This window comes from Arthrobacter sp. JUb115 (assembly GCF_004365035.1).
GTDB lineage: Bacteria > Actinomycetota > Actinomycetes > Actinomycetales > Micrococcaceae > Glutamicibacter.
In genome coordinates this window covers 42,148-99,818 of sequence record NZ_SOBS01000012.1, presented here as the reverse complement: position 1 = coordinate 99,818, position 57,671 = coordinate 42,148, and the positions used below count along the sequence as shown (strand labels likewise).

The following is a 57,671-nucleotide window of genomic DNA, read 5'->3' as shown; positions in this document are numbered from 1 at the left end:
CAATATCGACAAGGCCTGGATCGGCTTGGACGTCACCGCCACCTTCAGTGCGATCCTGGGCCGCGACGTCTTTGTGCTCAACGACGCGGATGCCGCCGGCGTGGCCGAGGTCTACGCGGGTGCCGGAGCCGAACATGGCAAGCCGGTCAAGGGCAGCACCTTGCTGCTGACCCTGGGCACGGGCATCGGCTCGGCCTTCTTCCGCGACGGCGTGCTCTTCCCGAATGTCGAATTCGGCCACCTCGAAATCGACGGATTCAATGCCGAGAGCAAGGCCGCCGCGCGAGTCATGCACGAGGAAAACCTCAGCTGGGAGCAGTACATCGCCCGCCTGCAACGCTACCTGTCCCACGTGGAATTCCTGTGCAGCCCGGATTTGATCATCATCGGCGGAGCGATCTCGGAAGACCACGAAAAGTTCCTGCCGCAGCTGGAACTGCGAGCCAGGATCGTGCCTGCCCAATTCAACAACGCCGCCGGGGTCTTGGGCGCTGCGCACCGCGCGCTGAAACCCGGCAACTAGGAACCTATGCATACGATTGACCCGAAGGCCCAGATCAAGCTCGTCGCCGTTGACATGGACGGCACTTTCCTGGACGGCGAAGGCAAGATCCCCGAGGCATCGTGGGCTGTGATCGACAAGCTCCAGGCCCGCGGCATCAAGTTCGTGCCAGCTTCCGGGCGCCAGTTCGCGACCCTGCGCGAGCAGTTCGCCCCCTTGGGGGAGATCGCGATCATTGCCGAGAACGGGACCGTCGTGATGCACGGCGAGAACGAGATCTACTCCAACATCATCGACCCGCCATCGGTAGCCGCCGTCATCCAGGCCGTGCGCGGGCAAGCGGCGCTGGATGCCGGATTGGTGCTGTGCGGACGCCGCACCGCCTATGTGGAGCGCGCCGATGAGCAGTTCGCCAACGCCGTGGCCCCGTACTACCGCGCCGTGCAGGTGGTTGAAGACCTGGCCCAGGTCGAGGACGAGATCATCAAGATGGCCGTCAACGTCGGCACCGGCGCCGTGCAGGAAATGGCGGCAGCGCTGCAGGTGCCGCTGCAGGTGGTGATCTCCGGCAGCCACTGGGTGGATGCCATGAACCATGGCGTGCACAAGGGACTGGCCCTGGCAGCCTTGCAGGACAAGCTGGGAATCAGCGCGGATGAAACGGCAGTTTTCGGCGACTACCCCAATGATCTGGAAATGATCAAGGCCGCCACCTACTCCTTCGCCATGGCCAATGCGCATCCGGTGGTGGCAGAAGCCGCGAACTTCACCGCGCCTTCCAACCTCGAGCACGGTGTGCTGCAGGTGCTCGGCGCCTACCTCGATGGGCGTACCCGGCTCTAGCCAAACCGGCAAGAACATTCCGAAGGCCCGGGCGGAAGGAGTGTTCCTCCACCCGGGCCTTGGCATGCCGCCGGCGGCGCGATCGACTTGGGAACCGGAGTCCGCTACCTGGCCAGGTAATGCCCCAGGCCCGCCAGCGCGGCGCGAACCCCTGTTGCCAGGGAAAGCTCGTAATCAGGCAGGAAATACGGCGAGTGGTTCACCGGTGGCGCCTCGTCACGGGGCAGGAACCCGCCGAAGAACCAGTAGACGTACGGCACCGAAATCTCATCTCCCAGAGCCCCGAAATCCTCGGATCCCATGGCAGCGGGCAGGTCGACAACTTTGCCTTCCCCGAGTTCCCGGCTCAAAGCCTCCTTGACCTGCTCGGTGTGGCCCGGATCATTGTGCAGCTTGGGGAAGGAATTCAGCGTTTCGATCTCAGGTGCCGGAGCATTCGACGCGGCGGCTTCGGCGCTCACTATGCGTGAGACCCCATCCAGGATTTGGGTGCGGGTCTGCTCATCGAAGGTCCTGATGTTCAAGGTGAATTCGGCGCGATCCGGGATGATGTTCTCCTTCAACCCGGCGTGGAACGAGCCGCAGGTGAGCACCGCAGGAGTCTGAGGGTGCAATTCCCGCGAAACCAGGCTCTGCAGGCGCGTGATCGTGTGCGCGCCCTGGACGATCGGGTCGATGGAGTCTTGCGGCTGTGAGCCGTGGGACTGCTTGCCGTGCAGCGTCACCTTCAGCGAATCAGCCATTGCCATGGCGGGGCCGCTGGTCAGGCCCACCGAGCCCGCGGCGAAAGGAAAGACATGCTGGCCGAGGATGACCGAGGGTACCGGGGCCTTGTCCCACAGTCCGTCTTCGAGCATGGCCCTGGCACCAGCGCTGGTTTCCTCGCCGGGCTGGAAAATCCACACGATGGTTCCGTTCCACGCCCCCGTCTGCTCGGCGAGCCGGGCAGCGGCGGTCAGCGCCGCGGTGACATGGGTGTCGTGACCGCATCCGTGCATGACCGGGACGTCAGTGCCATCGGCCAGCTGGCCGCGAGCTTCCGAAGCATAACTGGCTCCGGTATCTTCCGCGATGGGCAGGCCATCGGTATCGGCGCGGAACCCTACCACAGGCCCCTCGCCATTGCGTTGGATGCCGACGACGCCGGTACCGCCGCAGACGAAGTTCTCGATTCCCATGGTGTCGAGTTGCTTGCCGATATAAGCGGCGGTCGCGCGTTCCTGCATTGACAGTTCGGGATTGGCATGCAGGTGGCGATACATTTCGTGCATAAGCTCGGCTTGCTCGCCAGTCAGGACGGTTTGCAATGCGCCAGCGGGTTGGGTATTCAAAGTGACTCCTTTAGTCAGCAACGGGCGTGTGGACTGCTTTGCGATCGCGCACGATCCACGAAACGATGATGGAGAAGAGCACAACCAGGGCTGTGCCGAACAGGGCCAAGGATGGAACCAGCGGGATGACCACGAAATACATGGTCAGCGACAGCACGATGGCAACTATGGTCGGGCGAACCTGCTTCATGGCGACGATGGCCTGGACAAGTACCGCTCCCATCAGGGAGGGCAAGATGTAGATTCGGGCTACCTCGATCATGTCGTTTGGAATGATCGAGACCAGCCAGGACCCGAAGATCCCCACGAAGACCAGCAGGCTGGTCAGGTGGACGGTGGCCGCGCCGCCGATGGCCATCACCGAGGCCAGATCGCCGCGCCTGGTGCCGGGCTTGGCGTTGATCGCGGACTGGGCCACGATGGCGGCAGGCAGCAGCTTGTTGGAGATATTGCCGATCATGAAGGCCTGGTACATAGCTGCCGAACCCAGGATCGGGAAATAAGTCAGTGGTTCGACAAACCAGAAAATTCCGAAGGTGGCCGCAACGGCGGCGAAGGCGACCCAGATCATCGAAGGGCTGATGTCGAGGTCCGTGAAGAATACGAGGTAGATCGGGCCGAGCAGCGAGAGGATCAAGCCGGCTGTCATGGTCAGTGAACCGTAGCGTGTGGTCTGCTGCTCGAAGCGGGCCATCGAGGCGTCCGCAGTGGTCATTGCTGGTGAGCTCATGGGTTCTGTCCTTTCTAATTCGCTATGCGGTGTGCATCAGGTAGCCGGCGGTGATCGAGATCAGGATCGCGAATCCCAAGGCCCATTCCTTGAGCCATTTGGCTTGGAGCACTTTGGCCAAGAAGAGGAACAAAGCCATGGAGGCTGCCGAGATCAGCACCAGCGTCATGTGGATGCTGGACTTGGGAATTTCGGCGATGGTCAGCATGCTGAACGCTCCGAGCAGGGCTGCGGTGGGGATCAGGGCCATGGCCGCTGGGTTGCGCTTGGCCAAGGACTTGCCGCCGCGTTTCAGGACCGGGGTCAGCAGCAAGGTGCAGAGCATCCACATGCCTCCCGATAGGCTCATGGCCATGAAGGCCACGGCGAAAACTTGTTGGGTGTAGGTATCCCCGCCGAGCATCGAGCCCATGGATTGGGCTGCCAAGTTGGCGCTGGCCGTTTCCGTGGAGGCCGAGCCGATCAGCCCGATGCGGACAAGAACGGCTGGCGTTCCGAACAGAGCCAGTAATGCGATGGCGACCAGCACCACCGAGAGGGATGGCCCGATCGAGGCGACGGCACCGGCACGGAAGGCTTCCTTGACTTCGCGGACGGGCATATCGACATGGGGTGCTGCGGCCTTGGCAGCACGGACATAGAGAATGGTCTGGACGAAGATCACGGCGAAGACGCCCAGAGCGCAGAACCACAGGAAAGGGCTGTTGGTGACGGCCCAGATGTCAGTTGAAACTGGATCGCCGGCTGCAAGGGGGAAATGCATCGGAACTCCTTCGATATTCACCAGCATGATGTGATGCCGGTCTCATTGAATTCAAGGTTCCTCCTATTGGAGGCCTTCGGCAAGGAATGTCGGAATTAGCCATATTTATGGCGAGATCCCCCAAAATGGCGAGTTTTCTTGAGGAGTATTCCATTTGCGGTCAACGTAGGCGGAAGATTGTGACACATATCGCAATGCAGTCATCCTTTAGAAAGGCACGGCCATGAACGAGATCCAGCAATTGAGCGCCACGGAGCTCACGGCAAAGATCCGCAAGCGCGAGTTGTCGGCGCGTGAGGCCTTGGAGAGCCATATCCAGGCAATCGATGAAGTTAACGCCCAAATCAACGCCGTGGTCATCACGGATTTCGAACGCGCGCGAATCCTCGCTGCTAAGGCCGATGAAGCCACGGCGGGAAACGAGCCGACTGGAGTGCTCCACGGTCTGCCGATGACGCACAAGGACACGTTCAACACCGCCGGCTTGCTGTCCACCCAGGGGTCGCTGGCATTAAAGGACAACGTCCCAGAGCAGGACGACTTGCAGATCGCCCGACTGGCAGCAGCAGGCGCGATCAGGACGGGGAAGACCAATGTCCCGGAATTCGGAGCCGGATCGCATACCTTCAATGAATTGTTCGGCACCACGACGAATCCCTATGCGGTGGATCGATCGGCCGGAGGCTCCTCAGGCGGCGTAGCCGCCGCGGTCGCCGCTAGGATCCAGCCGCTCGGTGACGGCTCAGACATGGGCGGTTCGCTGCGCATTCCGGCCAGTTTCTGCAATGTCATTGGTTTCCGGCCCTCCTACGGGGTCATCCCGCTGGAGGCGGAATCCAATGCCTACTCCTGGCTGGCCCGTTCGGGACCGATCGCACGCACGGTGGAGGATATCGCGCTGTTCATGCGAGCCAGCGCAGGTGACGACAGGCTTCCGACCCCGAACAAGCTCTCAGCCAGCGATTTCGGCACTCCCGAACCAGAATTGCGCGGAGTCCGCATCGGCTATAGCTTCGATTTCGGGATCGGTGTTCCGATCGAGCGCGAGGTCGTAGAGGTATTGCATCGCCAACTCTCGGTTTTCGAGGCCGCTGGCGCAATTGTCGAAGAGGCGTGCATTGACTTTACCGATGCCGACGAAGTCTTCGGCAACACCAGGGCCTTCGATTTCGCCACTAATCTTGGCGGACTAGTGCGGAGCCACGGCTCGCTGATCAAGCCCGAGGTCCTCTGGAATGTCAAGAAGGGGACGGACCTCGACGGAGAAGTCATGATTTCGACGATGGCGGCCCGAACCCGGCTGGAACGAGCAGTTCAGCGCTACTTCTCGCGCTACGATCTGTTCCTCTCCCCGGCAACCCAGGTCTTGCCCTTCGACGCAGCGCAGCGCTGGCCTGAGCAAATCGCTGGAACCCGCGCCGAGACCTATCTGGACTGGATGCGATCTGCCTGCCTGCTCTCGGCCACGAGCCTGCCGGTCATCGCCATGCCAGGAGGCTTCACCGAGTCCGGGCTTCCGGTGGGATGGCAGCTGGCGGCGAATCACTACAAGGACGCCCAGCTGCTCAATTGGGCTGCCGGCTACGAGGAGCAGAACCGCTTCGCGGACGTGATGCCGGTTCTGGCCACTGATCCGCAGTCGGTGGCCGTCAATGCAGTCAAGACCGCCAGCGCCTGATACCGGAATTCTAGAGAGGCAAATATGAACAAGGAACAGCACAGCACCGGACCGCTGTCCGGGTACACCGTCATCGACTTGTCGCGGGCCTTGGCTGGACCGCATGCCACGATGATGCTTGGCGATCTGGGAGCCCGAGTAATCAAGGTGGAAAATATCCAGGGCGGCGATGACACCCGAGGCTGGGGTCCGCCCTTCGTCGGGCCGGAGGAGGACCGCCAATCGACCTATTTCCTCTCGTGCAACCGCAACAAGGAATCCATTGCCCTGGATCTGAAGAGCCCCGACGGAATCCAGACCCTGCGCAGCCTGCTGACGCAGGCCGATGTCCTGGTAGAGAATTTCCGCCCCGGAGTGTTGGACCGGCTCGGCTTCGACGATGCAGCCCTGCAGATGATTAACGGAAAGCTCGTGACCCTCTCGATTTCCGGCTTCGGCCATGACGGCCCTGAAGCCTGGCGCAGCGGATACGACCAGATTCTGCAGGGCGAGGCCGGGCTGATGTCGCTGACCGGTTCCGGACCGGAGGACCCGCAGAAAGTCGGCGTTCCCATCGGAGACCTGCTGGCCGGGATGTACGGATCCTACGGCGTGCTGGCGGCCCTGCTGGAACGCGAGCGCACGGGCAGAGGCCAGCATGTGCGCACCTCGCTGCTCGCATCGATCATCGGAGTGCATGCCTTTCAGGGCACCCGCAGCACGGTTGCAGGACAGGTTCCGCGCGCCCAGGGCAACCACCATCCATCCATCGCGCCCTATGGACTGTTCCGCAGCGCCGATGGCTTTGTGCAAATTAGCGTGGGCAGCCCGAAGCTCTGGGATTCACTGGTGGCGGCATTCCAGCTGCCAACCGAGGGGTTCGAAACCAATGAGCATCGCGTCGAACGGCGTGACGAGCTCATCGAAGCCATCGAAGAAAAGTTCATGCGCCACGGTACCAGCCAGCTGCTGGAAATGCTCGGTGAAGCCGGCGTCCCTGCCGGCATCGTCAGAACCCTGGATGAGGTGTACGAATGGGACCAGGTGCGCTCGCAAGGCCTGGCATTGAATGTCCAGCACCCGTTGCTAGGGGAGCTGACCCTCCCAGGCGCGCCGCTGCGGTTCTTCGAGGGCGGCAAGGAAGTCACCCGGACCGGGCACTCCGCTCCGCCACTGCTTAACCAAGACGAGCAGCGGATCCGGGAATGGCTCAAGACCCGCGCGCAGCAGGCGGTGCGTTGAGTATGGTGCAGGAGAAAATCGAGCACATCAGTGCACAGCACATGATCGACCAGGTGCTCGATGCGGGCAGCTACGAGAGCTGGGATGAGCCGGCGGATTATTCATTTGCCGATGACGCCTACCGGACCCAGCTGGAAGAAGCGGCGCGTCGTTCGGGGGCCGACGAAGCTGTGCTAACCGGCTCCGGCACAATCAATGGCCGGGAAGTGGCCGTCGTCCTCTCCGAATTCGGATTCCTGGCCGGATCAATAGGCCAGGGCACCTCCCGCAGGATTGCTTCGGCATTCGAAAAAGCCGCCGCATTAGGACTGCCGGTACTGGCTTCCCCGGCCTCGGGCGGAACCCGGATGCAGGAGGGAACCCCTGCGTTCGTGTCGATGGTGCACATCACGGCCGCGGTTAGGGCGCATTCTGCTGCCGGGTTGCCATACCTGGTGTACCTGCGGCATCCCACCACCGGAGGGGTCATGGCGTCGTGGGGATCCACCGGGCACATCACCATCGCCCAGCCCGGTGCCCTGCTGGGATTCCTTGGTCCGCGCGTGTACGAGACCATCTACGGCAAACCCTTCCCGCAGGGAGTGCAAGTCTCCGAGAATCTCCAGAAGCACGGCCTGATCGACGCCGTGGTCCCGGTCCATGAGCTGGGCGGGCTGGTCAACCGGGTGCTGGCAATCATCGCCCCGGGAGATCCGATCGACTCGATTGCCGGCTACCCCTTGGCAGATGACCGGAGACTCACCGAATCCCAGGTGTGGGATGCCATACTCGCCACGCGCAAATCCCGACGCCCCTCGGTGCGCCACGTCATCAAGTACGCCGCCAGCGATGCGTTGCAGCTTTCCGGGAGCGCCGAAGGGGAAAGTGATCCGCGTATGTACCTGGCGCTCGCGCGCTTCGGGGGCCAGCCGGCGGTGGTCATCGGCCAGGACCGGTCGCGGATAGACCACTCCGAAAACCTCGATCCGCTGGGGCCTGCCTTCCTGCGCGAAGCCCGGAGGGGGGCGCTGCTGGCACAGAATCTGGGCATAGCGATGCTCACCGTGATCGACACCGAAGGAGCGGCGCTGAGCCGTGAGGCCGAGGAAGGCGGCATGGCCGGGCAGATTGCCCGCTCGCTGAGCACCTTGGTGGGCATTGGCGTTCCGAGCGTTTCGCTGCTGCTGGGCCAGGGCACCGGAGGCGGCGCACTGGCCTTGCTGCCGGCTGATATCTCCATAGCCGCAGCAAACTCCTGGCTCTCCCCGTTGCCGCCGGAGGGAGCCAGCGCGATCATGTACCGGGACACGGAGCACGCCGCACCGTTGGCTTATGCCCAGAAAACCGATGCATACTCGCTGCGACGTGCGGGGATAGTACAGGTGATCGTCCCCGAGGAGTATGATGTGACCACCGCTCCGAAGCGCTTCTCGCTGGAAGTCGGAGCGGCAGTGTCCACGGCGCTTGCGCAGCTTGCGGCGACAGATGCCGCGCAGCTGCCTGGCCGGCGCGCGCTGAAGTATGCATCGATTGGCCGGCCGAAAACGGCCAACCAGGAGGTGCGGGACGCCGCTGGATGACTAGAACAGAGGAACGGATGATCGAGCTGAGCACGGTGCAACGCCGCATCATTGCCGCCCTCCAAGTGGACGGGCGAGCCACCTGGCGGAAGATAGCTGCCGTGCTTGACCTGCCTGAACGCTCGGTCGCCCGCCATGGCGCGTGGCTGCTGGAGAATGGGCTGGTTACGGTTGCGGCGATCCGCCACCGCGAGCATTCGCTGCTGATCGCGTGCACTTGCGCCCCGGGCACCGGGCGGATTGCCAGTGAATCCTTGTCTTCCCGGCCGGATACCAGCTTTTCCTACCAGGTCACTGGCCGGGAGGATCTCGTCGTGGAAATGCACTACAACGGAGATGTGACCGAAGTGCTCTCGCTGGAACTGCCTGCTACGCCGGGGGTCTCGTCGATTGTCGTGTATCCGGTGTTGAAGTACTTCAAGACGATCCGCGGGTGGCGCCTGGGATCCTTGAAGCCCGCAGAAGAGCTTGCCTTGCAAAAGGACCCGGATGTCACGAGCTGGCGCATCCAGCCGAACCTCAACTCCAAGGACGAGCAGATCATCGATGCTTTGCACGATGACGGCAGAGCCAGCTTCGAGTCGATTGCCCGCCGGGTGGCGATGAGCGAGACCTCTGTTGCGCGGCGGATCGATTGGCTCCTATCCACCGGGCAGATCGCCATTCGCGCCCTGGTTGAGCCCCTGGCCGTGGGGTTGCCGGTCGAGGCATTGCTCTGGGTTTCGACGACGCCATCCCAAGTCGAAAAATTGGGCCAGCGACTCGCCACCCGACCGGAAGTTCGCTATGCAGCGGCCGTGGCCGGGGATTGCCAGTTGGTGGTCGACGTGACGGTGGCCAACCAGGCCGAGCTCTATGACTTCATTTCCCACAGCGCCTGGGGGAACTCGATGCTGCAAGTTAAGGCCTCTCTGGTGGTTAGCGCCCGCAAACGCGGTGGGCGGCTGATCAGTAGCTGAACCAGATCAGGAAACCGCGTCGTGCAGCACCAGAATTCAACTGGAGTCCAACTCGTCTTTGGCCGCTGTTCGCCGCTGGGCCCAGGAAGGTGAACGGCAGGTGAACACTTCGCCGTAAGGCGATAATAATGCGTAATATCGCCTCAAGGGTTCGGAACCGCTTCGGAAGTGGCATAGTCTCACGATACCGAGCGGCATGGCTTCGCTCGCGCTGTTAACAACCAGTTAACGCTGCAGGGGTGAAAGGAATACCGGCAACCGTGAGCAAGAGGTTGACCTACGGGACGAACCAGGGAACGGCTACGCCTGAAAGCGCGTGGCGCAAACGCAAGGACGCGTGGGAGCACTTGGGCTATGTGCTCAGCGAGATCTCTTCTGAATACCAGGAGGAAGACCGCCGCACGGAGCATGAGCTGGAAGCCGGCCGGTTGCTGGGGCTGCTGGCAGCCATAGAACCGTACTGGGCGAATCCCGGCATCGAATACTTCAACGAGGTTTCCCGGCTCATGTCCGGCGGGCAGTACGAAGATGCGATGAAGCTGGTCTACCAGGCGAACCAGACCTTCAGGACGCTGACCCAGTACATTGACCTTGAAGGCCATGACGAGGCGGAACAGGATCCATCCCAGCTGGGTAACGGTGCACCTGGCAACGCCAGGGTGCAGGCACCGATGGTGGAAATCCTGCTGGTGGATAATGGCCCGGCGGAGGAGATTGAGCTCTTCAAGGAAGAAATCGCCGAACAGCGCCAGCGCACCGATCCGTTCCACTACAACTTCGTGGTGGTGCCCAGCGTGGAAGATGCCTTGGCCGCGATCCTGATCAATCCCGGCATCCAGTCCGTCGTGCTCACCGCCCGCTTTGATGTGCGCACGCGCCGCCGGCTATCCTCGACGCTCAAGAATTTCATTGCCCGGCGGATGGAAGGCTATTTCCAATCCACCAGGCAGATCCAGGGCCTGCTGGATCTGGAAAACATCCTCGATGAACTGCGCCCCGAAGTCCCGGTGTACCTGATCGCCGGGGTCGCCCTGGAATCCATTGCCCACGAGATCACCGGGCGTTTCCGCCGGATCTTCTCGCGCAATGACCGGATGGACCTGCACCTGTCGATTGTCTCGGAAGTGCTCGAACGCTACCAGACCCCGTTCTTCAACGCCCTGCAGAAGTACGCCAAGCGGCCTGGCGGGGTCTTCCACGCCATGCCGATTTCCCGCGCAGGTTCGGTGCAGAACTCTCCCTGGGCCAGGGACCTGGTGGACTTCTATGGCAAGAACCTGCTGCTGGCCGAAACCTCGGCCACCTCCGGCGGGCTCGATTCCCTCTTGGACCCGCAAAGCTCCATCAAGAAGGCCCACGAGCTGGCGGCCCGGGCTTTTGGCAGCCACCGCACCTACTTCGTCACCAATGGCACTTCGACCGCCAACAAGATCGTGCACCAGTCGATTCTCGCTCCGGGGGACATCGTGCTGGTGGACCGTAACTGCCACAAGTCCCACCACTACTCGCTGGTGCTCGCCGGGGCGAACGTCAGCTACCTGGAGGCCTACCCGCTCAACGAGCATTCGATGTACGGGGCGGTGCCGCTGGAGGAGATCAAGGGACGGCTGCTGCAGCTGCGCCGCGAGGGCCTGCTGCACAAGGTCAAGATGCTGACCTTGACCAACTGCACCTTCGACGGGATCATCTACGACCCGCGCCGGGTGATGGAAGAATGCCTGGCCATCAAGCCGGATTTGGTGTTCCTCTGGGACGAGGCCTGGTTCGCCTTCGCAGGATTCCACCCGGTGTACCGCCAGCGCACCGCCATGACCGTGGCGGCCGTGCTCGAAAAGCAGCTGGAGACCGCGGATTACCACCAGCGCTACGCCGCGCAGCGTGCGGCCCTTCCATCACCGGGCACCGTGGAGCACCCGGAGAATGACCAGGCCTGGCTGGAGACCCGGTTGATTCCGGATCCGGAGCAGGTCCGCTTGCGGGTGTACTCCACGCAGTCCACGCATAAGACCCTGACCTCCTTGCGCCAGGGCTCGATGATCCACATCTACGACCAGGATTTCGCGGTGCGCAACCTCAACGCCTTCCGCGAGGCCTACATGACCCACACCTCCACCTCGCCGAACTACCAGATCCTCGCTTCGCTGGATATCGGCCGCCGTCAGGCGGAGCTGGAAGGCTACGCGCTGGTGCAGCGCCAGGTCGATTTGGCGCAGTCGATTTCGCGGGCCATGGCGCGCAACGAGCTGCTGGGCAAGTATTTCAAGATCCTGCATTCGACGGACCTGATCCCGCAGAAGTACCGCCAGTCCACCACGCAGAACCCGGTGCGCGACGGGCTGGCAGCCTGGGACGAAGCCTGGGCGGAAGACGAGTTCGTGGTCGACCCCTCGCGCCTGACCCTGGACATCAGCCGCACCGGCGTGGACGGGGACACCTTCAAGCACGAATACCTGATGGATGGGCATTCGATCCAGGTCAACAAGACCAGCCGCACCTCGGTGCTGCTGATGACCAATATCGGCACCACCCGTTCGGCCGTGGCGCACCTGATCGAGGTGCTGGTGAAGATCGCCGAGGAACTGGACCGCAAACGCCGGCTGGATGGGAGAGTGCTGGCACTGGGCAAGAAGCCTGCGGCCGAACAGATTCCCTTGCCGGACTTCAGCGCCTTCGCTCCTGAATTCGCAGGAGGCGGTGGAAGCGGGGACATGCGCTCGGCCTACTACCTGACCTACCAGGACCCGGCGACGCATTTCCTGTCCTCCGCGCAGATCCGCACCCAGCTGGTGAACGGAGAACGCGTCGTGTCGGCGGTATTCGTCACCCCGTACCCGCCGGGATTCCCGGTGCTGGTCCCCGGCCAGGTCATTACCCTGTGCATTCTGGATTACATGGACCGGCTCGATACCAGAGAGATCCACGGCTACCACCAGGACCTGGGCTACCAGGTGTTCACCTGCGAAGCCCTGGAACAGATCGCGGCGCAGCAGCCCTGAGCGCGAAGAGCGGCTTGCCTTGAACGCAGCTTGCGGACCCACCCGGCATCCCCGGGTGGGTTCCGGCTTCCGCGGCGAAGAACGCTGCACGCAAGAATAGCTGCCAGCACGGCAAAGGCCCTGATTCGCGCACCGAATGCGCAAATCAGGGCCTGAATCGTAAGCAGCCCTAAGGCTGTATTTTCCGTCCGGCCAGATGCGCCGAGATCGCCTCGAACGCACGAATGGTCGGGAACAGCTTGGAAGCATCCTGCGGCAGCGGCCAGCTGGAAAGCTTGACCGCGACCAGCTTGGTCGCCGGATCCATATAGATCATCTGGCCATGGATGCCCAGGGCCACCGCGGCCCCGGTGGCAGGGTTCGGGAACCAGATCTGGTTCCGGTAGTGCCCGCCGGGCATCATGTTGTCGCCCGGGGACTGGGCGAACGCCTGGACCAGTGCGGGATCGGTGGCGAAGGTGTCGGCGATCCATGCCTCGGAGAGAACCTGTTTGCCGGTCAGCGCACGCCCGCCATTGACATAGAGATGGCCGAAACGCGCCAAATCGCGCAGGCAGGCGTTGAATCCGCCGTCGAACATTCCGGTGCCGAATTGGTCAACGCCCATCACCAGATCCTGCTGGGCACCGAGCTTGGACCAGACATAATCCGAAAGTAGTTCCTGCAGCGGGGCGCCGCCGGCGGCTTCCAGCACCCAGCCCAGGGCGTCGGTCTCGCAGGAACGGTATTCGAAGACCCCGCCGTGCGGTCCCTTGGCCTGCAGGGTCAGCAAGAACTCGTACATCCCGATAGGCCCGATGCCGCCACGCGACGGGGCCCAGCCGATGGCCTCCTCCAGCTGGCGCACCTCGGCATTGGGATCCAGATACTCTTCGGAGAATTTGATCCCGGAGCGCATATCCAGCAGGTCGCGCACCCGGGCGCCGGCATAGCCGCTGCGTTCCAACGCCGGCACGTAGGTGGCTACCGCCTGCTCGGTATCAAGCATTCCGGCGTCCACCAGCGCCCCGGCCAGGGAACCCACCAGGGTCTTGCTGACCGACATCAGCAGATGATCGGTCAGCGACGTCATGGTGTTGTAGTACTTCTCCCAGAGGATCCGTCCATTGTGCATAACCAGCACGGCGTCGGTATTGGTCGCGTGCATTACCCCACGCACGGTCAGCGCCGGGTCGGTAATGCTCGCCTTGGCCACTTCCAGTTTGCCCAGCTTCTCCTCGGCCAGGTGCAGCCTGACGATCGGGCCATCGCCGCGCGAAACCTTCACGGTGGGATGGATCCTGGCGATGTTCTGGAATGAGCGCTTGATATTCTGCGGGTACTGCCAGGTGGCGATGTTCAGCGCCTTGCTGGGAGGACCTGCCAAGTTGGCCGCCATGTGCCCGGCGGCATCAGTCGCTTCAGTTGCCATGCTCTGATGGCGGAACGTCAATTCCCTTGTATTGGGATCGGATGCAGGAGATGAAGTGCTTGGCATCGATGCTGAGCTTGGTTTTCTTCTTGCCTTCGTACTGCAGCTTGGCCTTGGTGACCAGGACCCCAAGATCGGCTCCCTTCCATCGGTAATCCTCTACGCCGTAGATGCGCAGGAAGAATGCTTCCTTGTGGGTCTGCAGCTGGTGCCAGTCCAATGCGGAACGGGAAAATTGCAGCTTGCCGCGCGAGTCGAGGTAATAGTTTCCGGTGCGTGGGGCATGGGTGATGTACTGCAGGATGTCATCGGTTTCCTTGATGATCATGTGGCTCCAGACATCAGCCCCGCTCATCTCTTCCCAGCGAGCATTGATCTCGTCAACGTCCAGCTCGAATTCCACATCAAGGAATTCAAGCAGGTGGAAGAGGAACAGCGGCACGTCGGCATAGGCTCCGGCGGTGACGTTGGTGATGGCGCTGGCCCCGGAGATGCGCGGGTTCAGTTCGCCCAGGTACACCTCGTCGGTGTCGGTGTCCACCAGCACGTCCACCTCGAAGAAGCCGCGGTAGCCGGTGTCCTTCAGACCGTTGCCCACCTTGCGGACCAGATCGATGGCGCGCGAACGCTGCGAGTCGGTGACCACATCCGGGTGCATCTCATTGCCGCACCAGCCGCCCTTGTACGGAGTCAGTTCCTTGTAGCCGGCCAGTTCGGTCAGGATCGGCCCCACCACCGTGCCGCATTCGGTCAGCACTGCCTCAACGGCCACCGGCTGGTTGTTGATGCGCTTCATGATCTTGAGCTGTTCGCCGATGATGTTCTTGGCATGCGCCTTGAACTGCGCCTTCGAGTCGATGAAGAAGGTCGTCTTGCCCGAATCCCCGTAGGGGGTCTGGACCACCAGGTCCTTGCCCAGGCCGGCTTCCCCGGCCAGTTCCATGAGCTCGTCGTAGTTATCGGCGGTGCCCAGCACGTTGGGCACCGATGGTGCGCCGGCGGCATTGCCCAGCTTGGTGGTAACGATCTTCGAGTCCAGTTCGGTGCGCAAGGCGGCCGAGGGCAGGATCAGGTCGTAGCCCAGTTCCTCGCAGATTGATTCGGTTTCCTCGTCGAAGAAGACCATCGCGATCTTCGGCCGGGGACCGCCCGGGGTGCACTGGGAATCGATGTATTCGCGGACCTCGGAGTTCTCCAGCAGCCAGTTGTTGATCTCTTCGGCGCTCTGGAAATCGACATAGGGCTTCTCGGCGGGGGTGAAGACCCGCGGGTGGTGGCCGTCCCAGCCGTCGTAGTAGGTGATGTAGCTGAATTTGCGGACCCATCGGTCAAGGCCCAGCAGATTGACCGGGGTGGCGCCGAGGAAGAAGATCGGAGTGGTATTGGTGCGGAAGAAATGGCGAACTTCGCTCATGTTCTTCAGCTTGCGGTCCATGCGCAGGACCTTGGCCGGGGGATTCGCGGGTTCGGACTCGTTGTAGGCCGCGTCGACGGCGACGTTTGCGCTGAGCTGATCGGTAACAACGCGCGCCTTGTGGCGCAGCTTGTCCAGATCGCTGGGTTTGGGCATGCGGTGGCGAGAAGCCGGGGCGTGGGCTTCAAGAATGTTGGCCATGATGTGGAGATGTCCTTTGAAACTGTCCGAAGAAGGGCGGTTGCACGGCACAATGCGTGACAGTTTCATGCTCAGCGCTCATCGTAAGCACCGGCACACGTTCTGCTTAACGCGTGGTGAACATTGGACCCGCCCCCGCCGATGCGGCTTGTGACTTAGCATGCAACGGCAGGTTCGAGCCCAAAGCGAGGTAAAGGTTACTCCTTATTGCGGTAACTGGCGGCTGCTAGCCAGACACCGTCGATGCGAAATCCAGCTGCTGGAATTCGAATCCGGCCTGCTGCAAGACTTCGCTGGTGACCTTGCGGCCGGTCAACGCGACCCGGGCATTGGATCCCATGACCGCGGCGCCGATCTTGGGCAGCACCGAGCCGGTGGGCAGGCCAGGCAACCCCGCGATGGATCGCAAGGCGGCCATGACCTCGGCATTGCGCAGCGGCTTCGGGCTGGCGGCATGAACCAGGCCGGCAGGGATGGAGGGCTCTTCGAAGCCGAGCAGGCAACGGATCAAGCGCAGCCAGTCTTCCAGCCCAATCCAGCTGAACCACTGCTTGCCGTCCCCCAGCGGACCGCCCATGCCGGTATTCACCAGCAGGTTCAGCGGGCCAAGCAGGGGAGCATCGGGGTGCATCACCAGCGAGGTGCGCAAGAGATAGCGCTGCTCGGCGTTGACCGCAGCTTCGGCGAAGGCCTGCTCCCATGCCGAAGCGACCCCGGTCATTTCCGGCAGGGCGCGCTGGTCGCTGGGCACGGGGCTGGACTCGGTCAGCTCTTCCTCGCCGGCGTCACCGAAGATGGCGGTGGTGCTGGCCTGGATCCAGGTGGCCAGCTGGGGCACCGAGGCTGCGGCTTCGGCCAAGGTCTTGGTGGAGCCCACGCGCGAGTCGGTGAGCGCTGCGATGTTCTCCGGGGTGTTGCGCTTATCGACGCGCTCGCCAGCCAGATTGACCAGGTGCACCGTATTCTTGCTGGACAGCGCGCGGGCCCAGGGCCCCTGGTGCACGCCATCCCAGCTGTACTGCTCGGCAGGGAAATCATTTTCCGGGTTGCGGGTCAGCACCGATACGGAAATGCCGCGGCAGACCAGATCGGCGACGAGGTTGCGGCCAAGGAATCCGCGACCGCCGGAGATCACCACATGGGCATCGCGCTTGCGGTGCGCACCCGGGGCGATGATCCGGTACAGGCGGGCCGCCGCGATGGCGAAGTCCTTGCACAGGGCGTTGGCCACGGTGAATTTGAAAGCGGTGGTGCCCGGGCCGTTGAGCTCAGCGGTGAAGTGCAGCACGGATCCGTGCTCATGGGGCTCTACCTGCCAGCGCAAGACCATTTCACCGGCCGGCTGCGGCTGGGTGAACTCCACCATGAGGGTGTCCTGGTTGCGCCGGGTGATGGAGCCCGAAGGCGCGGTGCTGCGGTGCAGCGGGCCGAAGAATTTGCCCGGCGGCAGCAGGTCCACCTTGGTGCCCACGCCGCGCTGGTCGTCATGCACGACGAAGCCGTCGAAGCTCTTCATCCACTGGCCGGTCTGCGACAGGTTGCCCACGATCGAGTAGACGGCCTGCGGGTCAGCGGCCAGGAACTGTGACTCGGTGCGCTGCCAGTGCGTGAATTTACTCGTGGTGCTCATCTTGGAATAGTTCCTTCCAGCTCGGTTTCTCGGGCATAGCTCTAGGCTACTGTGCCCGGTGCACTTCGGCAGGATAGACATCGAAGCCTGCCTGAACTGTTACACCAGGGTCCGGGAACGGGAAAAGCTCCCTTGGTCCATGCGGACCAAGGGAGCTTCGGATCGGGGCGTTGGCTAGGCGGTAACCTTCGCGCCGACTTCCTGTTCCATTTCGGTGAACTCGGCATCGATGGTCGGGTTCGGGCGGTAGGTTGCCCGGGAGACCAGCCATGCGACAACCAGTGCGGCGAGGAAGCCCGGGACGATCTCGTACATGGCCGAGGCCAGCACGTCCACGTTGCCCCAGATGAACACCACGACGGCGCCGGTGACCATGCCGGCGAAACCGCCCACGGCGGTCAGCTTGCGCCAGTACAGGGCCAGCAGGACAACCGGGCCGAAGGCGGCGCCGAAGCCCGCCCACGCGAAGGAGACCAGCTCAAGGATGGAGGAGTTCGGGTTCAGCGCCAGCAGGGCGGCGATGACGGCCACCAGCAGCACGCCCGAGCGGCCCAGCATGACCAGGGCCTTGGGCGAAGCCTTGCGGCCGGTGATGTTGTACAGGTCCTCCACCAGTGCCGAGGAGCAGACGATCAGCTGCGATGACATGGTGGACATGATGGCCGCCAGCACCGCGGCGAGCACCAGGCCGGCGATCAGCGGGTGGAAGAAGATCTGGCTCAGCAGCAGGAAGACAGTTTCGCTGCTGGCCTTGTCCAGCGGCTGATCGGCGAAGTACGCGACGCCGATGAACGCGGTGGCGATGGCGCCCAGGGTGGTCAGGAACATCCAGCCGATGCCGATGCGCCGTGCGGTCTTCGCTTCGCCCGGGGTGCGCAGCGCCATGAAGCGCACGATGATGTGCGGCTGGCCGAAGTAGCCCAGGCCCCACGCTGCGGTGGAGAAGATGGCCACGGCGGCGAGGATCGCGCTGTTGTCGCTGAAGGAGGAGAACAGGTTGAACGCTTCGGGATTGACTTCGGTGACCTTCGAGGTGATGTCCCCGATGCTGCCGATCTGGATGACTGCCACAATTGGCACGGCAATCAGTGCGGCGAACATCAGCACGCCCTGGACCATATCGGTCAAGGATGCTCCGAGGAAGCCGCCGAACAGGGTGTAGAGCAAGGTGATTCCTGCCACGAAGAACATGCCCGCAAGGTACTGCCAGCCGAAGGAAGCCTCGAAGAACTTGCCTGCAGCCACCATTCCCGAGGATACGTAGAAGGTGAAGAACACCAGGATGATCACCGATGCGCCGATGCGCAGCAGGTGGCTGTTGTCCTTCAGGCGCTTTTCGAAGAAGCTCGGGATGGTGATGGCGTTCTGCGAGATCGCGGTGTAGGAACGCAGCCGCGGGGCGACGAACTTCCAGTTCAGCCACGCGCCGATGAGCAGGCCGATGCCGATCCATGCTTCGTGCAAGCCACCGAGGTAGATGGCGCCGGGCAGGCCCATGAGCAGCCAGCCGGACATGTCGGATGCGCCTGCGGAAAGGGCTGCGACCCACGGCTTCAGGCCGCGGTCGGCCAGCATGTAATCGTCAATGTTGTTGGTGCGGCGATATGCAATATAGCCGATGCCAAGCATGGCGGCCATGTAAATTGCGATCGCAATCATCTGGAAAGTCTGGTCGGACATTTTTCCTCATTACCGTTTGTGCCTGGGGCTTTTCTCAGCCGCCATAGGCGCGGATTTCTGTGGTGCGAGTCACCACTATGGCACTAATTCTCCGGTTTGTCGCCGGGTGCCATTTGGTCTGTGATCATTCTGTTATCTAGTCGACCGTATCGAAGTCTGCAGGGGTAGCCAAAATCGCGGAGTTGCTTGCATCACTCATTCCGGGCTGCGCGTGCAGCGATTTGCGCACCGCGCGGATGGCCGGGGACTGGGTGGAGGAATGCCGCATGGCGGTGAAGATGGTGCGCTCCGGAGAGCCGGGAAGATCCACCGTGCGCAGGCTGCTGCGCTGGTCGCGCAAAACCAGCTCCGGGAGCATCGCCACGGCGTTGCCTGAAGCGACTAACTGCACGTGAGCCTGCAAATCAGCGGTTTCGTAGCGCAGGTCCGGCTCGAACCCCGCAAGCCGGCAAGCCTGCAGGGCCCAGTGCCGGCTGGCGGCGCCCGCTGGCTCCACCACCCAGGGCAGGGAATTGGCATGCTCCAAGGTGTGCACCCGGTCGAATTCCGCGTTTCCGGCCGCGCCCCGTGCCGGCAAGGCCAGTCGGATCGGATCGTGAGTCAGAACACGCCGATCGAGGTTGTCATAGTGCGGTGCGGAATGCCCCGAGTACTGCTCCGCGACCACCAAATCGAAACTTCGGCTGCTGGTTTCATTCAGCGCGTCGGCTGGCTCCTGCTGGCTCATTTCCACCCGCAGATTGGGGTGCCTGGTGCGCAGTTCGCGCAGTACCGGCGGCATGAGCCGGAGCATGGCCGTCTGGAAAACCGCTAGCCGGACGGTTCCGGACACCGTGGACATGGCCGCGGACAGATCCGCTTCGGCGCGTTCCATGGAATCGAGCAGCTCTTCGGTGTGGGCCACCAGGATCTGGGCCTGCGGGGTGAGCTTGAGGGTGCGTCCGGTGCGCCGCAGCAGCTCCACTCCGGTTTCGGTTTCCAGCTGGCTCAGCTGCTGCGACACGGAGGAGGGGGAGTAGCTCAGCGCATCGGCCACCTCGGCAATGGTTCCGCGGATATGCAATTCGCGAAGCAAGCGCAATCTTCTCAGTTCAAGCACGGATTTCCCGCCATTCAGTTAATGGGGACTCACGGAGTCCAGACACTTCGGCAAAACCGAACGAACATCTTCGGTTTTGTTCACTTTTGCTTAAGACAATATAGGTTCATACTCGATCTTGCACACAGCTTTTCTTATCGGCCCACTGGCAGCAGCAGGCCGCCGGATTAGCCATAACGACATCAGCGTTCGGTGCCGAACCACAAGTACGAATTGCATCGAAGGGACCACCAGTGTCTTTCACCTCCACCCAGCACGTAGTGCCAGCCGCACTAGATGCCGACGGCAACCCGCTCACCTCGCCGGCCGAACTCGCTGACGACGTCATCAAGCTGGTGCGCCGCTGGCTCACCGAAGCTTCCGAATATCCCGTAGATGCCGCCGCCGCCCGCCTGGCCGGAGTGCTCAAGGACCCCAAGGGCCTGGACTTCACCGTAGGCTTCGTCGATGGCGTGATCCGCCCCGAAGACCTGAACGTCGCGGCAGCCAACCTCAAGGCGCTGGCCCCAATGGTTCCAGGCTTCCTTCCCTGGTACATGCGCAAGGCCGTCGCAGTTGGCGGCGCCATGGCCCCAATCGTGCCGCAGGTAGTTGTCCCCATCGCCCGCAAGGTCTTGCGCGAGATGGTCGGCCACCTGATCATTGACGCCTCGGATGCCAAGCTGGGCGGCGCGATCTCCAAGATCAAGCGCGAGGGCGTGGATCTGAACGTCAACCTGCTCGGCGAAGCGATCCTCGGCGAAGGCGAAGCGGCCCGCCGCCTGGATGGCACCACCAAGCTGCTGGAACGCGATGACGTGGACTACGTGTCGATCAAGGTCTCCTCCACCGTCGCCCCGCACAACCACTGGGCGTTCGATGAAGCCGTGGAGCACATCGTGGACAAGCTGCAGCCGCTGTATGAGCTGGCTGCCAACAGCCCGAAGAAGAAATTCATCAACCTGGACATGGAAGAGTACAAGGACCTGGAGCTGACCATCGCGGTCTTCACCAAGAGCCTGTCCAAGCCCGAATTCAAGGACCTGCCCGCCGGCATCGTGCTGCAGGCCTACCTGCCAGATGCCCTGGGCGCGATGATCCAGCTCCAGGAATTCTCCGCGGCCCGCGTGGCCGAAGGCGGCGCACCGATCAAGGTCCGCGTGGTCAAGGGCGCCAACTTGCCAATGGAAACCATGGAAGCTGACATCCACGGCTGGCCGCTGGCCACCTGGCACACCAAGCAGGACTCCGACACCAGCTACAAGTCCGTGCTGGAATACGCGCTGCGTCCGGAACACGTGAAGAACATCCGCATCGGCATCGCCGGGCATAACCTCTTTGATGTCGCGCTGGCTTGGCTGCTGGCCAAGTCGCGCAACGCCACCGACGGCATCGAATTCGAAATGCTGCTGGGCATGGCCACCGGCCAGGCCGAAGCGGTGCGAAAGGACGTCGGCTCGCTGCTGCTCTACACCCCGGTGGTGCACCCGCAGGAATTCGACGTGGCCATCGCCTACCTGATCCGCCGCCTCGAAGAGGGCGCCAGCCAGGAAAACTTCATGTCCGCAGTCTTCGAGCTGGCCAAGAACGAGGCCTTGTTCGAACGCGAGAAGAACCGCTTCCTCGCATCCCTGGAAGCCATGTCCAATGTGGTCCCTGCCCCGCATCGCGTGCAGAACCGCCAGGTCCAGGATCCGTCGCTGAGCACCCGCGTGGCGGGTTTCGCCGACGGCTCCACCGAATTCTTCAACACCCCCGATACCGACCCGGACCTGAACCAGAACCGTGCCTGGGGACGCGAGATCCTGGCCAAGATGCAGGAATCGCCGCTGGGCAAGGAACTGGTCAAGAACAACACCCTGAACAGCGCCGGCGAACTCGACGAGTCCATCGCCATGGGCGTGGATGCCGCCGCCGGCTGGCAGCAGCTGGGCTCGGCCCAGCGCGCGCAGATCCTGCACCGTGCCGGCCTGCTCTTCGAGGAGCGCCGCGCCACCTTGCTCGAGGTCCTGGGCTCCGAATGCGGCAAGACCATTGACCAGGGCGATGTGGAAATTTCCGAGGCCATCGACTTCGCGCACTACTACGCGGAACTGGGCCGCGAACTGGATGCCGTGGATGGCGCGAAGTTCGTCCCGTCGAAGCTGACCGTGGTCACCCCGCCATGGAACTTCCCGATGGCGATTCCGGCCGGTTCCACCCTCTCGGCGCTGGCCGCCGGTTCCTCGGTGATCATCAAGCCTGCCAGCCAGGCCGCCCGCGTGGGCGCCGTCATGGTGCAGTGCCTGTGGGATGCCGGCGTGCCCAAGGACGTGCTGCAGCTGGTCTTCGTGGGCGATCGCTCCCTGGGCCAGCAGCTGGTCTCCGATGAGCGCGTGGACCGCCTGATCCTCACCGGCGGCTACGAGACCGCGGAACTGTTCCGCTCCTTCCGCAAGGACCTGCCGCTGCTGGCTGAGACCTCCGGCAAGAATGCCATCATCGTCACCCCGAACGCCGACCTGGATCTGGCTGCGCGCGACGTCGTGCAGTCGGCCTTCGGCCACGCCGGACAGAAGTGCTCGGCAGCTTCGCTGGTGGTGCTGGTGGGCTCGGTGGCTGAATCCCGCCGTTTCAACAACCAGCTGATCGATGCGGTGAAGTCGCTGAAGGTCGGCTACCCGTGGAACCCCGAATCCCAGATGGGTCCATTGATCGGCGAGCCGGGCGAAAAGCTCAAGCGGGGCCTGACCACCCTGGGCGCCGGCGAGCGTTGGGCCATTGAGCCGAAGCAGCTCGATGACTCGGGCAAGCTCTACTCGCCGGGCGTGCGCTACGATGTGGCCCGCGGCAGCGAGTACCACAAGACCGAATACTTCGGCCCGATTCTCGGCGTGATGACCGCCAAGACCCTGGAAGAAGCGGTGGAGATCGTCAACGAGGTGGACTACGGCCTGACCTCGGGCCTGCATTCGCTGGATTCGGCGGAGATGGGCTACTGGCTGGAGAACATCCAGGCGGGCAACATCTACGCCAACCGCGGCATCACCGGTGCCATCGTGCAGCGCCAGCCGTTTGGCGGCTGGAAGAAGTCGGCCATCGGCGCAGGCACCAAGGCCGGCGGCCCGAACTACCTGGTCGGCATGGGCTCCTGGGTGGACGCCCCCGCCACGCAGGGCGCAGCGCTCTCGGCATTCGACCAGCGCCTGCTGAACACCGCAGAACTGGATTCGGAGCAGGCGCAGTGGCTGGGCTCGGCACTGGCCAGCGACAAGCTGTGGTGGAACAACGAGTTCAACCAGGCCAAGGACCGCTCGGGGCTGGTCGCCGAGCGCAACATCTTCCGCTACCGCGCGGTTGACGTGACCGTGCGCTTCGAAGAAGCCACCAGCGGCCACGGACTGGCCGAGGCGCTGCGCGTCATTGCCGCCGGTGTCACCGCAGGTTCCCGCGTGATCTTCTCCGCTGACGTGCAGCTGCCCTTGGGCGTGCGCAACCTGTTGGCCGAGAACTCGGTCACCGTGGTGCGCGAAGACGCTGCGGCATTCGCCGCCCGTGCTGCGAAGCTGGCTGCGAAGACCGGTCCGGAGTCCGCTGCCCGCATCCGCCTGATCGGCGGCTCGATGAAGGCTGTCGCCGAGGCAGCCAACGGCAAGCCGGATGTGGCCATCTACGCATCGCCGGTGACCGCTGCCGGACGGGTGGAGATGCTTCCATTCCTGCATGAGCAGGCGGTATCCATCACCGCTCACCGCTTCGGCACCCCGAATCACCTCAGCGATTCGCTGATCTAGCAGGCAAGCGCATAAAGCAGTGGCCAGCATCCATTCATTTGGATGCTGGCCACTGCTTTATGTTGGAAAGCTCTTTACTTCTTGCGTACCTTGAACTTGGCGACCAGAAGATCCGCGGTGGCGGAGAGGATCGCCGGAAGAATGTAGCGCGCCAAGGTCACCAGGGTAAAGGCGAGTACGGATCCGCTGGCCGAACCAGCCACGGATAGGGCCGCAAATCCCAGGCCCACCGCCGAGAGCAGGCCGACGATCCAGCCAGCGAGCTTGCGGGGACGCAGGACGAACCAGCCAACCAGCGAAAGCACCGGCAGGAGCAGGCCCCAGACGGTGAAGTAGCCGGTGTACATTCCTTGCAGATCCAGCGCGGAGACCAGGAACCAATCGCCATACTCCACGGTGTCCAGTACCGGCAGCTTCAGCAAGATGTCCAGGACCAGCGACAGCAGGACCAGCAGCATCGCGAAGACCTTGGTGTCCTTGCGTGCTTCGAGCAGCCAGAAGCTGCCGATGGCCACGAGCCTGATCACCCATAAGGCGATCAGTGAGAGCAGGCTGCCGCCGGTGACATAGTCGGCGGTGGACAGCAGTGTGGATCCGGTGATGCCGGCGATCAGCACCAGCCAAACAATGATCAGGCGGGCCGGCAGATGCAACAGTGGTTTTTCTTCGCTCACTTAGCCAAGTCTAATGAAACTGGCTGTGCAATCCCTTTTCCTGTTCTTGGCAGGCTGGCTCAGACCTCGAGCTTCAGTGCCTTGCGCAAGGTCAGCGCGCCACCGGTGTGCATCACTGCCCTGCCGTAGATCTTCTCGGCAAACAGCAGCACGAGCCAGCAGGCAGCCAGGAGAATTGCCAGGGAAAGAATCGGCTCCCAGATAGCTACCTCGCCGGAGAGCAGGCGGCTAGGCATCGCCGCCGAGGAGACGATAGGAATGTACGAAGCGACCACCAGGAAGCTGCCCTTGGCATACAACCCGATGAACAGCACCGCCATCAGGAGGCCCACCACGGGCCCGCTGGATTGCTGCAGATCCTCGGTACGGGTAGCCAAGGAGCCCAACGCTGCCCAGATCCCGGCCAGAAGCAGGAAACCGCCGAAGAAGAACACCACGAACCACCCGGCCACCTGGGTGACAACTCCGAGGAACGGGATCTGGATCGGGGAAATGTAGGCAGCCAGCAAGCCAATGCTGAGGAAGGCCAGGAGCTGGATCATTGCGAGAACGACATTCCCGATGATTTTTCCTGCCAGCAGCTGGCGCAGCCGGATGGTGCTGGCCAGGATCTCGACCACGCGGTTCTGCTTCTCCTCGATGACCGAGTTGGCGATGGGCATGCCGAAGAGGAATGCGGCCATGTAGAAGAGGAATGAGAAGACCAGCGCCATGGCACTGGCCATCGCGGCCCGTTCGGAATCGCCATGGAGCTGATCGAGAATGAGGTCCTCGTTATCGGGCAGGCTAGCTGATTCCAGTCCGGCCTCGGCCAGCAGCTGATCGGTCTTCACGGTTTTCATTGCTTCGCGGACCAGAGAACTGAGCTCTTGGTCGACCGCGTTGAAACCGGTCAGCGTGAATTCCTGCGCATCGGCCGAACCGGACAAGGTCGCGTTCAGCCGCTCAGCGGATAGCTGCTGCTCCGCCTGTTCAGGAGCGAGCCTGGAAATGCTCAATTCCACGTCTTCGGGGCGATCCTGGATCACCTGCTCCAGCACCCGGAAACTGGCATCGTCGGTGGCCGCCACGGCGAAATTCGACGTGCGATTGGCGAGGAAACCGGTAAGGGCGACCGATCCGATGATGAATAGCAAGGTCACGATGGTGCTGATGATGAAAGCTTTGTCGCGCAGCTTGGTTTCGACTTCGCGCAAGGCGACAATGAGCCATGGAGCCGTGGTGGTGTTCACTTGATGATCTCCCGGTAGATGTCGGCCAGCGAAGGGCGATGGACTGCGAACTCTGCGACGGGCCCGCGGCTCATGGCGGTGGCGAGCACGCGTTGGGCATCGGATTCGGAGTCGAAATTCACCAATGCGTCATGGCCTGAAATATCGATAACGGTGACCCCCGGTTCATTGCGCAGCCAGCCCGTGTCGGAGCCCAGGGACAACCGGTGCCGGGATGCCTGCGTCGCACGGAGCCCGGCTGCCGATGAATTGGCCAGGATCCTGCCTTCCTGGATGATCACCAGGTGGTCCACCAGCACATCGAGCAGATCCAGCTGATGCGAAGAGAAGAGCACCGGTACGCCACGCGCTGCATAGTCGCGCAGGATGGAGCTCATTGCGTCCACCGCGATCGGGTCAAGTCCGCTGAAAGGTTCGTCGAGGATGAGCACGTCGGGTTCGTGCAGCAGTGCTGCGGTGACTTGCACGCGTTGCTGGTTGCCCAGGGACAGGGATTCGAGTTTCGACTTGGCGCGGTCAGCCAAACCAAAACGGGCCAGCAGTTCCATGGCCCGTTTGCGTGCTCCGGAGCGGGACAGGCCATGGAGCTGTCCGAGGTAGACCAGCTGGTCTATGACCGGCTGCTTGGGATACAGGCCGCGTTCCTCGGGCATGTAGCCGAAGTTGGGGCGGGTGGCTCCATTGAGCGGTTGGCCGTTGAGCGAAACAGAACCGGAATCGGCGCTGAGCAATCCCATGATGATGCGCATGGTGGTGGTCTTGCCGGCACCGTTGGCACCGACGAATCCGGTGAGCGCGCCGCCAGGTACGGTGAAGCTGATGTCATCGAGCACCAAATTCTGTGCAAATGACCGTGACACATGGTTTAGCTCAAGCATGTTTTCCTCTGCCAAGTATTGTTTCTACTCATCAGCTTAGGAAACGAAGCAGCATTTGCGCTCCGTCTGGAGAATGAAACTATTGGATGAGTCCGGCGCGGTGGGCGAATAGCACGCCCTGCACCCGGTCGCGCAGGTGCAGCTTCGCCAACAGGTTCGACAGGTGGGTTTTCACCGTGGCTTCCGACAAGGAGAGCACTGCGGCGATTTCCTGGTTGTTCTTGCCCTGGGCCAGTTCGCAGAGTACCTGGCGTTCGCGTTCGGTGAGTTTTTCCAGCTGCTGGGCCTCGGTAGTTGCCGCTGCCGAATCCGCGACAGGGACCGCGCCGGTGCCACGCTGGATGAGCTTGAGCGTGACTTCGGGGGAGAGCAGCCCGTGGCCGGCGGCCACCTGGTGCACGGCGGCCACCAGCATTTCAGGCTCTGCATTCTTCAGCAGGAACCCGCTGGCCCCGGCATCCATGGCCTCGAAGAGGTAGTCGTCGCGGTTGAAGGTGGTCAGCACAATGACTTTGGTCTGGGTGGTGCTGGCGATGAGCTTCGTGGCTTCGATGCCGTCCATCTGCGGCATTTGGATATCCATCAGCGCCACCGTGGGGTTCAGCTCGCGAACCATTTCCAGGCCCGCTTGGCCGTTGCCTGCCGTGCCGATGACCTGGATCTGCGGATCGGTTTGCAAGATCAGTTTCAGCGACGAGAGGATCAGCGACTGGTCATCGCAGATCACCACGGTAATTTTGCTCATGTTGCCAGTCTAGTTGCCGCGTCGGAAACCACGCGCAACCGGGCCCGGGTACGCCAGCCGTGCGGAATGCGCGGGCCGATTTCCACTAGCCCGTGATGCAGCTTGGCGCGTTCGCGAATGCCACGCAGGCCGTAGCCGCCACCGGCGGAATCCGGCCGGGGACGGCCGCTGTCGGTGACCTCGACTTCTATCCATGCGCCATCGGCATCGGTTCCCGAACGCAGCGACAAGGTAGCTGTGCGGGCCGTGGAATGCGCACGGACATTGGCCAGGGCTTCGCCGCTGATGCGGTAGAGCGCGAGCGACAGGCCTGCCGGCAGGTCGGAAATGAAGCCGGGCTGGTGTTCATCGCGGGAGATCTGGATGCTCAGTCCCTGGCGTTCATTGGCTGCGATCAGCTCATCGAGCTGCGCCATGGATGGTTCGGGGTTCCGTGCCCCCTCAGCGCAGTTCGGCGAATCCTCCGGTCCGCCATGTTCGCGCAATACGCCCAGCAGTGCCCGCGTTTCGCTGACTGCACTGCGTGCCGAGGACTCGATGCCGCGCATCAGTTCGATGGACTGCTGGGGATCGCGCTCATGCACCATGCGGGCGGCCGACGCCTGGATTCCCACCGAGGCAATGTGGTGGGCAATGACATCGTGCAGCTCGCGGGCGATGCGCAGCCGTTCCTCGTTGACCGCACGGTCTGCCAGCTGCTGGGACTGGTCGGCAATGCGCTGGGCCTGGGTTTCCACTATTTGGCTGGCGTAGGCATTGGTCCAGCTGACCATGCCCAGGAAGATCGCGCCGCCGAAGTACAGCAGGTTCATCAGCAGGTTGTAGAAGATGAAGGCCGTTGACGTCGGCAGCACGCCTGCTGGATCCTCGACCATGGAAGTTCCGGTGGCCGTGAGCAAATCGGAGGTGAAGAAGGTGACGATCACCCAGGTAGCCATGAACAGCAGCACCACGCTCATCGCTATCCACAGTCCCCGGCGGTTCTTCGACCACGTGACCGCGGTGTAGATGCCGATGAAATAGGCCAGCTGCGCGCAGAGCTCCATGCCGACTTGGTAGGTATTTTCGCTTCCGGCGCCCACGAACGCAGCCGAACCGATGAGCATCATGGTTATGGGCCAGCGCCGGCGGAACATCAGCGGCACGATCAGGGACACAAGCACGAGATAGGCGAGAAGAGGATCGGGCGCGTTCTCTTGCTCGGTCAGGGAGAGCAGCAGTTCGTGCATGGCCAGCGCCAGCAGGAGGAAGCCCGAAGCGACGATAATATCGCGGCGCAAGCTCTTCTTATCCGGAGACGGACGTTCCCAATCCACCGGAGGCAGCGTCGGGAGCCTCCGGTGTACTAGCTCGGGGAGTCGGTACATGGTGTTCCTTGATCATCTCGTTGGCCAGGCATTGGAAACGACTTTACCGGTCTGCGGTTCTCCGGGCATGAGCCTGGAGGCTTACCCCTGGCGTTGACCCGGGAGGAAATGCGCTAGGCAGAAAGGTTACTAGGCAGTAATGTGATGGTATGCACATGATTTTCCGAATCCTCATGGTTTACCTGAACAGCAAGAAGGCTTCCAAGCTGTCGATGTTCGACACCAGCTCAGTGGGCATGCGTGCCACGCTGACCGATATCGACTTTGCCGGCCACATCAACAACGGCATGTACTTCTCGATCTTCGATCTCGGACGCTTCGACTTGATGTTCCGTTCCGGTGTCTGGGACATCATGTCCAGGAATAAATGGGTTCCGGTCGTGCAGACCGAGACCATCACCTTCCGCAAGTCGGTGCGCCTGGGAACCAAGTTCTCCCAGGAAACCCGGCTGATCGGCATGGACGACAAATGCATCTTCTTCGAGCAGCGCATCGTCGTGAAGGGCGAAATCTACGCTCGCGCCTATGTCGCCACCCGGATGACCTCGAAAAAGGGTGCGGTTTCCAACGAGGAAATCCTGGCAGCAGTCGGCTTGGAACTGCCAGCAGACATGGTGCTGCCCGAGTGGCTGCACCAGTGGCGCCAGGACGGAGCGCTGCCCAGCACCCGCAAGCCGGCCCCGCACAATTGGATCCGCTGAATCAATTCACTCGCGCAATTCCTGCTGAACGGCGCGAATGCCGTGCCGGGGGACTCAACGTGCGGGATTCGGCGAAGCCTTGGCCGCATCAATGAACATGGCGATCAGCTCGGGATCCTTGACTCCGCGCGATGATTCGACGCCCGAGGAGACATCGGCGCCGAAAGCGCTGGACGCAGCCAAGGCATCAGCAACATTCTGCGGGGACAGTCCGCCGGCCACCAGCCAGCGCCGACCAGCGGCCAGATCCTTCACTGCCGCATAATCCCAGCTTTCGCCGCTGCCGGGGACCGAAGCGTCAATGAGCAGCAGATCTTCGCCCCAATCGGCAAACTGCTCCTCCGGGTCATCGCGCCGCACCGCGCGGATGACCTTGAACCCGGCCTCATGGGCGGAGCTCACATCCTTTGCCGTGCGCTGCCCGTGCAGCTGCACCCAACTCACGCCGGCGTCCGCCGCAAGCTGAAGCACCGTCTGGATCTCTTCGCCGCGGAATACCGCCACGGTGGCAATGCCTGCAGGAACAGCCTTCACCAATGCGGCGGCGCGCTGCGCAGAGATTTCCCGGGCACTGGGCGTGAGCACGAACCCGATGGCGTCAGCGCCATGGGCCGCTGCGGCTTGCACGTCCTGGGCAGTGGACAAGCCGCACACTTTGACGAAGGGCTTTGCTGCACTCACTTGGCGTTCTCCTTGGCCATATGGATTGGGGTGTAACCGCCAGGCGCGTTGGCGCGGATGGCCAGCAAGTCGCGGGCGTGATTCCACAGCCGCTTGTCCTCCCCGGTGACGGGCACCCAGGGCTTGACCGGAACAGCGGTGCCGGTTTCATCGCGGGTCACCATCACGGTCAGGCAGTAGGTCGTCAGCTGCATTTCCCGGGTCTTCGGGTCGCCAGAGCGCACATGCACCGCAATGTGCATTCCCTTGTTCCCGGTGTAGACCAGGCGCGCCTCGACCTCCACCAGGTGGCCGATCAGCAGCGGGCGGTAGAAACGCACGCCGCCGGAGAACACTGCAACGGTTTCCTGCTGGCAGTAGCGGGCCGCGCACAGCTCAGCGGCATCATCAATCCACTTCATCACGATGCCGCCGTGGACCTTGCCGCCCCAGTTCACATCGGTGGGCGCCGCCAGGAAGCGCAGCGTCACGCGTTCGGCGGTTCCCTCATCGGTGTATACCTGTTCGTTCATGGACGCGACGATCTGCTCGCGGATCTCAATGCGCGCCAACGCATTCTCGCGCATGGCGATTTCCCTGGCCGTACCCGGGGTGAACGCCGGAACCGGGGTCGGCTTGCCATTCTCGCCGACGGCTACGAAGATCACCAGGCAGCTGCTGGACTTCACCGGACGCAATTCGCGCGGATCGCTGAAAGACACCTCGGTATGGATGTGCATGGAGCTGGTTCCCGTGTACACCACCGAAGCGGTCACTTCCACCAGATCCCCGGAGTGGATCGGGTCGGCGAAGTGGATATTGCCTACATAGGCGGTAACGCAATAGCTGGAGGACCATCCCACCGCCGCAGCGTAGGCGGCCTTGTCGACCCACTCCAGAACGGTGCCCGCAGGAACAATCCCGGTGACATCGACGTCGGTCGGTGCCGCGAGGAATCGCAAGGTGACAGAATGCGGACGTTGTTTCAGCTCCGGGGTGCTCATGCACTCCAGTTTCGCGCACAACGCGCATCACGGGCAATGTATGACGCTTCACGGCCCAGCCTTGACGGCAAGCCCCACGGCGCGGAACTGCCGGTGTGCTCTGCCCTAGGATAGGAGGGTGCGTAGGGTCTTTGGAATATTTTCGGCTGCAACAGCCATCGTGGTGGCACTGAGCCTCAGTGCCGCGGCCGGAACCGCCGGCTTGGTGATCGTCGTGGGCCAAGGCCTGGATGAACTCATGGCCCATCGGCCGCTGGGCACCCAATGGTATGCCAGCGCCTTCGGCGAACTGCTGATCATGGCGGTTGCCACCTTCTTGATCCCGGTCGTGATCTCGCGCAACAGCCTCGACCTGACCGAGTACCACCGCATGAAGCTGCTCAAGCACTATCTGTCCATCGGCCCGCTGGCGGTGCGCGCCTCCGGCGATGGGGAGCTGCTGCATGCGGCGATGGACTCGGTGGAACGGTCCGTGAAATACCGTTCCAGCTTCATCGGCCCGGCCATCTCCGCGGTAGCCACCCCGGTATTGATCCTGTGCTTCATCGCCTTTGCCATCGACCCGCTCAGCGCACTGGTACTGCTGGTTCCCACCGCGCTGGTCCCGGTCATCGTCCTGGGCTTCCAGCGGCGCTTCGGCTCCTCGAACGGCGAGTACCGCCGAGCCCAGGGCATCCTCTCGGCGACCTTCCTGGACGCACTGCGCTCGCTGGGCATGCTCAAGCTCAACGGCGGCAGCCGGTGGATGGGATCGCGCATCGAGCAGGCCACCGAACGCGTACGCCAGCAAGTGATGAAACTGCTGGCCCGCAACCAGTTGATCTTGCTGGTCATCGATTCCAGCTTCGCCGTGCTGCTGCTCGCCAGTGCCGCCCTGCTGGCCTGGTGGCGCGCCAGCTCCGGGGCCATCACCCCGGGTTCTGCCCTGTCCCTGGTGATCCTGAGCTTCCTGATGCTCGCCCCGGTCAACTACGTCGGCAGCTTCTTCTACATCGGGATGACCGGCAAGGCTGCCGAGAAGAAACTGGCCGAAGTCGCCGACATCCCCATGCACCGCTCCATGGCCAATCCGCTGCACGTGGACCTGCGCCACCGCGATCTGATCCTGGAAGAAGTCAGCGCCAGCTACGACAGCGGGCACCACGCGCTGGACAAAATTTCCTGGCATTTCCCGGCCGGTTCGCGTACTGCCATCATCGGCCCCTCGGGCAGCGGCAAGACGACGCTGCTGCGCGTGCTCCAGGGCCAGCTCGAAGCGTCCTCCGGCACCATCCGCGATGCCCGCCAAGCCATGGGCCCGGCAACCTTGAAGGCCAATACCGCCGTAGTGGAACAGCACGCCACGCTCTTCGGCATGAGCCTGCGCGAGAACCTCCTGCTCGGTGCGCCCCGGGCTGCCGACGGCGAACTGCTCGTGGCGCTGCGCCAGGTCGGCATGGGAGCGTGGTTCGAGGCGCAACCCGGGGGATTGGCCCAACGCCTGGGCGAGGGCGGGGCACGGCTTTCTGGCGGCCAGGCCCAGCGCCTGTCGCTGGCCCGCGCCCTGCTGGCGCAGCGTCCCGTGCTGCTGCTCGATGAGCCCACCAGCGCCTTGGACGTCCAGACCGAAGCGGACGTGCTGGGGACCCTGCGCTCCTTGGACCGCAGCACCACGGTCATCACCGTCACCCACCGGCTGGGGTTGCTGGCCGACTACGACTATGTTCTGGTCATGGACCACGGACAGCTCATCCAGGCCGGACGCCGTGACGAGCTGCTGGCCGCCGACGGCTATCTCAAGGAAGCCATGGACGGATTCCGCCAACGCGCTGATGCGCTGCATGCCAGTGGCCGGAGCCAGCTGGGGGAGGGGAACTAATGCGCACGCAGAAAATCTCCACTATCAAAACCGTCGCCTGGCTGATTGGCAGCACCAAGGACCTGCTCCCGCCGCTGCTGCTGGCCTGCGTGCTGGCCTGCGCCACTCGCCTGGCTTCGCTGGGGATCTACGCCGTGGCCGGGTTCGGCCTGGCCAAGGCCCTGCACCTGGGCGGTGCGCAGCTGCCTATGGACCTTGGCTGGGGACCGCTGATCGCTGTGGTCATCCTGCTGGGGCTGGTCAAGGGCGCGGTGCGCTACCTGGAGCAGTATGTAGGGCACCGGGTGGCCTTCCTGTCCCTGGCGCGGCTGCGCAACCGCATGTACCAGGCATTTGAACGCCAAGCGCCCTTCGCCGCGGACAGCAAGAATTCCGGCGGCATGCTCGCCAAGGCCACCAGCGACATCGACAAGGTCGAGGTGTTCTTCGCCCACACCCTGCCCCCAGCCGTGGCGGCAGTGGCAGTCAGCGGCCTGGCAACCTGGGGAACCTGGGCGGTATTCGGCATGCAACCGGCCCTCGTGCTGCTCGCCGGCTATGTGCTGATCGGGCTGGCCATCCCGGCCATTGGGGTCGGCGCCCTGCGCCGTACCGCGCGGGCCACCGCCAGTGCTCGCGGCACCCAGAACCAGCTGCTGGCCGACACGCTTGCCGGCATCGACGTGATTCACGGATTCAATGCCGGCAAACCCGTCATGGCGCGGATGCGCGAAAGCCTGCACGAAAGCCGGCAAGCGGCGCGATCGGCCGGAACCCTGGGCGCGGTACGGGCCACGCTGACCCAGCTGGTGGTCTGGGGCAGCCTGCTCGCGCTCTTTGTCCTGCTGGGAACCGCCGGGCAGTTCGGCATGCTGATCGTGCTGTGCTGTGCCCTGGTCCCTTCCTATGAAGCGGTGCGCGCGGTAGACGGGTTCATCCTGGGCCTGCAGGATTCGCTGGCCAGCGCTCGCCGGCTGTACGCCACGGCGATAACCAGCCATCCGGTTTCCGAACCCGCCAACCCGGTTCCCCTTCCTGCTTCCGGCACCTTGCGCGTGGCGGATCTGTCGGTTGCCTTCGAGCGCCATCGGGTAGTTCGCGGCGTGGATTTCGAGCTGGAACCAGGCTCCCTGCTCGCATTGGTGGGCGAAAGCGGCTCCGGCAAATCGTCGGTCGCAGCAGCCCTGGTGCGCTCGGTGGAAGCTGCCGGCACCGCCAGCTTCGGCGATGTGCCGCTGGAGGCCGCCAGCTTGGCGCAGCTGCGCACCCGGATCATCCTGGTCTCCCAAGAGGCGGTGATGATCCGTGGAACGCTGCGTGAGAATCTCTTGCTGGGTGCAGACGGGATCAGCGACGCCGAGATGGAGCAGGTCCTCGACGAGCTGGGCATGGGCCCCTGGCTGCGCCAGCAGAAGGCCGGATTGCAGACCCGGTTGGGGGATCGCTTTGCCCGGCTTTCCGGTGGCCAGCGCCAGCGCGTGGCCCTGGCCCGGGCGCTGCTGCGCAACCCCGCGGTATTGATCCTCGATGAATCCACTAGCGCCCTGGATGCACGCAGCGAACAGCTGGTCCTGGAAGCAGTGGAACGCCGCCGCGGTGAAGGGATGGCGGTGCTGATGATCAGCCACCGGCTATCGATCCTGGCCCGGGCGCAGAACGTGCTGGTGCTCCATGAAGGAGTGGTGCTGGAACGCGGTGCGGCGCCAGCGCTATTGGCCGATGGGCAATCCTTGTTCTCCCGCATGGCCGTGCGCGAAGCGGACCGGATTTTGCCAAGCTGATCCACGCCCCGCTCAATGGATGGAACTGACAAGGCAGCGGGGAGGTACTAGGCTCGCATCATGATGCGAATAGTGGTTCTCCTGTTCCTGGCTGTCCTATTCACTGGCTTCGTGGTGACCGCAATCCTTGCCGGCACCTCCGGGGAATGGGTGTGGTGGATCCTCGTCGTGCTCACCGGTTTGCTGGTGCTTCTGGGCATCAGGGACCTGCTGCAAAAGAAGCATGCGATCCTGCGCAATTTCCCGATTGTCGGGCACGCCCGCTACCTCTTCGAATTCATCCGCCCCGAGATCCAGCAGTATTTCATTGAGCGCAATACCGATGGCCGTCCTTTCAACCGCGACACCCGCTCGCTGATCTACGCGCGGGCCAAGGGCGCCGATAGCCATAAGGCTTTCGGCACGGAGCTGAATGTCAATGAAGTCGGCCACGAATACCTGCTGCATTCGGCAGCTCCGGTGGCCCCGGTAGCATCGCAGCACCGCGTACGGGTGGGGTCCAGCCAGTGCTCGCAGCCCTATGAGATTTCGCTGATGAATATCTCCTCGATGAGCTTCGGCTCGCTTTCTGCCAACGCCGTGCTGGCGATGAACAAGGGCGCCGCGATGGGAGAATTCGTCCATGAAACCGGTGAGGGCGGGCTGACCAAGTACCACCTGGAATACGGGGCCGACTTGTTCTGGGAAATCGGTTCAGGCTACTTCGGCTGCCGTACCGAGCAGGGCCGCTTCAACCCCGAAACCTTCGCTGCCAAGGCGAACCATGAAAGAGTCAAGGGCATCACCATCAAGCTCTCCCAGGGCGCCAAGCCCGGGCTCGGCGGCGTGCTGCCGGCTGCCAAGGTCACCGCGGAAATCTCCGAGGCCCGCGATGTCCCGATGGGCGTGGACTGCATTTCACCGGCCAGCCACGCAGAATTCTCCACCCCGCGCGAATTGATGCACTTCGTAGCGAAGCTTCGCGACCTCTCCGGTGGCAAGCCAGTGGGCATCAAGTTCTGCGTTGGTTCCCGCACCGACGTCATGGCCCTGTGCAAGGGCATGCTGGAAACCGGCATCCTGGTGGACTTCATCACCATTGATGGCGCTGAAGGCGGCACCGGAGCTGCGCCGCTGGAATACGAGGACCATGTTGGCGCCCCGCTGACCGAAGGCTTGATGCTGGTGCACAACACCTTGGTGGGTGCCGGACTGCGCGACGAAATCCGCCTCGCCGCGGCAGGCAAGGTCGCCAACGGCTCCGACATCATCAAGCGGCTGATCCAGGGAGCGGATTTCACCTTCTCGGCGCGTTCCATGATGATGGCCACCGGCTGCATCCAGGCCCAGCAGTGCCACACCAACCACTGCCCCGTAGGCGTAGCCACGCAGAACAAGCGCCTGATGCGTGCCCTGGATGTGGAGGACAAGGGCCACCGCGTCTACAACTACCATCGCTTGACCGTCACCGAATGCGCGCAGATCATGGCATCGATGGGACTGACCAGCCCGGAGCAGCTGAACACCCGGATGCTGCGCCGCCGGGTGAACCTGCAGTCCACTCGCTCCTACGCTTCGCTGTTCCAGTGGTTGCGTCCCGGCGAACTGCTCGAGGATATTCCAGGTTCCTGGATGGAAGACTGGGATGAAGCAGACGCGGACCACTTCGGCGAGCATGCACCGCTGGCCTACACCGCGCCCAAGAGCGTGGATATCACCCCATCGGTGGTTCGCGAACCAGCCGATGCAGTGAACGCACCGCGCATCGAGCCCAGGGATTCAGCCAAGGTGCGCCCGGTGCATGCAGATGTCACCCGGCCAGAAGGCAAGCCGGGAGCTGACAGCTAGCCTTCCGAATCAGCAGCCAGAGACCGCAACGCCTCGTGGTCCACTTCCTCCAGCGAAGCCGGAATCCACGTGGGGTTGCGGTCTTTGTCGATGACCTGGGCACGGATGCCCTCGGCAAGATCGGCACGGTGCATCAGGTAGCGGGCCAGGCGCAGTTCGCGGTCCAAGGCCGAACGCAGGTCCTGCTCCTCACGTGCAGCCCGCACGTTGTAGAACGCGCTGGCCACGCTGGTCGGGGAATTCGCTGCCAGCATCTGCGCGGCACGCTGCGCCGAAGGATGGACCATCTGCTCCAAGCGTGCCAAGACTTCCTGCGGGGTGGCGGCACTGAAAGCATGATCGATCCAGCCGCGGTCCAGTTCCAAGGCGAAGGACTCGGGCGCACCGTGCATGACCTCGATAGCAGCCGCGATCTCTCCGGCATTCAGCCCCGCGAACTCATCGAGCTCATCGAGGATGTTCTGGGCGAAGTCCTCGGTGACAACGGCATCGGCAAAACCGAGAAGTACGGCATCGGCACCGGTGAAGGACTGCGCACTCATTGCAAAGAACTCGCCGAAGTGGCCCGGCGCGCTGGCCAGCAGGTGGCTGCCTCCCACATCCGGGGTGTAGCCGATCTTCGCTTCGGGCATTCCCATGGTGGCGTTCGGGGTCACCAGGCGCACCGGTGCGTGCGAGGCCAGGCCGATGCCCCCACCCATGGTGATGCCATGGGCCAAGCTGATCAGGGGCTTGGGATAGGTGGAGATCAGGTAATCCAGTTCGAATTCTCTCGCGAGCAGATCGATGAAATCCTGATGGCGTCCGGTGGTGACTGCTGCGTGGAAATCGGCGATATCTCCTCCGGCACAGAAGGCGCGTTCGCCGCGGCCGGTGAGCAGCACCAGCGAAATCGACGGGTCCACGGCCCACGCACGCAGCACCCGGCCCAGCTCAATGAGCATTTCCAGGGTCAACGCATTGAGCTTGCTGGCACGGTTCAGCTCGATGTGGCCGATTGGTCCATGCACGGCCGAGATGACTACGCCATCGCTGGAAGATGCAGGGGTCTGGTTCTCCACCGGGACATTCCTCTTTCTTGGGACGGATGCAGGCACCAGTGGCGCCGCGGCGCAACGAATCAGCGGGAGAGCACCTGGGCGAGCCGGTCCAATACCAGCGCGGCCTTCGGCTTCTTGGAATTCTCCGGTTTCAACGCGAAGATGGAGCGGGCCAGGCGAATCTCGGGGGCATCAACTATGCGGATGCCTTCCGGAGCGTTGGCCATGGCCAGATCGGGAACCAGGGCGGCGCCCAGTCCCGAGGAAACCAGGCTCAGCGACGCATTGAAGTCGTCGCAGTAGGCAGCCACCTGCGGGTGGATGTTGTAGGACGAGAACAAGCGCGAAATCAAGGTGGCATCCGAGGTGCCCGGGTGGTGGAAGATCCATGGCCATTCGGCCAACTGGTCCACGGTCAGCTGGGCGTCTTCAGCGATGGGCCAGGACGCCGGGATCACTACCCGGAACTGGTCATCGCCCAACCAGGTGCGCTCCAGGGACGCTGGCCACGACAGTCCGCCGGGTCCCACCTGGAAGATCAGTGCGAGGTCGAGGTCGCCGCCCGTGCCAAGGCCTGCGACAGTTTGCTGGGGTTCGCCGATCCACAGGCGCAGGTTGATGCCCAAGGAGGACCAATCCGGTGCCTTGAGGATTTGCGGCAGCGCGTAGGTCGCCAGCGAGGGGAAGATGCCAAGCTTGATTTCCTCAAGGTCGGTAGCTTCGGTGGAGATGGTGGCGACGTCTGCCATGAGGGCGTCGAGGTCGGTGAGCACCCGTTTGGCATGGCGCACCATGCGCAGGGCGCCTGGCGTCGGGGTGATGGAGCGTGCGCCGCGCAGGAACAGCGTGGTACCGGTGCTTCGCTCCAACGCTGTCATCTGCTGGGAGACAGCGCTGGCCGTGTAGCCCAAGCGGGTTGCGGCCGTGGCAAAGGAACGATGCGCCACCACTTCGAGCAATGTGCGCAGATGAACTGGATTAATCACTTCTAAAGTCTATGGCCTTTAGCCAAAGATTTGCTTAGCCCACGGCCTAGAGTTCGTCCTCAAGGTCAACAAGCTCTGTGCTTTCCTCGTCGTCGTCATCGTCTGCGGCGAATTCGTTGTCGAGCTGGTCTTCGGTTTCCAGGTCATCGTCGTAGAGGTAATTGCGCTGTGCCAGCGGGTCGAGGTTGCGCATGGTTTCCGGCATGTCGCTTGAGCCCTCATAAGCCTGGGAATCGCGTCCGTCATCCGGTTCGTAGATGTCGTTGCCGAACTCCGGCGCAAATTCTGTGGTGTCGAAATCCTTCGTCATTGCGTACTCCTTCGTCGAATACGAGGGATCCGCCGGAAGCCGGGGATTTACCTCGTGACTTCTCGTATCACCAGAGTAGGACGCTGCTTCGGGAAACGAAAGACTTGTTTTCTGCAGCTGACAGTGAATGACTTCTCAGTGGTCATGTTCGGCATAGTGCTCCAGCAGGGGAGCGGCACGGTAGGCCAGGTGCGTATGGAGCGCGAAGGTTGTTTCCGAACGGGTGACGCCCTTGACGCGCAGGATCTGGCGCAGTGCTGATTGCAGCTGGTGGGTGTCGGTGGCGATGAGCCGCACCCAGAGATCTCCACGTCCGGAGGTCTCGTGGATTTCCAGCACGCTGGGGATCTGGCGCAGCGCAGTGACCACGGTATCCAGATCGCGGTGGTTCACTTCCAACGTCACGAAGGCCAGGACGTCGTAGCCGAGCTTGCTCAGATCGATGTCGCGGCCGCCGTCGCGGAGGATTTCGGCGCGCTGCAAACGGCGCAATCGCGACTGTGCTGTGTTGCGCGCAACACCGACCTCATCTGCGAGTTCAGAGATTTGGATGCGGGGATCCTTGATCAGTGCGAGCAGCACTTTCAGGTCTACATCGTCTAATCGCACTATATGCTCACTCCGGGTTATCTGCGGGGACAAAATTTTGAACAATCTGCTCAAATGCTAGCAAGAAATCTCTCTCGTTGCTTCCAGCAGGCGGATATTAGTGAGTGAACGCTCTGTTGTAGTAGACAAACGCAAGCAGAACGCTCAACTAACCGGTGGGGCAGCGAGTGGCCCCACCGGTAAAAACTCTTTCTGGGCATTCTTCGTGCCCAGCTGGTCTGGACCACTTTGATCCCGGGAGTGAATTTGTCGGTTATCAGCGAGCTGCGCATGCAGCCAATGAACCATCGCGTACTCTCCTGGAACCCCGGGCTGACCGCTCGACTGGTGATCACCGTGTCCGTCAGCTTCCTGCTGCTGGTCGGAGCCAACCTGGCCACCCCGCTGTATCCGGCACTCCAATCCGAATTGCACCTTGGCGCCATGGGAACCACCGTGGCCTTTGCCAGCTACGTCTGTTCGCTGATGCTCTTCCTATCCACCGTGGGGCATTGGTCGGATCATATCGGACGCCGTGCGGCGCTGGTGATCGCGGTCGTTGTTTCCTTCGCTGGAACCCTGGTCTTCGGATCGGCCGGCAACCTTCTGGAGCTGTGCCTTGGCCGTGGTTTGCAGGGCGCCGGTGTCGCGCTGGCTACCGGTGCTAGCGCCGCGGCCCTGCGTGAACTTCTTCCTGCGCGGCCTGAGTGGGCTTCGCGCTTCACCCTCTTGGCCTCATCGGGCGGTGTCGCCTTCGGGCCGGTCTTGGGCGGGCTGCTGGCTCATCTGCCTGGCGGGCGCACTACCGTGTTCATGGTGCAGGCGTTCTTGCTGCTGCTGATCCTGGTCCCGTTGAGCACCCTGCAGGCCCGTCCGGCCATTGCGCTGGCTGAGCGCGGCCAGCGAAGCAAGGCCCTGGCCCCACGCCGCTTGGGCGTCCCCAGCTCGGCCCGGGCACCGTTCTGGCTCGCTGCCCTCGTTGGCTTCTTGAGCTTCGCCATCTTCGGCTTCGTGCTGTCCTTGGCACCTGGCTACTTCGCCCAGGCCTTTGGCCTGGATTCGGTGCTGGTCATTGGCCTGATTGCCGGCCTGCCATTGGGCATATCCGCCCTGTCGCAGCTGGTCGTGCGCGGCGGCAAGGCCTTGCTGCCTATCGGTCTGGGATTGATGGCGGCCTCCACCGTAGTGCTGGCCGTGGCTGCCGAGCATCGCCGGCTGCCATGGGCCATCGCGGCATTGGTTTTCGTGGGCCTGGGCCAGGGCATGGCCTTCCGCACTGCCTTCGCTCAAGCGGTGGACGCGGTCAACGACAAGCAGCATGCCCAAACCGTGTCCACCATATACCTGGTGACCTACCTGGGCAGTGCTGTTCCAGTCATCGCGCTGGGCTGGGCCGTCGGGGTCTTCGGGCAGCAGCAAAGCATCCTGGTCTTCTCCATCGGCTGCGCCGTGGTGGCCGCAGCGCTAGCCGTCTGGGCACTGGCAGGACTGCGCAAAGCACGCTAGAACCCGGCGTACTGTGGAGGCATGACTAGTCCTCTTCCAGCGCCTGCTAGCCGCGGCGCACAGTGGGCCGTGGCTGCACGCATCTACATTCCTGCACTGTGGCTCGGCCTGATCATCGGCATTTCATTCATCGAGGCACCACTGAAATTCACCGCACCCGGAATCACCATTCCCTTGGGACTGGGCATTGGACGCCGCGTCTTCTTCGCAATGAACATGGCCGAGATCATCTTCTTCATTGCCCTGGTGGCCGGTTCGGCCAAGCGCGCTGCCGGCAAGGCCTGGGGCTGGGGCGTAGGGCTGGTCGGCCTATTGCTGCTGATTAAAACCGCAGCGATCCGCCCGGGCCTCTCTGCGCGTACCGATGCGGTGCTTGCAGGAGTCTCCGATGGCGGATCGCTATGGCACTACGCCTATATTGGCGTGGAATTCTGCTTGACCCTCGCTCTGGTTGCGCTGCTGCTGATGGCAGCCAAGCGCTGGATCAGAATTACCGGGCGCTAGCCAGCTGGCAGGCCTCGGCGGTAATCATCACCGATTCGAGTCGAGCGTGCTCCTCGGTGGGGTAGTGGATGGTGATCAGTTCATCTGCCTGAGCTGCCGAAGCGAAGTGGCGCAGGTATTCGGCAACCTGTTCTCCGGTGCCCACCGCGGTGTAGCGCATCATGTCCAGGATCTGCTGCGCCTGCGGAGTATCCATGAGCATATCGATCTCCGCTTCGGTGAATTCCTTCTTCGCGGAACGGCCGATGAAGCTTGACACGCGATGGCGCTTGGCAACGTCCAGCAGTTCATGCGCTCGTTCAGCCGTTTCCGCAGCCAGCACGCCTACGCCGGCAATGACATACGGTTCAGCCAGTTGCTCTGAGGGGGTGAACTCCTCGCGGTAGATGCGGATCGCTTCATGCAGCGCAGCCGGTGCGAAATGCGAGGCGAAGGAATACGGCAGTCCCAGCTGGGCGGCGAGCTTGGCACCGAAGAGCGATGAGCCCAGGATGTACAGCGGAACGTTGGTTCCTGCTCCCGGGGTCGCCTGAACGGTAGGAACCCTGGATTCGCCGGCGAGATAGGCCTGCAGCTCCAGCACATCGTGCGGGAAGGAATCGGCGGCCGACGGGTCGCGGCGCAAGGCACGCAGGGTGGTCATGTCGGTACCCGGTGCACGGCCCAAGCCCAAATCGATGCGGTCGCCGTAGATTTCGGCCAACGTGCCGAACTGCTCGGCGATCACCAGAGGGGAGTGGTTCGGAAGCATGATGCCGCCCGAGCCGAGGCGAATCTTCTCGGTGTGGTGGGCTATGTGGCTGATCAGCAACGAGGTCGCGCTGGAAGCAATGGTGGGCATATTGTGGTGTTCCGCGTACCAGACGCGTTCATACCCATGGCGTTCTGCAGTTTGCGCCAAGCGGACGGAGGACTTGAAAGAGTCGGAAATAGTTGTCCCGGGTTCAACCGGAGCAAGATCCAGAATAGATAGCTTCACATTGGGTACAACCGGTGGCGTACGGGAAGTATTCCAGTAACTTCCGCCTCAAACGCAGGGAACGGCTATCCGCAGTGCGGATAGCCGTTCCCTGGCTAAGTCTGGCGTTAGCGCCAAAGACCTTCTTTAGAGAGCGCGAATGTCTGCAGCCTGCAGACCCTTTGGACCCTCAACAACTTCGAACTCCACCTTCTGGCCCTCGTCCAGGGTGCGGAAACCCTGGGTCTGGATTGCAGAGAAGTGTGCAAAGACGTCTGGATCGCCGCTGTCTGGAGCGATGAAGCCGAAGCCCTTTTCAGCGTTGAACCACTTGACGATTCCGGTTGCCATTTTCTTATTTGGTCCTTTCAGACGTTTCTCGCCGGTTTAGTTGGCGAGCTTGGTTGTAATCTGCGCATCCTCCGAATTCCAGGATGGAAGACGGATAATGCGAAGCAGCCAAGTCATTCACTTCACGTCTAGAAGGGGGCTCGCGTCAACCGAGGTGGTACGACATTCACAAACTTCTAACGGGTACTTCGCGAATTACTTTGGAACTACATTGCCTAGCCTACGTGTTTGGTGACGACAAATGAATAACTTTGAACCAATTAATCAGAAATTTGGTTAAGCGGTGAGCCGAGTTCACCGAAATGCCGGTTTGATGACGCGGAATACGACCACGGCAGCGATCAGGGACAACGCCGCGGCGATGCCGGAAGTCAGCAGGACTCCGTGGTCGAAGGCCATGGCTGCGGAGCCCAGCAGCGCTTGCGCATCGGCGGCACTCAAATCGGCGGCGACCTGGTGCGCTCCGCCCAAGGTCTCGCCGGCAGTTTGCAGCTGGGCATCGGTCAGCGAGCCGGGCGCGAGCAACCGCGAGGTGTAGACCGTATTCAGGATGGTACCCAGCACTGCAATGCCCAGTACCGAGCCTACTTCGTAGGCGGTTTCCGAGATCGCCGATGCCGCGCCGGCCTTGGAAGCCGGGACTGCGGAGAGCACCATGTCATTGGACAAGGTCTCGGTCATGCCGATTCCCGTACCGAGGACAGCAAACGCGGTCATGAGCAGGAAGGAATTGGATCCCTCCCCGGCCAGGATCACCAGCAGGTAGGCGACCGCGGAGAGGATCAGGCCGATGGCCATGATGTTCGGCGTGCCGAAACGGCGCGAGAGCGCCACCGAGAGCAATCCGAAGCCCATGGTCAGCACCAGGCCCGGAGTCATCCACAGTCCCGCCACCAGCGGGGAGAATCCTGCAATGAGCTGCAGATGCTGGGAGACGAAGTAGATGAAGCCCACCAGCGAGAAGATGCCGATCAGGTTGACCATCAACGCGCCAGAGAACAGTGCGTTGCTGAACAAGCGGACATCGAGCATCGGCTGTTCGGCCTTGAGTTGCCGGCGTACGAAAGCCGCACCGCAAACAATGGCCAGGACGATGGCCACGGCCGAGAAGTACCACGGGGCAGTTACCGCGGTCTTGATGGCGTAGACAAATGGCAAGAGGGTGAAGACCACCAGCAGGATCGAGAACGGATCCACGCGGCCCGGGTTCGGGTCCTTGGATTCGGGAACAAGGATCATGCCGCCGATCAGCAGGGGCAGGAGCATTGGCACGGCCATCAGGAAGACCGAGCCCCACCAGAAGTGCTCGAGCAGCACGCCGCCGACAATGGGGCCAAGCACAGCACCGCCGGAGAAGGCCGCCGCCCACACCGCAATGGCGGTCCGGCGTTCGGTATCATCCGGGAAGATGTTGCGGATCAAGGACAACGTGGCCGGCATGAGCATTGCGCCGAAGACGCCAAGCAGGGCACGGGCTGCCACCAGCTGGGTGGCATCCGTGGCGAAAGCGGCGAGGGCGGAAACCAGTGCGAAGCCGGTCGCGCCGATCAGCAGCAGCTTGCGCCGGCCGATGCGGTCGCCCAGTGATCCCATGGGGACCAGCAGCCCGGCCAGGATCAGCGGGTAGATGTCGATAATCCACAGCAGCTGGTTCCCCGAGGGGGACAGGGCTCCGGTGATTGCCGGGACCGCGAAGGAGAGCACGGTGTTGTCGACGGAAATGAGCAGGACAGGGAACAGCAGGACCACCAGTGCCGCCCAACGGCGCGGCTTGCTGAGCACTGTAACGCGTTCGGAGATATTCGAGGTCATGACGTTCGCCCTTGGATAGGTAGTGGAATGCGCGGGGATTTGCCCGCAATTGTTAACTGTACCGTCTAGACGGTATAGTTACAATTGTTGGTAAAGTCAGATCGATCACGAACTACACCTTGGAACGGAGAACTATGGCTCGCCCACCTGCTGCCCGCGGCAAAGTGCTTGACGCCTATATCGCGCTCTTGTGCGAAGAGGGGGAGCGGGCAGCCACGCTGGATGCCACGGCCGCACGCGCCGGAGTCTCCAAGGGCGGGCTGCTCTACCACTTCGCCTCCAAGGATGCGCTGGCGGATGCGGTCATCGAGGCCGCGGAGGAACATGTCGCCCGTGATGTCGAGGGGATGTGCACCTCAGCGGAAGGGGCGTCCGTTTATTACGTGCGCACCAGCGCGGAAGTCGATACCGAATTGGATCGGCATCTGGTGGCCCTGCAACGCCTGGCCCAGGCCGGGGTCAAAGCCGCGACGGAAAAAATCGAGAGCACCAATGAGCGCTGGTTCCGGTGCATTCTGGATGAAGTCGGCAGCAAGGACATCGCGCATCTGGTGATGCTCGCCGGCGAGGGGCTCTACGCGAATCTGGCCCTGCCCGGGACTTGGTACGAGCGCAATTTTGATGGCGAGCTCAATCGCTTACTAGAGTTGGTCTCGAGAATAAAAAAGTTGGGAAACCTCAACGAATAGCGGGCCGGTAGAAATCAATGAAGAACAAGAGCGTTGCTTCTCCAATCAGAGGACGAGTTGGAGCGCTGTTTGGCATCCTGCTGCTGGCACTGTCCCTGCGCGCCGCAGTGGTGTCAGTATCCCCATTGCTTTCCCGCATTGAAGCGGATATCGCGTTCACCGAGTTCACCACCGGCCTGCTGGCGATGCTCGCGCCCATTGCTTTCGCAGTCTTCGGCCTGCTCACTCCGCGGCTGATCAAGGCTTTCGGCCTGGAAAAAACCCTGATGATCTCGCTGGGCCTAGCTGTCATCGGCCAGGTAGCCCGGATCTTCATGCCCGAGGTCTACTCCTTCCTCGCCCTGTCCATCATCACCTTGGCCGGCTACGGCATGGGCAACGTGGTGCTGCCGCCATTGGTCAAGAAGTACTTCCCTGACCGTATCGGCATGGTCACCAGCGGCTATGTCACGATGCTGGCCATCGGCACCTGGATGGCCCCCCAGTTCTCTGTTCCACTGGCCAATCTCAGCGACTGGAAGATCTCCATTGGTTCCTGGGCCGCCCTGTCGGGCATCGTGCTGGTGCCATGGCTGGTGCAGCTGCTTGCCGACCGCGGGACACAGCGCCCGGATAACCCGGTCCACGCCAGCGGGCATCCGCAGCCTATCGCCAAGATCAACCCCTGGAAGTCCAAAGTGGCTTGGGGCCTGGCAATTTTCCTGGCCGGCAACTCGGCGCAGACCTACGTCTACTTCACCTGGCTTCCGCCCTACCTGCAGAACCGCGGCCTCGATGAAATGGCAGCGGGCAACATGCTGGCGCTCTTCGCGATCCTCGGCCTGCCGGTCAGCCTGCTGGTTCCGCTCTGGGTGCCTCGGCTGAAGCACCCGATCATTGCAGTCCTGGTCTTCACCTCGTGCTGGATTGCCGGGCACCTTGGCATCTACCTGTCGCCAACGCAGAACACTGCGCTGTGGATCTGCCTGGCCGGCCTCGGGCAGGGCACCTTCGCCATTGCGCTGCTGATGATGAACCTGCGCTCGCGCACGACCTACGGTTCAGGCGTGCTCTCGGGCTTCGCCCAGGGCCTTGGCTATGCCGGTGCCGCAGTGGTTCCCATGCTCTTCGGCGTGGTGCAGAAAGCCACCGATTCATGGGGTGCGGCCTTCTCGATGCTCGGCGGCTGCGTCATCGTGATGCTGGTCGGCGCGATCATCATCAATCCGCCGCGCACCATCGAAGACGATTCGCCAGGCACCGAGGACCTGGGCAAGCTCGAGCGCATCGACTAGAAGTGGCGCTGCGGACCCTCGCTGCACGGTGGCGTGGGGCGGGAGCGATGCCAATGGCCCGCGGCCAACGGGACCGACCAGCCGAAGCGGATGGAAGCCACGCGGATGGCAAAAGCCAAGGCGGCAATGCCGGCGCCCACCGGAACGTTCATCAGCCCCAGATGCCAGGCCACGGCGGTGAGCACGGCACCCACCATGGCGGCCAACGCGTAGATATCGCGCGGGTTGAACAAATCAGGGGTGACGTTGGAAATGACATCGCGCATCAAGCCGCCGCCTACGCTGGTGATGACACCAAGCAGGACCGCGGTGACCTGATTGAAGTCGTGTTCCAGGGCCTTGAGCGTACCGGTGACGCAGAACAGGCCCAGGCCTGCCGCGTCGAATAGCTGGACCAGGCGGTGCAGCTTCTGCACCGCGGGGGTAAACGCGTAGACGCACAGCGCCGCGAGCACCGGAGGCACAAAGTAGACCGGATGCGCGAAAGTCGCCGGGGACTGATTGAGAATCAAATCCCGCACCACTCCGCCGCCCAGTCCGCAGACCCCGCCGAGGAAGGCCGAACCGAGCAGATCGAAGCCACGGCGCGCGGCCATCAATGAACCCGCGACGGCGAAGAAGAAAATGCCCATGAGCTCGATCAGGATGTACATTTCGGGCCTTTTGCAGGTCAATCAGTGGGTGGTCAAGGCTCAATTATTGCTCACCGGCGAGCTCAGCCAAGAATCTTGGCGAGCTTGACCAGGGTGTTGTGGTTACGGGTCGTCACAATGCGTTGCTTTGCCTGTGCGGCCATGAGCTTCCCGAGGGGATTCGCGGTGCTTTCGCCCTTGCGGACAATCCACGCTACGGCACGGCCCTGGACCAGGTAGGCTCCTGGCCCAGCGGGTCCCTGGATAGCGGCGCCCACCGCTTGGGCATCCTCAGCCGATTCGCAGAGCGTGAAGTAGCCATGGTGTTCGCTGGCCGGATCAGGCAAGGGCAGCGGGAAGGGCTGGGACAGCTGCTGGATTTCCGCGACGGTGCAGACAAGCGTGGGAATCGGCCGCTGGTAGTGCCCGGCCAGAACCGCATTGCAGTGCTCCTGTACTTCCAACGGATCGGAACTGGATGCGCTGAGCACCGCATTGCCACTGGCCAAAAGGGTTTTCACGTCGGTGAAACCAGCAGCGAGAAGCAGCTGGGCCAGGTCCTTCATCAGGACCTTGACCCCACCGACATTCACCCCGCGCAGGAATACGGCGTATCTAGTCATGGATCAATCCAAGCGCATCGGATTGATGCTTGTCGAGGGTCGTTGTGAGTCATAAAGATCGCTAGGATCAAGAATATGCCTACGCACTTACCCTTTGGATCATGGCCATCATCGATTTCCGCGCATGACGTCGCTGCCGGAACCAAGCCGCTGGGCGGAGCCTGCTTCTTCTCAGGCAAGCTCATTGTCCAGGAAGGCCGTCCTGCCGAAGGCGGGCGCATCACGCTCATGGAATACGGCACCGACGGCACTGCCGGTGCAGAGCTCATCCAGGCACCATTCAACGTGCGCTCCCGGGTCCACGAATACGGCGGCTCCAGCTGGATGATCATCGAGGGCGGCACCCCGGCCATTGTCTTTGCGAACTTCGCTGACCAGCGGGTTTACCGGCAAACTGTCGGGGAGCACGATGCCGCGGCCCTGACCCCCGCCAGCGTAGCCGACGCAGACCCGCAGCTGCGCTTCGCCGAATTCACCCCGGGTCCAGAAGGCAGCATCCTGGCCATCATGGAAGACCTGCGGGCAGAACCGGTACGCCACATCGTGCAAATCCCACTGGACGGCAGCGCAGCCGAGGACCCGGGCAAGATCCGCATCCTCAGCGCCCCGGCGCGATTCGTTGCAGCGCCACGGCTGAACCCCGCGGGAACCCGGCTGTCCTGGATCAGCTGGGAACATCCGAATATGCCGTGGGACTCCACCGAGCTGCACCTGGCTGACTTCACCGAAGACGGCGTACTGGAGGACACCGTCATCGCCGGTGGAGCAGAAGTCTCGGTCATGCAACCGGAATGGCTCGATGATGACCAGTTGGCTTTCATCTCCGATGCCAGCGGCTGGTGGAACCCCTACCTCTACCAGGACAGCTCGGCACGCACCACCCGGCTGGTTGACCGTGCCGCAGAATTCGCCGGCCCGCTCTGGCAGGTGGGCACACGATGGTACCTGGCAGAAAGCGCCCGCACCCTGCTGTGCTCCTACGGCACCGGCACCACCAAGCTGGCACGCCTGCACGCGGACACCGGGGGATTGGAAGACCTCGCGCTGCCATTCACCGGCATCCGCCCGTTCGCGCTGCGTGACGGGTGGCTGCTCGCTGGCACGTCATCGATGACCCAGGGCGAAGAAATTACCTTGATCAATCTCGACACCTTGGAACACCACCCGGTGACCCGTGCGATTGCGCAGCTGCCGGATCCAGCGGTGCTTCCGGAGGTTGAAGAGTTCGAGTGCAAGAACCTCGCCGGCCAGTCCGTCCACGCGTTGCTCTACCGGCCTTCCCAGGAAGGTTTCGCAGGAATGGAGGGCGAACTGCCGCCCTTCGTCACCTTCGTGCACGGCGGGCCGACCAGCCAGGCTTCCCCGACGCTCAGTGCCACGGTTGCCTATTACACCTCGCGCGGGATCGGGGTAGTCGACGTGAACTACGGCGGCTCCACCGGCTATGGCCGCGAATACCGCAACCGCCTGCGCGGCGCCTGGGGTGTAGTCGATGTTGCCGATACCGTCGCCGTGGTCAACGCGCTGGTAGCGCAGGGCATTGCCGACCCCGCACGCATCGGCATCGAAGGCGGCAGTGCCGGCGGGTGGACCGTGCTGTGCGCGCTGACCTTCTCCAATGCCTTCACCGCGGGCGTCAGCCGCTACGGTGTTTCGGATCTGGTGGGCCTGGTGCAGGACACCCACGACTTCGAATCGCAGTACATGTTCACGTTGGTCGGACCGTATCCGGAAGCTGCTGATCTGTACGAGAAGCGCGCGCCAATCAACCACGTGGCGAAGATTTCCTGCCCCGTATTGCTGTTGCAGGGGGATGAAGACAAGGTGGTGCCGCCGGCGCAGTCCCAGATCGTGGCGGACGCGCTGGCCGAACGCGGCATTGCCCATGCCTACATCCTCTTCGAAGGAGAACAGCACGGGTTCAGGAAGTCGGAGAACATCATCAAGGCGTTGGAAAGCTCATTGGCCTTCTACGCGCAGATCTTCGAATTCCAGTCGGACGTTCCTGCAATCGTGCTGTCCTAGGACAGATCAGGACCTGGATCCGGGGCCTGCCAGGAATCCCGCAAGCGATCCATTTCGCGGCGGTCCTTCTTGGTGGGCCGGCCGGCGCCGCGTTCGCGGATCGGCACCTGGGGAATGACCAGGCGTTCGCGCGGCGGGGTGTGGTCGATGTAGCATTTTGCGGCAACTGGCGCGCCGACGCGCTTGGAGATCAGCCCGCTGACTTCCAGCTCGCGGTCGAAACCGTCTTTGCGCACACGGATGCGATCACCGGAGACAACGGTTTGCGACGCCTTCACCGGATCGCCGTTCAAGCGAACATGTCCGGCACGGCAGGCAGTGGTCGCGGACGAACGAGTCTTGTAGATGCGTACTGACCACAGCCACGCATCGAGACGTACTTTGCCGCTTCTTGGAATTTCGACCATGGGAAAATTCTAGATCAGCAGGTGGCTAGTGCCGCTGAAGCTGCTAAACCGTAGCCTCGTCGCAAATCCCGATCAGGCGCTGCTGCAGCGCTTCGGGTGCTTGGTCTCCTGAATTTGCGAGCTCCTGGAGCACATCGACCAAGTCTTGCGGCAGGCCACCGCCCTGGACCGACTTCACAATGGACGAGAGGACACGAAGTTCGCTAGCGTCAATGGTGCCGTCCTGGACCGGTGCGCAGGCCTGGCGCACGATTTCCTTGGACGCTGCATCGGTCAGCTGGTTAGCCGCGTCGGCCGCGGTGTCTTCAACAAATGCGCATCCGGTGCTCAATAGCGCCATACACGAAATCGCAACGAGTGCTGTTGCCTTTCGAACTTTCTCAATCCCCATAACAATAAATCATAGCCATGGAGATTGAGTTTCTGCTGAATGCCAACCGAGTCGATCATCTGAAGATCGGATGGCATGATGCACAATGGATCGGTGACTAGCGAGCAGAAGAACACCGCAAATGACAGCGCAACGGGGCAGCAAATCATTGCCCAACTGGCCCGGGAACTCTCCGAGGAATCCGCGGTAGCCCCCTGGCAGATCAAGGCAGCGATCGAGCTCCTGGACTCCGGATCCACCGTTCCCTTTATTGCCCGTTACCGCAAAGAGGTTACCGGCATGCTCAGCGACAGCCAGCTGCGCCTGCTCGAAGAACGGTTGCGCTACCTGCGTGAATTGGAAGACCGCCGCGCAGCTGTACTGGAAGCCATCGCCGAAGCCGGCAAGCTGACCGACCAGCTTGCCGAAGCGATTCGCGCCGCTAGCACCAAGGCGGAACTCGAAGACCTGTACTTGCCATTCAAATCCAAGCGCCGCACCAAGGCCCAGATTGCCCACGAGGCTGGCCTGGAACCCTTGGCCGATCTGCTGCTCGCGGACCCAATGACGGATCCGGTGCAGGCAGCTGCCGACTACCTGAACCCGGATGCAGGATTTGCCACCGACGCAGATGCGCTTTCCGGCGCGCGTTCCATCGTGACCGAGCGCGTATCCCAGGATGTCGTTCTCGCCGGTGAACTGCGCGAACGCCTGTGGAACACCGGCAAGATCGGTGCCAGCGTCGCCTCGGGCGCCACCGCAGAGGGCCAGGGAAAGTACTCCGATTACCTGGACTATGTGGCACCACTTGATCGCTTGCCATCACACCGGGTCCTGGCCCTGCTGCGCGGTGAACGCGAAGGCGTGCTGAATCTGCAGCTCGCTGAAGCTGATCCACGCGACGAGCGTGCCTTGGACGAAGCACGCAGCGCCTACGAGAACGCTATCGCCTCCTCCCTGGGGCTGAACGTTCCCACCGGTGCGCCGGCTGCCAAATGGATTGCGCAGACTGTGCGTTTGGCGTGGAAAGCCCGCCTGCTGACCCGCTTTGAATCAGACCTGCGCTCGCGCTTGTTCGAGGCCGCTGAAGACGAATCGGTGAAGATTTTCGCGGCGAACCTGCGCGATGTGCTGCTGGCGGCGCCGGCCGGGAACAAGGCCGTGCTGGGCTTGGACCCGGGCCTGCGCACCGGTGTGAAGGTTGCAGTGGTGGACCTGACCGGCCAATCGGTGGAAACGGCAACGATCTATCCCCATGCGCCAGCCAATAAATGGAATGAATCGATCGCGGTACTGGCCAAGCTAGCCCAGAAGCACGGCACCACGCTGATTGCGGTAGGCAATGGCACAGCGGGGCGCGAAACAGACCGACTAGCTGCCGAGGTCATCAAGGTGCTTGGCGGCGAGGGCGTCAGCAAGGTCATCGTCTCGGAAGCCGGCGCTTCGGTCTACTCGGCCTCCGAGCTGGCAAGCCAGGAATTGCCGGATATGGATGTGTCGCTGCGCGGCGCGGTATCGATCGCCCGCCGCTTGCAGGACCCGCTGGCCGAGCTGGTGAAGATCGATCCGAAGTCCATCGGCGTGGGCCAATACCAGCACGATGTCACTGCCTCGAAGCTGGACCGCGCGCTGGATGCGGTGGTCGAGGACTGCGTGAATGCCGTAGGCGTCGATGTGAATACCGCATCCCCTGCCTTGCTGGCCCGGGTAGCCGGCGTGGGGCCGCTGCTGAGCCGCAATATCGTGGATCACCGTAACGCCAACGGCCCTTTCGCTACCCGCAAGGATCTGCTGAAGGTACCGCGTCTGGGAGCCAAGGCCTTTGAACAGTGCGCGGGCTTCTTGCGCATTACCGGTGGCAAGGAGAAACTCGATGCTTCCTCGGTGCACCCCGAAGCTTATGTCCTGGCCAAGACCCTGCAGAGCAGCGCTGAGGCGCAGGGCCGCCGGCTTGAAGAGCTGAACCCGCAGGACTTCGCCACGGACCAGTTTGGCGAGCCAACCATTCGTGACGTGATTGCCGAGTTGCGCCGTCCTGCCCGCGACCCCCGTGGCGAGTTCGTGACGGCCACGCTCAAGGAAGGCGTCGAGACCATCAAGGACGTCAAGCCGGGGATGGTCATGGAAGGCACCGTCTCCAACGTTGCGGCCTTCGGTGCGTTCGTGGACCTGGGCGTCCACCAGGACGGCCTGATCCACGTCTCGGCCATGAGCAGCAAGTTCATTTCGGATCCTCGCGAAGTGGTCAGCTCCGGCCAGATTGTCAAGGTCAAGGTGCTGGAAGTGGATACCGTGCGCAAGCGCATTTCGCTGACTCTGCGACTGGATGACGAACTGCCTGCTGCTGGCGCGGAGGCCAGGAATTCCGGGCCAGGCGAACGCAAGGGACCGGGAGCTGGCCGTTCGGCGCGCCCGGGCCAGAACCGCACTGGGCAGAGCCGCACTGGGCAGAACCGCAAAGCCGAGCCCGCGCAGGGCAAACCGGCTGCACCGGGCAACACCGCGATGGCCGAGGCGCTGCGCAGAGCAGGACTGGGCAAGTAGGTTAGCATCGTATCGGCATGCCTAAGTTAGGTTAGTATCGGCTACATTAACTCGATCCCAACTTGGGATGATTCCCTAATTCAGGTTTGACTAAGTGAGTCCGAACTTCGGTGACAAGGTGGCAAAACAGGTTTAGTCTGATGACATGGAACTTACAGGAAAACTGGCAGAAGCCTTCAGCACCCAGGTAACTCTCGAACTAACCGCAGCAACGGTTTACCGTCAGCTGGCAGTTGAAATGGACGTATTGAGCCTTCCCGGCATTGCTGGCTGGTTCCGTGCCCAGGCCGGCGAGGAAATCGTGCACGCGGAAAAGTTCATGACCCACATGACCGACCGCTCGGCCCACCCGAAGATTGGCGAGCAGCCTGCCCCGACTGTGAATGTGAACAGCGTTGCAGATGCCTTCGCGGCTTCCTTGGCTCACGAGCAGAAGGTCTCCGGAGCGATTCGCGAGCTGTACCGTTTGGCACAGACCGAGGGCGACATCGACTCCCTGCCGCTGCTGCACTGGTTCATCGATGAGCAGGTTGAAGAGGAAGCCACCGTTGGTGAAATCCTGGATCGGGTCAGGATGATCGGCAACGATGGAAGCGGCCTGCTGCGACTGGATGCAGAGCTCGGCTCGCGTTCTTCCGCATCCTAGGAGGCGGCGAAGCACGCATCTTCTAAAAATGGAATAAACTTAGGGAAGCAACCGGTGGTTGCTTCCCTAAGTTTTTTCATTTGAGGTGGTTGTGAACCAGGTGGGCTATCCACATCAGTCGGCTCGGACGTCGTCCATTGCCAATACCCACCGGACGACTGCCTCGCTCAAGCTGCGCAAGGGCGCCGGCCGCCACTACGTAGTGCAGAGCCATTTGGAGCACGGCACAGAGCTGGTCCTGATTGAGGTCAACGGCTCGTGGGCGCATGTTCTCGTGCACCAGATCTACGGTTGGCTGCCGAATATCTATCTTGAAGCGATCCCGGCGGTCTTTGACGAGCCGGTAGTTGCCGAAGACGATGACGAGCTGGCCGAGCCAGTTCTTTCACGCTATTCATTGATCGAAGCCACCCATGCGACGACGGCAACGTTGAATCTGCGCAAGGGCAGCGGCACTGGGTATCCGGTGCTCAAGGTCATTGACCAGGGGTCCAAGGTCCGCTCGATGCTCCAGCAGGGATTGTGGTCCCAGGTGCAGTGCGGCAAATTGCTGGGCTGGGTTCCCAGCATGTACCTGCAGGAGATTCCCTCCCGTCCAGCCAAGGGCGGGCTGATCGCCGTCCCCAACCAGCGGGCACTGACCACCATCGGACTGAACGCGAGACGCGGTCCTGGCGACCATTACTCGCTGGTGCGGATTCTTCCGGCCGACACGGCCGTGGTCATCGTTGCGCGCCAGGGCGCGTGGCGGCAGATTGACCGTGACGGCGAAGAAATGTGGATCCCTGCCAGTCAGCTTCGCACGGTGTACTGACCAGATTCGATTCTGTTTCAGGCGATCTGCAGATCTGCAGACGAAACCAATCCGGATTCTGTCGCCACTACTGCCAGCTGCACACGATTGGTGACGCTCAGTTCCTCCATGATGCGCGCCAAGTGGAGCTTCACCGAGCCTTCGGAGATGTGTGCGATACGGGCGATCTGAGAATTGGTGAGCCCGGCCGCGACCAGGCGCACCAGGCTCCGATCGCGGTCGCTGAGCTTGCGCACGACGGATTGCTGGCCTGAGCGGCGCACGATTTTCGCGGTCGATTCCCAGCCGTCCGACGGCTGGGCAAAAAGTTGGTAGCCTGCAGCGAGCATGCGCAGTGCGCTGGGCAGTTCCGCGCTGATGGAGCTTTTCGAGATCAGCCCCGAGCTGCCAGCATCGTAGGCCTTGGCGATATCGTCCCGCTGGTATCGGGTAGCCAACACCACGATCTTGGTATTTGGTGCACTCTCGGAGATTTCGCGGATCGAGGAGAACAGATCCGTCCCATTCAGCGACGATTCCAGGATGACGAGGTCCGGCTCCAGCTCGGCTGCAGCTTGAACGGCCTCGGACATGCAATCCGAAACATGCTCGATCACCATGTCGCTGGCCTCGGCTAAGACGCCAGCAATCCCGGCCCGTGAGAAATGGTCACTATCAGCCAGATGAATACGGATATGAGACATACAAGAATCCTCCATCACTACGAACTGGAATTGTCCTGGCCAATCCTTCCTAACCCGTTCTGAGGCGGGGAAAGCTAGCAGGTGATTCACAGTCTATGGCCAACTAGTCAAATCCCTTGGCTTGACAGATAGCATTGCAAGGTTGTTGTCATATTGTTACATCACTGTTTGGGTAAATTTTCATGTCAGTGGTTGTAAGTGCATTATTTCCTCAAATGGCAGGAAGTTAAATTACTGTTCAGTATTACCTGCTGGCCATCGAATCTGACCGTGTGGCCAAGAAGTTTGACCTGAGTATGCAAAGAAATGGCTGAAAGAAACCTGTGAGTCGGGGTTCGTCCAGCATAGGGTCAAATAGGAGCTCTTTGGGGTTCCCTAGATCACAACCAACTTTTGGAGGATAGTGGTGCAAGCAAATAATTTGCCACCTAAGAATGGCAAGAAACCGCGTGCCGCACGCCGCGTTCTTGCAGGGGCAGTCGTTGCCAGCCTATTCGTGGCTCCTACCGTAACTGCCGCATACGCGGCACCTGCTGACGGCTCTGAAGCCCTGGGTCGCGTACTGGATCTGAACTTGCTGGACATTCCTGTTGCTGACGCTGGTTTTGCCTATGCTGGCAATCCAAGCGCGCCGGGCCCAGTTCATAATCCACTAAACGTTGAAGCTTTGGGTGCTCTGAACCTCAACTTGGGTACAGGACTCAGCAACGTGCCATTGATCAACGGTGACGGCACTGGACTTCTGACCTTGGGTGAAGCTGGAGTTCTTAGCTCGTACGCCGAAACCCCGAGTGTGACTAGCGCGAAGGCGGGAGCAGGCGCAGTCAGTGCTGATGGAACCATCGGTCTCGACGGCACTAACTCGGGCGATATGACTGCGAACGTCGACTTGACCCGATTGCTTGGTCAACTCGGTGTAGACGGATTGACCGACCAGATTGTCGACGAAGCATCGTTGGAGATCGGCGCGTTGGGCTCAACCGCTGACAAGACCGACGGCACCTTGGATACGCAATACCTAGTCGCAGGCGCGTCTGCCACCGTTAGCAGCCCTGCAGTCGAGGGCTTGACTAGCGCGCTAGGCGCCGTTGTCGATGATCTTGGTACGACACTCAACACTGGTTTGTCGACTGAAGGTGTACTGGGCACCATTACTTCTGGCCTTGAAGCAATTGATATCGATCTGCGCCCTCTCGCGCGTATCGGTGTCACAGATTCAACGGTTGCCCTTAATGGTATTGACGCGGCTTTGTCGCAAGTCAAGAACGACGTACTGACTGGCGTCGTCACTTCTGATACTGGGCTGGTAACCATTGATCTCGGGTCAGGCGACATTAGCGTTGACCTTTCAAAGATCACTACTGGCGGACTCAATGGTAAGCCTGCAAATTATGAAGTGCTAAGCACCACGGCAGTTCAGGAAATTGCAGATGAGATCACTCTTGCACTTTCGAATTTAGTAACGGATCTTCGCGACAGTATGGTTGCGGCGCTTGACCAAATCGACATCGTGGTAAATCTTGGCCTAGAAGCGCGTTTGCTACTTCCCCTGGCATCAGGTACCGCAACCGTAGAAGGAAGCGTTGCTAGCTTCTTGGGATTAGTTGAAGACCAGCCGACGACGAACGTCGATCTGACTCTGGCGGGACTCGACCTCGGAGCCCTTATTACTCCTTTGGCCACTGGTGTAGTGGATGTCGTGGGCAGTGCCTTGGGTACCTTGGTCAATCCGGTAATTGACGGACTGCCTGGCGTCATCACCGGAATCGTCAATGGCGTAACGGATCCTCTGGAACCAGTAGTTGAAGGGGTTCTCAACGAGATCGTTGAGATCACCGTCAATGAGCAGGGAACCACTGTAATCGACGATCCGGATAGCGAGCAGGATTCTACGGAGGCTGGCGACTACGTTGCTGCGCTTTCGGTGACGCTGCTGCCTGCAATGGGTGATAGTGCAAACAAGATCTCGTTTGCACGTTCCGAAGTACGAGCTGCGGATGAAGCATCAGTCATCATCACTTCCCCGGAAAATGGTGCACAGATTCCGGAAGGCGAAGTCGTTACCGTTGAAGGTTCTGCTCAACCAGGCAAGACCATCACCGTAACGCTAGATGATTTGACCGAGGAAGCCATCGTTGGCGAAGACGGGACTTGGACCGTCGAGTTTGAAGGCGTGACTCCCGGTGAAAAGACTGCAGTAGCGACTGACGGCGACGATGATGCGAATTCTACGGACGAAGTCACTTTCGAAGTAGTTGCCGCAGCGGTTGATGCTGACGCTACCGATGCTGATGCAGTTGATGCTGACGCTACCGATGCAGTTGATGCTGACGCTACCGATGCAGTTGATGCTGACGCTACCGATGCAGTTGATGCTGACGCTACCGATGCAGTTGATGCTGACGCTACCGATGCAGTTGATGCTGACGCTAGG

At 62.1% G+C, this 57,671-nt stretch carries 48 protein-coding genes (1 of these 48 running past the window's edge); 21 read left to right on the top strand and 27 right to left on the bottom strand.

Annotated elements, in window-relative coordinates:
- Window positions 1–523 carry the 3' portion of a polyphosphate--glucose phosphotransferase gene (gene ppgK, locus EDF61_RS16955; protein ID WP_105658887.1) on the top strand. It extends 287 nt beyond the left edge of the window, so only the last 523 of its 810 coding nucleotides appear in the window; its start codon lies off the left edge, out of view; its stop codon occupies window positions 521–523.
- A gap of 6 nt (window positions 524–529) precedes the next feature.
- A complete protein-coding gene (locus tag EDF61_RS16950; RefSeq protein WP_133834900.1) occupies window positions 530–1,345 on the top strand; it encodes a Cof-type HAD-IIB family hydrolase in 816 nt (271 codons plus the stop codon).
- Window positions 1,346–1,449: 104 nt separating this feature from the next.
- Here the strand turns inward: EDF61_RS16950 and EDF61_RS16945 are convergent, their stop codons facing one another.
- The 3 genes from EDF61_RS16945 to EDF61_RS16935 all read right to left on the bottom strand — a co-directional run bounded on the left by EDF61_RS16945 (window position 1,450) and on the right by EDF61_RS16935 (window position 4,169).
- The gene (locus EDF61_RS16945; RefSeq protein ID WP_105658906.1) at window positions 1,450–2,616 is read right to left on the bottom strand and encodes an amidohydrolase; all 1,167 of its coding nucleotides are present in this window, start codon (window positions 2,614–2,616) and stop codon (window positions 1,450–1,452) included.
- A 70-nt stretch (window positions 2,617–2,686) separates the two neighbouring features.
- Window positions 2,687–3,406, bottom strand: a complete 720-nt coding sequence (locus EDF61_RS16940; RefSeq protein WP_105658885.1) for a hypothetical protein — start codon at window positions 3,404–3,406, stop codon at window positions 2,687–2,689.
- 22 nt (window positions 3,407–3,428) lie between these two features.
- Window positions 3,429–4,169 carry a DUF5058 family protein gene (locus EDF61_RS16935; protein WP_133834899.1) on the bottom strand — a complete coding sequence of 247 codons (741 nt, stop codon included), beginning with the start codon at window positions 4,167–4,169 and terminating at the stop codon, window positions 3,429–3,431.
- A gap of 223 nt (window positions 4,170–4,392) precedes the next feature.
- Between EDF61_RS16935 and EDF61_RS16930 the strand changes: the two genes are divergently transcribed.
- The 5 genes from EDF61_RS16930 (at window position 4,393) to EDF61_RS16910 (ending at window position 12,582) form a co-directional block, all read left to right on the top strand.
- Window positions 4,393–5,847, top strand: coding sequence for an amidase (locus tag EDF61_RS16930; protein ID WP_133834898.1), 1,455 nt, complete (start codon window positions 4,393–4,395; stop codon window positions 5,845–5,847).
- Window positions 5,848–5,871: 24 nt separating this feature from the next.
- Window positions 5,872–7,068 (top strand): CaiB/BaiF CoA transferase family protein, encoded by a 1,197-nt coding sequence (locus tag EDF61_RS16925; protein ID WP_133834897.1) that lies wholly within the window; start codon window positions 5,872–5,874, stop codon window positions 7,066–7,068.
- Window positions 7,069–7,070: 2 nt separating this feature from the next.
- Entirely contained in the window at window positions 7,071–8,627 is a 1,557-nt protein-coding gene (locus tag EDF61_RS16920) for a carboxyl transferase domain-containing protein (protein ID WP_133834896.1), read from the top strand.
- Window positions 8,624–9,586 (top strand): Lrp/AsnC family transcriptional regulator, encoded by a 963-nt coding sequence (locus tag EDF61_RS16915; RefSeq protein WP_286134385.1) that lies wholly within the window; start codon window positions 8,624–8,626, stop codon window positions 9,584–9,586. Before EDF61_RS16920 ends, EDF61_RS16915 begins: the two co-directional genes overlap by 4 nt.
- A gap of 260 nt (window positions 9,587–9,846) precedes the next feature.
- Window positions 9,847–12,582 (top strand): aminotransferase class I/II-fold pyridoxal phosphate-dependent enzyme, encoded by a 2,736-nt coding sequence (locus EDF61_RS16910; protein ID WP_133834895.1) that lies wholly within the window; start codon window positions 9,847–9,849, stop codon window positions 12,580–12,582.
- Window positions 12,583–12,751: 169 nt separating this feature from the next.
- On the opposite strand, the gene EDF61_RS16905 is transcribed toward EDF61_RS16910, so the two are convergent.
- The 5 genes from EDF61_RS16905 to EDF61_RS16885 all read right to left on the bottom strand — a co-directional run bounded on the left by EDF61_RS16905 (window position 12,752) and on the right by EDF61_RS16885 (window position 20,017).
- A complete protein-coding gene (locus EDF61_RS16905) occupies window positions 12,752–13,993 on the bottom strand; it encodes a serine hydrolase domain-containing protein (RefSeq protein ID WP_105658879.1) in 1,242 nt (413 codons plus the stop codon).
- Window positions 13,983–15,608, bottom strand: a complete 1,626-nt coding sequence (locus EDF61_RS16900; protein WP_133834894.1) for a biotin carboxylase — start codon at window positions 15,606–15,608, stop codon at window positions 13,983–13,985. The genes EDF61_RS16905 and EDF61_RS16900 overlap by 11 nt, the downstream gene beginning before the upstream one ends.
- Window positions 15,609–15,834: 226 nt before the next feature.
- A complete protein-coding gene (locus tag EDF61_RS16895; protein ID WP_166650866.1) occupies window positions 15,835–17,238 on the bottom strand; it encodes an NAD-dependent epimerase/dehydratase family protein in 1,404 nt (467 codons plus the stop codon).
- Between the two features lie 174 nt (window positions 17,239–17,412).
- Entirely contained in the window at window positions 17,413–18,918 is a 1,506-nt protein-coding gene (gene putP / locus EDF61_RS16890) for a sodium/proline symporter PutP (RefSeq protein ID WP_133834892.1), read from the bottom strand.
- Between the two features lie 136 nt (window positions 18,919–19,054).
- Window positions 19,055–20,017 (bottom strand): LysR family transcriptional regulator, encoded by a 963-nt coding sequence (locus EDF61_RS16885; RefSeq protein WP_133834891.1) that lies wholly within the window; start codon window positions 20,015–20,017, stop codon window positions 19,055–19,057.
- Between the two features lie 233 nt (window positions 20,018–20,250).
- Here EDF61_RS16885 and EDF61_RS16880 point away from each other — a divergent pair, with 233 nt between their 5' ends.
- The gene (locus EDF61_RS16880; RefSeq protein WP_133834890.1) at window positions 20,251–23,769 is read left to right on the top strand and encodes a proline dehydrogenase family protein; all 3,519 of its coding nucleotides are present in this window, start codon (window positions 20,251–20,253) and stop codon (window positions 23,767–23,769) included.
- Between the two features lie 74 nt (window positions 23,770–23,843).
- Here EDF61_RS16880 and EDF61_RS16875 read toward each other — a convergent pair whose 3' ends face one another.
- From EDF61_RS16875 to EDF61_RS16855, 5 genes are all read right to left on the bottom strand, one after another.
- Window positions 23,844–24,443 (bottom strand): hypothetical protein, encoded by a 600-nt coding sequence (locus EDF61_RS16875; RefSeq protein WP_133834889.1) that lies wholly within the window; start codon window positions 24,441–24,443, stop codon window positions 23,844–23,846.
- A gap of 59 nt (window positions 24,444–24,502) precedes the next feature.
- Window positions 24,503–25,675 carry an ABC transporter permease gene (locus tag EDF61_RS16870; protein WP_133834888.1) on the bottom strand — a complete coding sequence of 391 codons (1,173 nt, stop codon included), beginning with the start codon at window positions 25,673–25,675 and terminating at the stop codon, window positions 24,503–24,505.
- A complete protein-coding gene (locus tag EDF61_RS16865; RefSeq protein WP_133834887.1) occupies window positions 25,672–26,553 on the bottom strand; it encodes an ABC transporter ATP-binding protein in 882 nt (293 codons plus the stop codon). Before EDF61_RS16865 ends, EDF61_RS16870 begins: the two co-directional genes overlap by 4 nt.
- A gap of 79 nt (window positions 26,554–26,632) precedes the next feature.
- Window positions 26,633–27,298 carry a response regulator gene (locus EDF61_RS16860; protein ID WP_133834886.1) on the bottom strand — a complete coding sequence of 222 codons (666 nt, stop codon included), beginning with the start codon at window positions 27,296–27,298 and terminating at the stop codon, window positions 26,633–26,635.
- Window positions 27,295–28,665 carry a sensor histidine kinase gene (locus tag EDF61_RS16855; RefSeq protein WP_133834885.1) on the bottom strand — a complete coding sequence of 457 codons (1,371 nt, stop codon included), beginning with the start codon at window positions 28,663–28,665 and terminating at the stop codon, window positions 27,295–27,297. The genes EDF61_RS16860 and EDF61_RS16855 overlap by 4 nt, the downstream gene beginning before the upstream one ends.
- A 149-nt stretch (window positions 28,666–28,814) precedes the next feature.
- On the opposite strand from EDF61_RS16855, the gene EDF61_RS16850 reads away from it, so the two are divergent.
- Window positions 28,815–29,366 carry an acyl-CoA thioesterase gene (locus EDF61_RS16850; RefSeq protein WP_105658869.1) on the top strand — a complete coding sequence of 184 codons (552 nt, stop codon included), beginning with the start codon at window positions 28,815–28,817 and terminating at the stop codon, window positions 29,364–29,366.
- Between the two features lie 54 nt (window positions 29,367–29,420).
- Here the strand turns inward: EDF61_RS16850 and EDF61_RS16845 are convergent, their stop codons facing one another.
- Both EDF61_RS16845 and EDF61_RS16840 read right to left on the bottom strand, forming a co-directional pair.
- The gene (locus tag EDF61_RS16845; protein WP_133834884.1) at window positions 29,421–30,047 is read right to left on the bottom strand and encodes a phosphoribosylanthranilate isomerase; all 627 of its coding nucleotides are present in this window, start codon (window positions 30,045–30,047) and stop codon (window positions 29,421–29,423) included.
- Window positions 30,044–31,030, bottom strand: coding sequence for an acyl-CoA thioesterase (locus tag EDF61_RS16840; RefSeq protein ID WP_133834883.1), 987 nt, complete (start codon window positions 31,028–31,030; stop codon window positions 30,044–30,046). Before EDF61_RS16840 ends, EDF61_RS16845 begins: the two co-directional genes overlap by 4 nt.
- A gap of 118 nt (window positions 31,031–31,148) precedes the next feature.
- Between EDF61_RS16840 and EDF61_RS16835 the strand changes: the two genes are divergently transcribed.
- Genes EDF61_RS16835 through EDF61_RS16825 form a run of 3 tightly spaced genes read left to right on the top strand, consistent with a single transcriptional unit; the run spans window position 31,149 to window position 36,475 of the window.
- Window positions 31,149–32,888 (top strand): ABC transporter ATP-binding protein/permease, encoded by a 1,740-nt coding sequence (locus tag EDF61_RS16835; RefSeq protein ID WP_133834882.1) that lies wholly within the window; start codon window positions 31,149–31,151, stop codon window positions 32,886–32,888.
- Window positions 32,888–34,648, top strand: a complete 1,761-nt coding sequence (locus EDF61_RS16830; protein ID WP_133834881.1) for an amino acid ABC transporter ATP-binding/permease protein — start codon at window positions 32,888–32,890, stop codon at window positions 34,646–34,648. The genes EDF61_RS16835 and EDF61_RS16830 overlap by 1 nt, the downstream gene beginning before the upstream one ends.
- Window positions 34,649–34,708: 60 nt before the next feature.
- Window positions 34,709–36,475 (top strand): FMN-binding glutamate synthase family protein, encoded by a 1,767-nt coding sequence (locus tag EDF61_RS16825; RefSeq protein WP_105658864.1) that lies wholly within the window; start codon window positions 34,709–34,711, stop codon window positions 36,473–36,475.
- Here the strand turns inward: EDF61_RS16825 and EDF61_RS16820 are convergent.
- From EDF61_RS16820 to EDF61_RS16805, 4 genes are all read right to left on the bottom strand, one after another.
- Window positions 36,472–37,536 (bottom strand): enoyl-CoA hydratase/isomerase family protein, encoded by a 1,065-nt coding sequence (locus tag EDF61_RS16820; RefSeq protein WP_133834880.1) that lies wholly within the window; start codon window positions 37,534–37,536, stop codon window positions 36,472–36,474. The genes EDF61_RS16825 and EDF61_RS16820 overlap by 4 nt on opposite strands.
- A gap of 59 nt (window positions 37,537–37,595) precedes the next feature.
- The gene (locus EDF61_RS16815; protein WP_105658862.1) at window positions 37,596–38,501 is read right to left on the bottom strand and encodes a LysR family transcriptional regulator; all 906 of its coding nucleotides are present in this window, start codon (window positions 38,499–38,501) and stop codon (window positions 37,596–37,598) included.
- 46 nt (window positions 38,502–38,547) lie between these two features.
- Window positions 38,548–38,811, bottom strand: coding sequence for a hypothetical protein (locus EDF61_RS16810; RefSeq protein WP_105658861.1), 264 nt, complete (start codon window positions 38,809–38,811; stop codon window positions 38,548–38,550).
- A gap of 135 nt (window positions 38,812–38,946) precedes the next feature.
- Window positions 38,947–39,423, bottom strand: a complete 477-nt coding sequence (locus EDF61_RS16805; protein WP_133834920.1) for an Lrp/AsnC family transcriptional regulator — start codon at window positions 39,421–39,423, stop codon at window positions 38,947–38,949.
- A 243-nt stretch (window positions 39,424–39,666) separates the two neighbouring features.
- Between EDF61_RS16805 and EDF61_RS16800 the strand changes: the two genes are divergently transcribed.
- Together EDF61_RS16800 and EDF61_RS16795 are read left to right on the top strand one after the other, a co-directional pair.
- Entirely contained in the window at window positions 39,667–40,905 is a 1,239-nt protein-coding gene (locus tag EDF61_RS16800) for an MFS transporter (RefSeq protein WP_133834919.1), read from the top strand.
- Between the two features lie 21 nt (window positions 40,906–40,926).
- The gene (locus EDF61_RS16795; RefSeq protein ID WP_133834879.1) at window positions 40,927–41,409 is read left to right on the top strand and encodes a hypothetical protein; all 483 of its coding nucleotides are present in this window, start codon (window positions 40,927–40,929) and stop codon (window positions 41,407–41,409) included.
- Here the strand turns inward: EDF61_RS16795 and EDF61_RS16790 are convergent.
- The 3 genes from EDF61_RS16790 to EDF61_RS16780 all read right to left on the bottom strand — a co-directional run bounded on the left by EDF61_RS16790 (window position 41,396) and on the right by EDF61_RS16780 (window position 44,530).
- Entirely contained in the window at window positions 41,396–42,388 is a 993-nt protein-coding gene (locus EDF61_RS16790) for an LLM class flavin-dependent oxidoreductase (RefSeq protein ID WP_133834878.1), read from the bottom strand. The two genes, EDF61_RS16795 and EDF61_RS16790, sit on opposite strands and share 14 nt — an antisense overlap.
- Window positions 42,389–42,514: 126 nt before the next feature.
- Window positions 42,515–42,718: a cold-shock protein gene (locus EDF61_RS16785; protein ID WP_013349999.1), complete on the bottom strand. Its 204-nt coding sequence runs from the start codon at window positions 42,716–42,718 to the stop codon at window positions 42,515–42,517.
- A gap of 294 nt (window positions 42,719–43,012) precedes the next feature.
- Complete coding sequence (locus EDF61_RS16780) at window positions 43,013–44,530, bottom strand: MFS transporter (RefSeq protein ID WP_133834877.1); 1,518 nt, start codon at window positions 44,528–44,530, stop codon at window positions 43,013–43,015.
- A gap of 134 nt (window positions 44,531–44,664) precedes the next feature.
- Between EDF61_RS16780 and EDF61_RS16775 the strand changes: the two genes are divergently transcribed.
- Both EDF61_RS16775 and EDF61_RS16770 read left to right on the top strand, forming a co-directional pair.
- The gene (locus EDF61_RS16775) at window positions 44,665–45,219 is read left to right on the top strand and encodes a TetR/AcrR family transcriptional regulator (RefSeq protein WP_133834876.1); all 555 of its coding nucleotides are present in this window, start codon (window positions 44,665–44,667) and stop codon (window positions 45,217–45,219) included.
- A 17-nt stretch (window positions 45,220–45,236) separates the two neighbouring features.
- Window positions 45,237–46,493, top strand: coding sequence for an MFS transporter (locus EDF61_RS16770; RefSeq protein WP_133834875.1), 1,257 nt, complete (start codon window positions 45,237–45,239; stop codon window positions 46,491–46,493).
- On the opposite strand, the gene EDF61_RS16765 is transcribed toward EDF61_RS16770, so the two are convergent.
- Together EDF61_RS16765 and EDF61_RS16760 are read right to left on the bottom strand one after the other, a co-directional pair.
- A complete protein-coding gene (locus EDF61_RS16765) occupies window positions 46,490–47,146 on the bottom strand; it encodes a trimeric intracellular cation channel family protein (protein ID WP_133834874.1) in 657 nt (218 codons plus the stop codon). The two genes, EDF61_RS16770 and EDF61_RS16765, sit on opposite strands and share 4 nt — an antisense overlap.
- A gap of 62 nt (window positions 47,147–47,208) precedes the next feature.
- Window positions 47,209–47,748, bottom strand: coding sequence for a DUF1697 domain-containing protein (locus EDF61_RS16760; protein WP_133834873.1), 540 nt, complete (start codon window positions 47,746–47,748; stop codon window positions 47,209–47,211).
- Between the two features lie 75 nt (window positions 47,749–47,823).
- Between EDF61_RS16760 and EDF61_RS16755 the strand changes: the two genes are divergently transcribed.
- The gene (locus tag EDF61_RS16755) at window positions 47,824–49,773 is read left to right on the top strand and encodes a S9 family peptidase (RefSeq protein ID WP_133834872.1); all 1,950 of its coding nucleotides are present in this window, start codon (window positions 47,824–47,826) and stop codon (window positions 49,771–49,773) included.
- Here the strand turns inward: EDF61_RS16755 and EDF61_RS16750 are convergent.
- Both EDF61_RS16750 and EDF61_RS16745 read right to left on the bottom strand, forming a co-directional pair.
- Window positions 49,770–50,180 (bottom strand): RNA-binding S4 domain-containing protein, encoded by a 411-nt coding sequence (locus tag EDF61_RS16750; RefSeq protein WP_133834871.1) that lies wholly within the window; start codon window positions 50,178–50,180, stop codon window positions 49,770–49,772. The genes EDF61_RS16755 and EDF61_RS16750 overlap by 4 nt on opposite strands.
- Window positions 50,181–50,223: 43 nt before the next feature.
- Window positions 50,224–50,520, bottom strand: coding sequence for a hypothetical protein (locus EDF61_RS16745; RefSeq protein ID WP_286172318.1), 297 nt, complete (start codon window positions 50,518–50,520; stop codon window positions 50,224–50,226).
- 129 nt (window positions 50,521–50,649) lie between these two features.
- Here EDF61_RS16745 and EDF61_RS16740 point away from each other — a divergent pair, with 129 nt between their 5' ends.
- The 3 genes from EDF61_RS16740 to EDF61_RS16730 all read left to right on the top strand — a co-directional run bounded on the left by EDF61_RS16740 (window position 50,650) and on the right by EDF61_RS16730 (window position 54,554).
- Window positions 50,650–53,094, top strand: a complete 2,445-nt coding sequence (locus tag EDF61_RS16740; RefSeq protein ID WP_502699084.1) for a Tex family protein — start codon at window positions 50,650–50,652, stop codon at window positions 53,092–53,094.
- A gap of 145 nt (window positions 53,095–53,239) precedes the next feature.
- Window positions 53,240–53,740, top strand: coding sequence for a ferritin (locus tag EDF61_RS16735; protein WP_133834868.1), 501 nt, complete (start codon window positions 53,240–53,242; stop codon window positions 53,738–53,740).
- A 100-nt stretch (window positions 53,741–53,840) separates the two neighbouring features.
- Window positions 53,841–54,554: an SH3 domain-containing protein gene (locus tag EDF61_RS16730; RefSeq protein ID WP_133834867.1), complete on the top strand. Its 714-nt coding sequence runs from the start codon at window positions 53,841–53,843 to the stop codon at window positions 54,552–54,554.
- A gap of 17 nt (window positions 54,555–54,571) precedes the next feature.
- Here EDF61_RS16730 and EDF61_RS16725 read toward each other — a convergent pair whose 3' ends face one another.
- On the bottom strand, window positions 54,572–55,237 hold the full coding sequence (locus tag EDF61_RS16725; protein WP_166650865.1) for a LuxR C-terminal-related transcriptional regulator: 666 nt from the start codon (window positions 55,235–55,237) through the stop codon (window positions 54,572–54,574).
- 406 nt (window positions 55,238–55,643) lie between these two features.
- Between EDF61_RS16725 and EDF61_RS16720 the strand changes: the two genes are divergently transcribed.
- Window positions 55,644–57,671 (top strand): choice-of-anchor G family protein (locus EDF61_RS16720; protein WP_133834865.1); only part of this gene is annotated, 2,028 nt, incomplete at its 3' end.

Bases quoted from the DNA above. Each gene is read 5' to 3' on its own strand.
- EDF61_RS16950 (WP_133834900.1), top strand. From the start codon at position 530: ATGCATACGATTGACCCGAAGGCCCAGATCAAGCTCGTCGCCGTTGAC.
- EDF61_RS16945 (WP_105658906.1), bottom strand. From the start codon at position 2,616: ATGCACGAAATGTATCGCCACCTGCATGCCAATCCCGAACTGTCAATG.
- EDF61_RS16940 (WP_105658885.1), bottom strand. From the start codon at position 3,406: ATGAGCTCACCAGCAATGACCACTGCGGACGCCTCGATGGCCCGCTTC.
- EDF61_RS16935 (WP_133834899.1), bottom strand. From the start codon at position 4,169: ATGCATTTCCCCCTTGCAGCCGGCGATCCAGTTTCAACTGACATCTGG.
- EDF61_RS16930 (WP_133834898.1), top strand. From the start codon at position 4,393: ATGAACGAGATCCAGCAATTGAGCGCCACGGAGCTCACGGCAAAGATC.
- EDF61_RS16925 (WP_133834897.1), top strand. From the start codon at position 5,872: ATGAACAAGGAACAGCACAGCACCGGACCGCTGTCCGGGTACACCGTC.
- EDF61_RS16920 (WP_133834896.1), top strand. From the start codon at position 7,071: ATGGTGCAGGAGAAAATCGAGCACATCAGTGCACAGCACATGATCGAC.
- EDF61_RS16915 (WP_286134385.1), top strand. From the start codon at position 8,624: ATGACTAGAACAGAGGAACGGATGATCGAGCTGAGCACGGTGCAACGC.
- EDF61_RS16905 (WP_105658879.1), bottom strand. From the start codon at position 13,993: ATGGCAACTGAAGCGACTGATGCCGCCGGGCACATGGCGGCCAACTTG.
- EDF61_RS16900 (WP_133834894.1), bottom strand. From the start codon at position 15,608: ATGGCCAACATTCTTGAAGCCCACGCCCCGGCTTCTCGCCACCGCATG.
- EDF61_RS16895 (WP_166650866.1), bottom strand. From the start codon at position 17,238: ATGAGCACCACGAGTAAATTCACGCACTGGCAGCGCACCGAGTCACAG.
- putP (WP_133834892.1), bottom strand. From the start codon at position 18,918: ATGTCCGACCAGACTTTCCAGATGATTGCGATCGCAATTTACATGGCC.
- EDF61_RS16865 (WP_133834887.1), bottom strand. From the start codon at position 26,553: ATGCTTGAGCTAAACCATGTGTCACGGTCATTTGCACAGAATTTGGTG.
- EDF61_RS16860 (WP_133834886.1), bottom strand. From the start codon at position 27,298: ATGAGCAAAATTACCGTGGTGATCTGCGATGACCAGTCGCTGATCCTC.
- EDF61_RS16855 (WP_133834885.1), bottom strand. From the start codon at position 28,665: ATGTACCGACTCCCCGAGCTAGTACACCGGAGGCTCCCGACGCTGCCT.
- EDF61_RS16850 (WP_105658869.1), top strand. From the start codon at position 28,815: ATGCACATGATTTTCCGAATCCTCATGGTTTACCTGAACAGCAAGAAG.
- EDF61_RS16840 (WP_133834883.1), bottom strand. From the start codon at position 31,030: ATGAGCACCCCGGAGCTGAAACAACGTCCGCATTCTGTCACCTTGCGA.
- EDF61_RS16830 (WP_133834881.1), top strand. From the start codon at position 32,888: ATGCGCACGCAGAAAATCTCCACTATCAAAACCGTCGCCTGGCTGATT.
- EDF61_RS16825 (WP_105658864.1), top strand. From the start codon at position 34,709: ATGATGCGAATAGTGGTTCTCCTGTTCCTGGCTGTCCTATTCACTGGC.
- EDF61_RS16810 (WP_105658861.1), bottom strand. From the start codon at position 38,811: ATGACGAAGGATTTCGACACCACAGAATTTGCGCCGGAGTTCGGCAAC.
- EDF61_RS16795 (WP_133834879.1), top strand. From the start codon at position 40,927: ATGACTAGTCCTCTTCCAGCGCCTGCTAGCCGCGGCGCACAGTGGGCC.
- EDF61_RS16785 (WP_013349999.1), bottom strand. From the start codon at position 42,718: ATGGCAACCGGAATCGTCAAGTGGTTCAACGCTGAAAAGGGCTTCGGC.
- EDF61_RS16780 (WP_133834877.1), bottom strand. From the start codon at position 44,530: ATGACCTCGAATATCTCCGAACGCGTTACAGTGCTCAGCAAGCCGCGC.
- EDF61_RS16775 (WP_133834876.1), top strand. From the start codon at position 44,665: ATGGCTCGCCCACCTGCTGCCCGCGGCAAAGTGCTTGACGCCTATATC.
- EDF61_RS16770 (WP_133834875.1), top strand. From the start codon at position 45,237: ATGAAGAACAAGAGCGTTGCTTCTCCAATCAGAGGACGAGTTGGAGCG.
- EDF61_RS16765 (WP_133834874.1), bottom strand. From the start codon at position 47,146: ATGTACATCCTGATCGAGCTCATGGGCATTTTCTTCTTCGCCGTCGCG.
- EDF61_RS16760 (WP_133834873.1), bottom strand. From the start codon at position 47,748: ATGACTAGATACGCCGTATTCCTGCGCGGGGTGAATGTCGGTGGGGTC.
- EDF61_RS16755 (WP_133834872.1), top strand. From the start codon at position 47,824: ATGCCTACGCACTTACCCTTTGGATCATGGCCATCATCGATTTCCGCG.
- EDF61_RS16750 (WP_133834871.1), bottom strand. From the start codon at position 50,180: ATGGTCGAAATTCCAAGAAGCGGCAAAGTACGTCTCGATGCGTGGCTG.
- EDF61_RS16745 (WP_286172318.1), bottom strand. From the start codon at position 50,520: ATGGCGCTATTGAGCACCGGATGCGCATTTGTTGAAGACACCGCGGCC.
- EDF61_RS16740 (WP_502699084.1), top strand. From the start codon at position 50,650: ATGCACAATGGATCGGTGACTAGCGAGCAGAAGAACACCGCAAATGAC.
- EDF61_RS16735 (WP_133834868.1), top strand. From the start codon at position 53,240: ATGGAACTTACAGGAAAACTGGCAGAAGCCTTCAGCACCCAGGTAACT.
- EDF61_RS16725 (WP_166650865.1), bottom strand. From the start codon at position 55,237: ATGTCTCATATCCGTATTCATCTGGCTGATAGTGACCATTTCTCACGG.